A 42,317-nucleotide genomic window follows, 5' to 3' on the forward strand; every position below is an offset into this window, starting at 1 on the left:
CCGAGCCGCCCATGTTCGAGGTGGCGCGGAAGCCGCCCGGATCCGAGAATTGCAGCGTCTTGGTCGGCGCCGTCAGCACCACGTAGTCCGGCGTGTTGACGGTGAAGGGTACGAAGCTCACCGACACCTGCGCGGCCGTCACCGTCTGGTTGGTGAAGATCATCTGGTCGGTCGCGGAATTGAAGGACGCCGCCTGCGCAGCGGTCATTTCCTCAAAGAAGTAAGTCGCCACTGTGCGGCCCCCGTATACGAATCGGTTGGTGTCCCTTGCGGGCAGGCTATCCACAAATCCTTAGACAAAGTTACCGCAGGGCGCGAGCCGGGCGAGAAAACCTAGCCTAAAGTTGAGCCGGGGCCGGCGTCAGGCCGATCCGTCGTAACGGTGCAGCAGTTCGCGGGCGGCTCGATCGGTTTCTAGCAGGGGCGCATAAGGCGGCGCTGTCAACTCGCCGACAAAGGGACGTGCGATGTTCCGTCGCTGCAGTTCGGCGTGGAAGCGGGCGAGCTTGGCGCTGCGGCCGTCCATGGGAAGCACGAAGAGCGGCTTGCCGGTCGCCGCGGCGTCGGTGGCGAGGTTGGTGGAGTCCTCGGTGACCAGGATGGCGTCGGCGGCGGCCAGGAACGCGAAGTAGGGGTTCTCACCCGCCCCTTCCCAGATGATCCCCGGCAGATGGCGCAGGGCCGCGGTCATCGCCTGCTGCGCCGCGACCGGCGTTCGCCGGGTGAACGAGAGCAGCAGCGCGCCCCCGGCCCCCTCGACCGCGGAGGCGATCGCGGCGGACAGTGCGCGCGCCCGCGCCGGCGACAGGTCGTGGGCCTTGGACTTGCCGCCGACGATCACGGCTACGCGCGGGTGGGGCAGGGGCGCCAGCCGCTCCTGGAACCGGGCGAGCTCCAGCCCGAGCTTCTCGGCGGTGATCCGGTTGGGCGCCCCCAGGATCGGAAAGACGTTGGGGCCGGCGAGGCCGTCGTGTTCCGGGGGAACCACCAGGTCGAAGCTGGAGAGGGGCGCCTTGGGATCCTGGAGCTGCACGACGAAGGTGCGCCCTTCGCTCCATTTCAGCATGCGGGTGGAGAGCGGCAGCGTGGCCCGCCCGGCGGCGATCCATATGTCGGGATAGGGGGCGGCGATGGGGTCGCCGCTTTGCGCCCGGGGCGGAATCAGCCGCCAGGGCAGCCGGCCGAGACCGGCGCGCCAGCCGATCCGCTTGACCGCGATGTGCGCCGGCTTCAGGCGCGCGACCGCTTCGGCCAGGCCCAGGGCCTGGGCTTCGATGCCGGCGCGGCCGTCCGAGACGGCCCAAATCCTCAGGGGACGCGGGGCCGCCATCGGGCGGGGGTCAGACCCACTCGACCTTGGTGATCTCGTAGGACTTGCCGCCGCCGGGGGTCATGACCTCCACGACGTCGCCCGTCTCCTTGCCGATGATCGCCCGCGCGATCGGCGAGGTGATCGAGACGCGGCCGCTCTTCACGTCGGCCTCGTGCTCGCCCACGATCTGGTAGCGGGCCTCCTCCTCGGTGTCCTCGTCGACCACCGAGACGGTGGCGCCGAACTTCACCTGGCTGCCCGACAGCTTGGAGACGTCGATCACCTGGGCCCGCGCCATGCGGTCTTCGATGTCGGCGATCTGGCCTTCGATCCAGCCCTGGCGCTCCTTGGCCGCGTGATACTCGGCGTTCTCGGAGAGATCGCCGTGCGCGCGCGCCTCGGCGATCGCCGCAATCACGGCGGGCCGCTCGATCGTCTTCAAACGCTTCAGTTCTTCGTCCAGGGCCTTGTAGCCCTCGACGGTCATCGGAACTTTTTCCATCGTGACTCGAGGTTCGCCTTGGTGATCCCCACCCCGGCCGCGGGCGAATGCGACCCGGGGGCAAAGAAGCTAGGATTGTGCGCCGCAAAAATCAAGGGTGGGGCGGGAGAAGCCGCCTATCGGGGAGGCGCCCGTGATCGCCGACCCCCGCCGATCCGACCTGCGCCTCGCCAATCCGGGGCGTTCGCACTACCTGTGCCTGGACCTCAGGAGTGCGCCATGGCCGCCAAGCGCGGGATCACCCTCTATCACTCGCCGGGCAGCCGGGCGTTCACCGCCTACTGGATGCTGGAGGAGATCGGCGTCGCCTTCGACGTCCGGACCGTGGACATCCGCAAGGGCGAGCAGAAGGCGGCGGCCTATCTGAAGCTCAACCCGGCCGGCAAGGTGCCGACCCTGACCGACGGTGAGGTAGTGGTGAGCGAGAACCCCGCCATCGCGATCTACCTGGCCGACCGCTATAGCTACGGGACCCTGGCGCCGCGGATCGAGGACAGGGACCGCGGGGCCTACCTGAAGTGGATGGTCTACGCGACGGCGGTCGTGGACCCGGTGGCCTCGCTGCACGCGCAGAAGATCGACCTGCCGGGTTCGGACGTGGGCTTCGGCGCATTCGACGACATGGTGCACGCGCTGACCACGACGCTGGCGTCGCGCAAATGGCTGCTGGGCGACCGGTTCAGCGCCGCCGACGTGGTGCTGGGCGGCACCGTCTCGCGGCTGTTCTACCAGAAGGTCCTGCCCGAGCACCCGGTGCTGGTGGAGTACAACGCCCGCCTGACCCAGCGCGAGGCGTACCATCGGGCGGCCGACGCCACCTGGCCGGCGCACCTCTATCCGACCTTCCAGCACTGAGGCCGGGTCAGGCGCTCTCGCTGACGATCGCGCCTGCGAGCTCGTCGGCATCGGGCGTCTCGAACACGCCTTCGATGAACTCGAAGTGCTCGGGCTTGACCTCGATGGCGAAGTTCTCGCCGCGGATGACGTTGCGCTCGGCCACGCGCGCACGCCGCACCTCGACCGGCGCCGTGACGAAATGGAACTGCAGGGGCAGGCCCGCCCCCTCGGCGATCTCCCGCACGCGGGCGCGGTCGTCCTTCCGCATCAGGCCGATGTCGAGGATCACGGGCACGCCCGTCGCCAGCACGCCGGCGGCGACCGACCAGATCTGGGCCTCGCACCGCTGCACCCGCTCGATCATCCACTCGTATTCGATGGGCTGCGGCATGTCCGGCGCGAAGAGCTGGGCCATCCATTCGTCCAGCACGAAGGCCACCGCCTTCTCCCGGCGCGCGAAGGCGTGGGCGTAGAGGGTCTTGCCGGCGCCTGAGGGGCCGAAGATCACATGCAGGGTCGCAGCCATCCCGGCCGTCTAGCGGACCGCGGCCGAAAGGTCGACTTGACGCCCTTTATATAACCAAATAGCTATATAGCCCATGAGTTATGAACAGCAGCTCGACGCCACGTTCGCGGCCCTGGCCGATCCGACCCGCCGGGCGATCCTGTCCCGGCTGGCGACGGGGGAGGCCTCCGTGCAGGAGCTGGCCGAACCCTTCGCCATGAGCCAGCCGGCGATCTCCAAGCACCTGAAGGTGCTGGAGCGGGCGGGCCTGATCCGCCGGGGTCGCGACGCCCAGCGCCGGCCGGCGCGGATCGAGGCGCGCGCCCTGCAGGAGGCGAACGGCTGGATCGAGCGCTATCGCGCGCTTTGGGAAGCCAACTACGCGCGCCTCGACGACCTGCTGGACGAGCTGAAGACCCAGAAGAAGGACTGACCGATGCCCAAGCCTGTCGATGTCTCCACCCCCTCGGACCGGGAGATCCGCGTCGCCCGCGTGTTCGACGCGCCGGCCCGGCTGGTCTGGGACTGCCACGTGAAGCCCGAGCTGATCCGGCGATGGATGCTGGGACCGCCCGGCTGGTCGATGCCGGTCTGCGAGGTCGACCTGCGGGTCGGCGGCGCCTATCGCTACCGCTGGCGCAGCGACGAGGATGGGACGGAATTCGGCTCGAGCGGCGTGCACCGCGAGATCGTCCCCTTCGAGAGGATCGTCACCAGCGAGCGGATGGAAGGCTTCGACGGCGAGGCCATCAACACGCTTGTCTTCGAGGAGACCGGCCGCCGCACGACGGCGATCATGACCATGCTGTTCGAGTCCAAGGCGGCGCGCGACGGCGCCCTCGCGACCGGCATGAGCGACGGCATGGCCATGGGCTACGACCGGATGGACGACATCTTGTCCGAACTGGCGGCGGCCTGACCGACGTTGGCGCGCTCTCGCTGAGGGCGCGCCAGACCGGGGCTCAGCGGACGGTGAGACCGCCGTCGATAACCAGCTCCTGGCCCGTCACGTAGCGGCTCTCGTCCGAGCAGAGCCAGAGCACGCCGTTGGCGATGTCTTCCGGCCAGCCCTTCACCCCGAGGGGAACCGCCATGGCCGACATGGCGTCCAGGTCCGGCGGGGCGTTGGCGCCGGGGTTCACGGCTTCGCCGACCGTGGTCCAGATCGGCGTCTCGATCAGGCCCGGATGGACGGAGTTCACCCGGATGCCGTCCCGGGCGTTGGCGCATTCCATGGCCACGGCCTTGGTGAACAGGCGCACGCCGCCCTTGGTGGCGCAGTAGCCGGCGAGGTTGGCCGAGCCCTTGAGGCCGGCGACCGAGGAGATGTTGACGATGCTGCCGCCCTGGCCCGAGGCGCGCATCAGGGGGATCGAGTGCTTCGTGCCCAGGAACACGCCGTCCAGGTTGATGGCGGTCTGCCGGCGCCAGTTGGCCAGGGTCATCTCCAGGATCGACCCGCCGATGCCGATGCCCGCATTGTTCACCAGGAAGTCGAGCCGGCCGTGCCGCGCCTTGATCCCATCGACGATCTCGGCCCAGCCGTCCTCGTCGGTGACGTCCTGGTGGCGGTACTCGGCCTTGCCGCCCGACTTCAGGATGCCGGCCACCACCTCTTCGCCCAGGGCGTCCTGGATGTCGGTGACGACGACGAACGCGCCTTCGGCCGCCAGCTTCTCGGCGCAGCCGCGGCCGATCCCGCTGGCCCCGCCCGTGACGAGCGCGACCTTGCCGCTCACTCGACCTGCCATCTGATCCCTCCCTTATCGTTGATAACCTTGAGTGGTAGCGCGCCGGCCGGCGCCCGCCTAGCCCCTTCGCCGCGCGCCCTATCCAGGCTATCCGCCCCTGGAAGGCAAGCGAGCGCGCGGGTCGGAGGACCGGCCGCTGGAGGGGTTATGAAGATCGACATTCGACCCTGCGGTCCGCAGGACGCCGGGGCCCTGGCGCTGGTGGGCCAGGCGACGTTCCTGGAGACCTATGCGACCGTCCTGCCGGCGGCGGACATCCTGGCGCACTGCGGTGATGAGCACGGCGAGGGGCGCTATGCCGCCTGGCTGGCGCAACCGGAGACGCACAGATTCTGGGCGGCCGAGGTGGCGGGCCTGGGCGCGACCGTGGGCTACGTCATGCTCTGCCCGCCCGACCTGCCGGTCCCCACCGGGCCGGGGGACCTGGAGATCAAGCGGATCTACCTCCTGTCACGGTTCCAGGGCGGCGGCGTGGGCGCACGGCTGATGACCACCGCCATCGACGCCGCCAGGGCGCTGGGCGCCCGGCGCCTACTGTTGGGCGTCTACGGCGAGAACGCGAGCGCAATCGCCTTCTACGCCCGCCAGGGGTTCACCGAGGCGGGCGTGCGGAAGTTCCAGGTGGGCGCCAACACCTATGACGATCTGGTGCTGGCGAGGGCGCTCTGAGCCCCTATTGCATCCACTTGGGTTCGGAGCTGCCGGTGGTCATGATCCCGTAGATCAGGCCGATGGCGAGCAGGACGATCGCGGCGACCATGACGACCCCGATCAGGCCCTCGAACTTCTCGGCCAGATGTTTCGGCTTGTGATGACGGACTTCGCCGGTATGCGGCTCGGTATGCATGAGACTTCCTCGCAATCCTGTTTGGTGGAGTTCTTGAGCTCCACGCCAGGCTGCGGCAGACGCCAGAGGCGTCCCCCGGAAGTTCGCCGGGCCCCGCCTGCGAGAAGCGGAGACCAAGTGGGCCGCCGGGGCGCGCCCTTGCCGCCTGTCTCAGTCAGGCGATGAGGGGAGTCTGCGCCTCGAAACCGGAGCGGTCAATCCGCAAGCGTGGGTGGTGATTGGGCCACACCCTAGGATTGCGAGGCGCGTGCAATCGCCGGGCGGCCATGGACTTCCGCGCCGTCCGGCGGCACATCGCGCTGAACTTCCGGAGACGCACATGGTCAGCCTCGACGACTATATCGATGACGACGGCGACGAGCCCGACACCGCAGCCGATTTCGCGGCGCTCAAGGGGTGCCTGAAGGCGCTGGCCGACGCCATCGCCAGCACCAACCTGGCGGTGATCAACGGCGCCCAGGGCGACGTGGGCGCGGCCACCCAGCGGGTGCAGGCCTCCATCGGCGCCCTCAAGCGCTTCCACGACGCCTTCAAGATCCTGGAAGCCGGGACCGAAGACGAGAGCGAGGCGCCGGCGGAAGAAGAGGACGACGCCTAGGCGAGAAGCCTAGGCGTAGCTCTGCAGCGGCCGCACTTCGAGGGGCCCCTCGGCCACCGCCGCGATGGCGCGGGCCGCGGCCAGGGCGGCCGGCGTGGTGGTGAAGTAGGGGATCTTCATCATCAGGGCGCTGCGGCGGATCTCGAAGCTGTCCAGCAGCGACTGCTTGCCCTCGGTGGTGTTGAAGACCAGCTGCACCTCGCCGTTCTTCATGTGGTCGACGATGTGCGGGCGACCCTCCAGCACCTTCTTGACCGTCTCGACCTTCACGCCCTTCTCGGTGAGGTAGGCGGCGGTGCCGGCGGTGGCCAGGATGCGGAAGCCCTGGGCCGAGATGATCTGGGCCGCCTCCAGGATCCAGTCCTTGTCGCTGTCCTTCACCGAGATGAAGGCGCAGCCCTTGGACGGCAGGACGGTGCCGCCGCCCAGCTGGCTCTTGGCGAAGGCGCGCGCGAAGGCGGGGCCGGGGCCTTCGCCCGGGCGGATCCAGTCCAGGCCCATGACCTCGCCCGTCGAGCGCATCTCGGGTCCGAGGATCGTGTCCACGCCGGCAAAGCGGGCGAACGGGAAGACCGCCTCCTTCACCGCGATGTGGTCGTAGGGCTTGTCGGTGAGATTGAACTCGCTGAGCGGCCGGCCGGCCATCAGCTTGGCGGCGATGGCCGCCACCGGCTCGCCGATGGTCTTGGCCACGAAGGGCACCGTGCGGCTGGCGCGCGGATTAACCTCCAGGACGTAGATCCGCGGGTTGGCGCTGGCCGGCTCCTCGATGGCGAACTGCACGTTCATCAGGCCGCGCACGTTCAGCGCCCGGGCCATCGCCTCGGTCTGGCGCTTGAGCTCCGCGATGGTCTCGGGGCGCAGGGAGAACGGCGGCAGGGAACAGGCGCTGTCGCCCGAGTGCACGCCGGCCTCCTCGATGTGCTCCATGACGCCGGCCACGAAGACGGCGCCGGTATTGTCGCACAGAGCGTCCACGTCCACCTCGGTGGCGCGGCTGAGGTACTGGTCGATCAGGACCGGGCTATCGCCCGACACCTGCACGGCGGTGGTGATGTACCGTTCGAGCTGCTCGTCATCGCGTACGATCTCCATCGCCCGCCCGCCCAGCACGTAGGAGGGGCGGATGACGATGGGGTAGCCCACCTTGTGGGCCGCCTCGAAGGCTTCCTCGCGGGAGCGGGCGATCCCGTTCACCGGCTGGGCGATCTTCAGCTTGTGCAGCAGCTGCTGGAACCGCTCGCGGTCCTCGGCCAGGTCGATGGCGTCGGGGCTGGTGCCCAGGATCGGAATCCCGGCCTCTTCCAGCGCGGCCGCCAGCTTCAGCGGGGTCTGGCCGCCGAACTGCACGATCACGCCCAGGAGCTCGCCGCGGGTCTGCTCGACCTTGATCAGCTCCAGCACGTCCTCGGCTGTCAGGGGCTCGAAGTAGAGGCGGTCGGAGGTGTCGTAGTCGGTGGAGACGGTCTCCGGGTTGCAGTTGACCATGATCGACTCCACGCCGATCTCGTCGAGCGCGAAGGCCGCGTGGCAGCAGCAGTAGTCGAACTCGATCCCCTGGCCGATCCGGTTCGGACCGCCGCCGAGGATGATCGCCTTCTTGCGGTCCGAGGGTTCGCTCTCGTTGTCCGGAAGCTGACCCAGGGCGCCGCTTTCGTAGGTCGAGTACATGTAGGGCGTCTCGGCGCGGAACTCGCCGGCGCAGGTGTCGATGCGCTTGAATACCGGCCGCACGCCCAGGGCGCGCCGCTGCTCGCGGACTTCCTTCTCGGTGGTGTGGGTCAGCTTGGCGAGCCGGGCGTCGGAGAAGCCCAGGGCCTTCAGCTTGCGGAACTCCACGGCCGTGGTGGGCAGGCCGTCCGCGCGGATCTGCGCTTCGGTCTTCACCAGGGTCTCGAGCTGGCGCAGGAACCAGGGTTCGTACGAGCAGGCGCCGTGGATCTCGTCGACGGTCAGGCCGTGGCGGAACGCCTGGGCGATGACCCGCAGCCGGTCCGGCGTGGGCTGGGCGAGGGCGCGCAGCACGGCCGCGTGACCCATCTCCGGATCCTCGCCGCCCTCGATGGCGATCTCGTCGAGGCCGGTGAGGCCCGTCTCCAGCCCGCGCAGGGCCTTCTGGAGGCTTTCGGCGAAGGTGCGGCCGATGGCCATGACCTCGCCCACCGACTTCATCTGGGTGGTGAGGTACGGCTCGGACCCCGGGAACTTCTCGAAGGCGAAGCGCGGGATCTTGGTGACCACGTAGTCGATGCTGGGCTCGAACGAGGCGGGCGTGGCGCCCGTGATGTCGTTCATCAGCTCATCGAGCGTATAGCCCACGGCCAGGCGGGCGGCGACCTTGGCGATCGGGAAGCCGGTGGCCTTGGAGGCGAGGGCCGACGAGCGCGACACCCGCGGGTTCATCTCGATGACCACCATGCGGCCGTCGGCGGGGTTCACCGCGAACTGCACGTTCGAGCCGCCGGTCTCGACGCCGATCTCGCGCAGCACGTCGATCGAGGCGCGCCGCATCCGCTGGTATTCCTTGTCGGTCAGCGTCAGGGCCGGGGCGACGGTGATGGAGTCGCCGGTATGGACGCCCATCGGGTCGATGTTCTCGATGGAGCAGACGATGATGCAGTTGTCCGCCTTGTCGCGGACGACCTCCATCTCGTACTCCTTCCAGCCCAGCACGCTCTCCTCGATCAGCACCTCGGTGGTGGGGGAGAGGTCCAGGCCGCGCTCCACGATCTCGCGGAACTCCTCGACGTTGTAGGCGATGCCGCCGCCGGTGCCGGCGAGGGTAAACGAGGGGCGGATGATCGCGGGCAGGCCGACGAACTCCAGGCCCTCCATGGCCTCGTCCAGGGTGTGGGCGGCCTTGGACTTGGGGCTCTCCAGCCCGATCTTGTCCATGGCGTCGCGGAATTTCTGGCGGTCCTCGGCCTTGTCGATGACGTCGGCCTTGGCCCCGATCATCTCGACGCCGTACTTCTTCAGGACACCGTTCGCCTCCAGGGCGAGCGCGGTGTTCAGCGCCGTCTGGCCGCCCATGGTGGGCAGGAGGGCGTCGGGGCGCTCCTTCTCGATGATCTTCTCGACCATCTCGGGTGTGATCGGCTCGATGTAGGTGGCGTCGGCGACGTTGGGATCAGTCATGATCGTCGCCGGGTTCGAGTTCACCAGGACGATGCGATAGCCCTCGGCGCGCAGCGCCTTGCACGCCTGGACGCCCGAGTAGTCGAACTCGCACGCCTGGCCGATGACGATGGGGCCGGCGCCGATGATCAGGATCGAGGAGATGTCGGTACGTTTGGGCATGGGTCTCGCGCGCAAGGGCCGCGCGTGCTTTCGCACCGCTGCCGACAAGTCAGAACTGCAGGTTAAGGCGCCCCTTTAGAGACCGATGCCGCTTGGCGCAAGCACGCACACGACCCGGGAGCCCATAGTTCCGGAGAGCGCGTTCGGTTCCCGGAAATTTCTCAAGCGAATCACGCAACTAACCGGCGGCTGAGGCTCTATCCTTACGGGCGTCGACGTTCGGCGTCCGAAGACATGCGGAGTGCCCATGAGCCTGCTCGACAGAATCCCGACCCTGAGCGACGACGAGGTCGTGAACCTGCTGGCGAACGCACGCAGGCTGAGCGAGCAGGGCGACGACAAGCAGAAGGCCGCCGCGGCCGAGCTGCTGGAACCTCTGCAGGCCGAGGCCCACCAGCGCAAGGAAGCCCGCCTCGAGCGCGCCAAGGAAAAGCGCGCCGCCACCCGCAAGGCCACGCTGAAGTCCGCCGCGGCCTAGCTTCGCTGACGCGATGAAGGCAGGGTGGGGCGCATGCGGTGCGCCCTGCCTCTCCTCGCCCTCCTGATATCGACGCCCGCCGCGGCGCAGACCCCGCCCAAGCCGGGCGCGCCGGCGGTTCTGGACGCCACCCTGTCGGGCCAGCCGATCCGCGCCCCGGCCGGCGATCTGCGCGTCACCGTCAGTCAGGCGGTCATTCCCGTCGGCGGACGCCTGGCGGCCCACAAACACCCCTATCCGCGCGTCGTGAACGTGCTGGCCGGGCGCCTCAAGATCACCAATCTCGATACCGGGCAGACCCGTGACGCCGTCGCGGGCGACTGGATGGTGGATGCGGTCGACCAGTGGCACGAAGCGGTCGTGGTCGGGGACGAGCCCGTGCGCCTCTTGACCATCGACCAGGCGCCGCCCGGCGCGGCGGTGACGATCCCCAGGAACCCCTGATACGGGAACCCTTGCGTCTTGCGCGCGAGACAGGCAGCTTCGCCCTAATGCGTTCGCTGATCAAAGCGACACAACCTAAGGGACCGCCTTGGCCTCCGCCGCGACGACAACCGACATCCTATCGCCGCTGATGACCCGCATCGCCGCGGGCGAGCGCGAGGCCCTGCGACAATTGTACCAGGCCACCTCCGCGAAGCTTTTTGGGGTCTGCCTCCGTATCCTCTCCGACCGCGAGGAGAGTGAGGACGTTTTGCAGGACGTGTACGTCACCATATGGCGACGGGCCGACCGTTTCGACGGAGCCCGCGCGAGCGTGATGACCTGGGTGTCCACCATCGCGCGGAACCGGGCCATCGACCGGCTGCGGGCGCGGGGGCCGATGGCCTACGCCGAGCCCGTGGAGGAACTGGAAATCCCCGACGGCGCGGACAGCGCCGAGACGCTGCTGGCCGCCGCGGACGACCGCGACCGGCTGCACGGGTGCATGTCGGAACTGGACGACCGGACCCAGTCGGTGATCCGCACCGCATTTTTCGAAGGCGTCACTTACGAAGCCTTAGCCAAGCGCATGGATGCTCCACTGGGCACCGTTAAGAGTTGGATCCGTCGCGGACTGGCGAAGCTGAAGGGGTGCCTCCAGTCATGAGCGAAGCTCCCGACCTTTCCGAAGCCGAAGCCTTCGCCGCCGAACATGCCCTGGGCGTCCTGAACGCCCGCGAACGGGCCGAGGCCGAGGCCCGCATGGCCCGCGAACCCGCCTTCGCCGCCGACGTCGAAGCCTGGCGCGCGCGCCTTGGCCCGATGATCGACAGCATCGAGCCGGTCCCGGCGCCGGCCGGCCTGTGGACCCGCATCGAGCGCATGCTGCCGGCCAACGACAACGGCGCGATCATGAACAAGCTGCGCTTCTGGCGGAACTCGGCGATGGGCGGCTTCGCCCTGGCCGCGGCCAGCCTCGCCGGCGTGATGGTCCAGGTGGCCCAGCCGCCGACGGTGGTGGAGCGCCAGGTTCCGGTGCAGCCCACCGGTCAGCTGCTGAACGCCAGCGTCGTCAGCCAGGAAGGCCGTGCGCAGCCGCTGTTCGTGGCCGCCTACGACCCCGACCGCAAGGCGCTGATCGTCACCTCGCTGCTGCCGGAAGGCTCCGACCGCGACAAGGTGCACGAGCTGTGGCTGATCGCCGGCCAGGACAATCCCAAGTCCCTGGGCCTGGTGGAGTCCGGCAAGGCCAAGGTGATCGCCCTGCCGACCGAGCTGATGGGCAAGATGTCCGAGGGTGCGGCCCTGGCCGTGTCGGAGGAACCGCCTGGCGGCTCGAAGAACCCGGCCGGCCCGAGCGGCCCGGTCATCGGCGTCGGCAAGCTGTCGAAGCTGTAGGAGCCGGCGCCGCCCCGCGCGGCGCCGCGTTCCGCGCACACGTCTCCTGGGGGTGGGTATGAAGCCTGTGCTGCTGGCGGCTGTCGCCGCGCTGTTCCTGAGCGCGGGGGCGGCCCACGCGCGGCCGATCCCCGCCGCCGGACTGACGGTCGAAGACGTGCTGGCCTTCATGAAGAGCGCCGGCTTCGACGCCAAGATCGCCAAGACGGACCAGGGCTCTCCCTACGTCTCGACCTCGAAGGACGGGATCAACTTCGACCTCGACCTGTACGACTGTGACGCCGGCCGGTGCCGCGCGGTGCAGTTCGTCGCCAGCTTCGACCTGAAGGAGCCGCTGAGCGCGGCCAAGGTCAACGAATGGAACCTCAAGAAGCGCTACATCCGCGTCTACACGGACGAGGGCGGCGACCCGATCTTCGCCTACGACGCCAATCTGGCGCCGGGCGGCACCTACGAGGCGCTGCAGGACGACCTGGACGTTTTCGTCCAGTTCCTGCCCGAGATCCTCGAACACATCGGCTGGTAGGGCCGGCGCCTACTTCGCCTTGTCCATGAAGCCGGCGAACCGCTCGAACAGGTAGAGGCTGTCCGTGGGGCCGGGCGAGGCTTCCGGGTGGTGCTGGATGGAGAAGACCGGCCGGTCCTTCAGCGCCACGCCGGCGTTGGTGCCGTCGAACAGCGAGACGTGGGTCTCGACCACCGGCTCGGGCAGGCTGTCGCGGTCGACCGTGAAGCCGTGGTTCATCGAGACGATCTCGACCTTGCCGGTGGTCAGGTCCTTCACCGGGTGGTTCGCGCCGTGGTGACCCTGGTCCATCTTCTTGGTCTTGGCGCCGAGAGCCAGGGACAGCATCTGGTGCCCCAGGCAGATCCCGAACACCGGCTTTCCGCTGTCGACCAGCTTGCGGATCTCCGGCACCGCGTACTCGCCCGTGGCCGCGGGGTCGCCGGGGCCGTTGGACAGCAGCACGCCGTCCGGATTGCGGGCCAGGATCTCCTCGGCCGTGGTCTTGGCCGGCACGACCGTCACATGGGCGCCCACAGAGGTCAGGGCGCGCAGGATGTTGCGCTTCACGCCGTAGTCGACGACCACCACCTCGTACTTCGCCTTGCCGGGCTTGGCGTAGCCGCCGTTCCAGTCCCAGAGGCCCTCATCGTAGGTGAAGGGCTGGAGGCAGGAGGCGTCCTTGGCCAGGTCCAGACCCTCCAGGCCCGACCAGGCCTTGGCCTTGGCGACCAGGGCGTCAATGTCGAACTTGCCGTCGGGATCGTGGGCGATCACGCCGTGGGGCATGCCGTGCTCGCGGATCACCCGGGTCAGCGCCCGGGTGTCGACGCCGGCCAGGCCGATGACGCCGCGGCGGCTCATCCAGGTTTCCAGGTCGCTGTCGGCCCGCCAGTTGGCCGGCTTGGTCGGCACGTCGCGGAAGATCGCGCCCCGGGCCGCCGTCTCGGCCGAGCCTGACATCTGCTCGATGTCCTCGACGTTCGTGCCGACGTTGCCGATGTGCGGGAAGGTGAAGGCCACGATCTGAGCCATGTAGGAGGGGTCGGTCAGGATCTCCTGGTAGCCGGTCATGGCGGTGTTGAAGCACACCTCGCCCACGGCCTCGCCCACCGCGCCGACGCCTATCCCCTGCAGGACGGTTCCGTCGGCCAGCACCAGGACTCCGGTGACGCCAGGCAGCAGGTCACGGCTCATGGTGGGGGCTCCTTGTGGGCAAACGGCGGCGTAGGTAGTGAGTCCCGGACTTGGGGTCAATGCGACGCGAGGGACCTATGGCCTATATCGATCCGGACCGCGAGGCCTGGGACTTCTTCAAGAGCCTCCCGCGCGACCAGCCGATCCAGATGCTGAACCTGGTGAAGCTGAAGCCGAAGGCGGAATACCCGGCGGGGCATCCCGATCATGGCAAGGATCTTTCCGGGCTGGACGCCTATCGCGCCTATGGCCGGACCACGGCGCACATCTTCAAGCAGCTCGGCGGCCGGCAGGTCTGGGCGGGCAAGCCGCAGGTGATGGTCACCGGCCCGGGCGCGGAGGCCTGGGACATCGCCTTCATCGCCGAGTACCCGACGGCCGAGGCGTTCATCGCCATGGTCCGGGATCCGGAGTACCGAGACTTGGTCCAGCACCGGACGGCCGGCGTGGCCGACTCGCGCCTGCTGCGGCTGGAGCCCATCCGCGAGCCCGGGGAGGGGTTCGGCGAATAGCTGGCGGAAAACGAGGGAAACTTGGCATTTACGCCAGGCCGGGCGCCCGTCAGGGTGACGCCATGCTCGCCCTCCGACCGAACTGCGAATGCTGCGACCGCGACCTGGCCCCCGATAGCCCGGACGCCCGCATCTGCACCTTCGAGTGCACCTTCTGCGCCGACTGTGTGGAGACCCGCCTCGGCGGCGCTTGTCCGAACTGTGGCGGCAACTTCGCGCCCCGGCCGATCCGCCCGCCGGGCGCCCTGGCCCGCTTCCCCGCTTCCACCGAGCGGGTGACCAAGCCTCACGACGCCTGCGCGGCCTGACCGGCCAGCGCCGTCTCCAGGGCGCCGAACAGCGCCTCGACCCGGATCGGCTTGGCGATGTGGCCGTCCGCGCCGGCCGCGGCGCTGGCGGCGCGGTCGTCGGGCGAGGTGTTGGCCGACAGGACGATCGTCGGCGTCCGGGGCCGTCCCTCCGCCCGTTCCTCCGAACGGATGGTGCGGATCGCCGCAAGGCCGTCGGTCACGGGCATGCGCAGGTCCATGAGCACCGCGTCGAACCCGCCGCCGCGCCAGGCTTCCACCGCCGCGAAGCCGTTCTCGACGGTCACCACCTGGACGCCCGCCGCCTCCAGCATCAGTTCGATCACCTTGCGGTTGGTGGGGTTGTCGTCCGCGGCCAGCACCTTCAGCGGACGGTCCGGTGCGGCGTGCGGCCGGTCGTCAGGCGCGAGGTCCGCGTCGCCATAGTCGAGGAGCCCGTTCACCAGCCGGTCCAACTGGCGGGCGGCCGCGCGGATCTCGGCGACCAGGGCGCGCTGGTCGGGGCTGAGGTCGGTGGCGTCCGGCGCCTGGGCGAGGCCCGCGACGCCGTTCAGCGGCGTGCGCAGCTCGTGGCTCATGTCGGCCAGGAACTCGGCCTTGGCCCGATGGGCGGCCTCGGCGTGGGCCAGGGCCTGCTCCAAGGCCTCGGCCTGGCGCTTCATCTCGGTGATGTCCACCCGAAGGCCGATGACGCCGCCGTCCGAGGTGCGCCGCTCCTCGATCATCAGCCAGCGGCCGTCGGCCACCTGCTGCTCGTGGCGCTCGCCCGTGGCGGTGAACAGCTTGGCCTCGCGGGCGGCCAGCCACGCCTCCTCGTGGCCGATGGCGTCCGGATAGTCGCCGCGCCGCACCCCCTCGCGTAGAGTGTCGATCAGCTTCGCGCCGGGCCGGAACAGGTCGGCCGAGCGGTGGTAAATCTCGGCATAGCGTCGGTTCCACAGGATGTAGCGGCCCTCGGCGTCAAGGAAGACCACGCCCTCGGGGATCGCGTCGATGACCTCGCGCAGCCGCACCTCGGCGAGCTCGGCCTGGGCGCGCGCCTGCGACAGCGCCGCCGCCCCGGTCAGCCGCGCGAACCAGGCCCGTACGCCGCCCGCCGCCATACTCGATCTCCGAATCGCCCCGCCGTCGAGATTGCGGCATGAGCCGCGCCGGTCGTTCGCATTCGCCGGGCGGTCAAGGGATTGGCGGGCGGCGCCCAGTGCGGTTGCAGGCGGCGCCCGCCGATTGCACATCCCCGCCGTGCAGCCTTATGGAGGCGGCCATGCGCATCACCACGGTCGGCCTCGATGCCGACGACACGCTCTGGCATAACGAGACGATCTTCCGCCTGACCCAGGACCGGTTGCGGGAGATGATGGCCGAGTTCGCCGATCATGAGACCACCAACGCCAAGCTGGCCGAGGTGGAGAAGCGCAACCTGCGGCTCTACGGCTATGGGGTGAAGGGCTTTACCCTCTCGATGATCGAGACGGCGATGGAGCTGACCAGGGGCGAGCCGCCCGGCCGCCTGATCGCCGACATCCTGGCCGCCGGCCGCGAGATGCTGTCCGAGCCGGTGGAGCCGCTGCCCGGCGTCGACCAGGCGCTGGCCGACCTGTCCGAGGCCGGCTACCGGCTTGTGCTGATCACCAAGGGCGACCTGCTGCACCAGGAGCAGAAGCTGGCCGCCTCGGGCCTTGGCGACCTGTTCGCGGCGGTGGAGATCGTCAGCGAGAAGGACGCCTCGACCTATGCGCGCGTCTTCGACCGCTATGGCACCGGCGCCGCCGAGGCGGTGATGTGCGGCAACTCCATGCGCTCCGACATCCTGCCGGCGCTCGAGGCCGGCGCCTGGGGGGCCTACATCCCCTACCACATCACCTGGGCTCACGAGGTCGCCGAACCGCCGGCCGAGCACCCGCGCTTAGCCGAGCTGAAGAGCATCTCCGAGCTGCCGGCGTGGGTCCGGGGGCTCAATTGATCTGGAACCACGGACCATCACCGACCATCACGGACAAGGCGATCGCCCTCCGTGGGACATGACGAACAGCGCCTGCGGCGCGGACATCGATCCGTGATGGTCGGTGATGGTCCGTGGTCCTAGATGACCATGCGTTCGATCGCGGCTGGACCGGAACCGCCGAAGTTCACGAGCATGCCCACACGCAGGCCCGTCGCCTTCAAATAGTTGCAGAGCTGCGCTCGATGCTCGGGGGCCAGTTCGCGCGCAACCTTGAGTTCGACGATCACGCTCTCAAAGCAGATGAAATCCGGCTGGTAGGTCTGCCGCAGGGGCACGCCCTTGTAGGTCAGCTTCAGTCCCGGCAGGGCGCGGAATGGGATGGAACGCCTCTGAAATTCCAGTCCAAGGCATTCCTGATAGACCGCTTCAAGAAAGCCGCGCCCCATCGTCCGGTTCACCTCGAAGACCGCTCCGCGAATTTGGAAGGTCTGTTGCTCGCAAATAAGCGATGCGTCGCGGTCCTGAGTCTCATCTGACATGTCGTAACCTCACATGGGCGACCATCGGAACAATATAAGAACATCTGGCATGTCACAACATGACCGCGCCGTCCGTCCTTGGGTCGAAATCAAGGGAATTGGGCGGATGCGGAACTGGGATCGATATCTTGCCGGGCTGATGGCCCTGGCCTTTGCGGCGAACGGGCTGGCGATGCTGGCGGCGCCGTTGAATTGGTACGACGCGGTGCCGGGCGTGCCGGCGACGGGGCCGTTCAATCCGCACTTCGTGCGCGACATCGGGGCGATCTATCTAGCCTGCGCCCTGGGCCTGGGATGGTTCGCGTGGCGGCCAGCGCAGGGGTGGCCGGCGCTGGTGCTGGCGTCGGTGTGGCTGACGCTGCACGCCGCCATCCACGTCTATGACGCCGCCTGCGGTCCGACGCCCGCCGCGGACATGCTGCGCGACCTCGTGGGCGTCTACCTGTTCGCCGCCATCCCCCTGGCGCTCGCCCTTCTCCGCAAGCCGCAAGGAGCCTGACCGATGCTGAAAATCTTCCTCGCCCGCTGGCTGGGCAAGTTCGAGCGCACCTACGGTTACGACGCCAGCTACATGCGCCACGTGCTGCGCGTGAACCCCGCCAGCCTGCTCAAGTTCAGCCTCGGCGCCCAGGCGCCCGACCACAAGGCCGCGCCGCCCGAGGCGCTGGTCGCCGCCGGCCTCTACGGGACCATGCTGGAGGACTGCGGGCCCTGCGTGCAGGTGGGCGTCGACATCGCCACGGCGAATGGGGTGGACCCAAAGGTGCTGCGAGCCGTCATCGCGGGTGACGAGGCGGCCATGGGCGAGACCGCGGCGCTGGGCTATCGCTTCGCCCGGGCGAGCCTGGCCCGCGACATGGCGGCCTGCGACCCGCTGCGCGACGAGATCGTGCGCCGCTGGGGCGACGAGGCGCTGGTGGCGATCAGCCTGGCCATCGTGGCCTCGCGGATGTACCCGACGCTCAAGTACGCCCTTGGCTACGGCAAGGCCTGCTCGCGCGTGCAGGTGGACGGCGAGGCTGTCGCCCCGCACCGGCTGGCGGCTTAAGGTGGCGGCCATGGACGCGGGCCAGATCGACGCCTTCGAGGCCAATCGCAGCCGGCTGAAACGGCTGGCCTATCGCATGCTGGGGTCGGTCTCCGAGGCCGAGGACGCGGTGCAGGACGCCTGGATCCGGTGGCAGCGGGCGGGCGAGGGCGTCACCGACCCCGCCGCCTGGCTGGTTAGGACCACGACCCGCCTGTGCATCGACCGGCTGCGCGCCGCCAAGGTGGAGCGGGCGGCCTATCGCGGCCCCTGGCTGCCCGAGCCCCTGATCGAGCCGATGACCGATGACCCCGTGGAGCGGGCCGAGGAAGTGTCGATCGCCTTCCTGCTGGCCCTTGAGCGGCTGTCGCCCCTGGAGCGGGCTGTGTTCCTGCTACACGACGTGTTCGACGAGGACTACGCCGAGATCGCCGCCACGCTCGACCGGTCCGAGGCGGCGGTCCGCCAACTCGCCAGCCGGGCGCGCGAGCATATTCAGGACGCCAAGCCGAGGTTCGCCGTCGACCAGGACAAGGCGATGAAGCTGGCGCAGGCCTTCATGGCCGCCTCGGCCTCGGCCGACTTCAAGGCCCTGTCCAGCCTCCTGGCCGAGGATGCGATCATGGTCACCGACGGCGGCGGCAAGCGGAAGGCGGCCCTGCGCGTGCTCGTGGGCCGCGAGGACATCGTGGGCCTCATGCGGGCGCTCTCCTGGCGGACCGGCGGCGGCTACGTCGCGAATTTCTCACCGGCGCGGGTCAACGGCCTGCCGGGGTTCATCCTGCACCTGAGCGATGGCTTGGCGGTCATGGCGTTCGAACCCGGCGACGACGGCCAGATCGCGGCGATCTACAACGTCCGCAACCCGGACAAGTTGGGGCACGTGGGCTGAGGCGTCCGGTTTTGACGTCGAATCGAGTCATCCACAGGCAGGTCGCGTCGTTCCACAGGTTGTTAGCGGCGACTGGTGCTAGCGGTTACCGGGATGGTCGGGCGGTTTGACGAGCGGTTTCTGGAGGAGGTGAAGTCCCGGCTGCGGCCGAGCGACGTCATCGGCCGGACCGTGAAGCTGCGCAAGCAGGGCCGCGAGTACGTGGGCCTGTCGCCGTTCAACAAGGAGAAGACGCCCTCGTTCTACGTGAACGACGAGAAGGGCCAGTTCTTCGACTTCTCGTCCGGCAAGACCGGCGACCTGATCACCTTCCTACAGGAGACCGAGCGGCTGAGCTTCGCCGAGGCCGTGGAACGGCTGGCGGCGGAGGCCGGGGTCGCCTTGCCGGCGGTCGATCCGCGCGGCGCCGAGCAGGACAAGAAGCGGCACGAACTGGGCGACTGGCTGGAGCTGGCGGCCCAGTGGTTCGAGGCCGAGCTGCGCCGGCCGCCGGGGCGCGACGCGCGCGCGTACCTCGAGAAGCGCGGTCTGCCGGAGAAGGAGTGGTCGCGGTTCCGCATTGGCTTCTCGCCGGCCGGCCGCACGGCGCTGAAAGACTATCTGGTCGCCAAGGGCGCGCGGCCCGCCGAGCTGGTGGAGACGGGGCTGCTGATCGCGCCCGAGGACGGCGGCGCGCCGTACGACCGGTTCCGCGACCGGATCATCTTCCCCATCCTGGACGTGCGCGGCCGGGTGGTCTCGTTCGGCGGCCGGGCGATGGATCCGCAGGCCCGCGCCAAGTACCTGAACGGCCCCGAGACTGTGGTCTTCCACAAGGGCCATCAGCTCTACGGCCTGTCCGAAGCGCGCAAGATCCTGGCGGCCGCCAAGGCCGACGAGGACCTGCCGCTGGTGGTGGTGGAAGGCTACATGGACGTCATCGCCTGCCAGCGCGCCGGCGTACCGGCCGTGGCCGCCATGGGCACGGCTCTGGGCGAGGACCAGATGGAGGTGCTGTGGCGGCATCATCCCGAGCCGACGCTCTGCTTCGACGGCGACCGGGCGGGCCGGCAGGCCGCGGCGCGGGCCATGGACCGGGCGCTGCCGTTGCTGAAGCCGGGCAAGAGCTTCCGCTTCGCCATCGTCGAGGGCGGCAAGGATCCGGACGACGTGCTGCGCGAGCAGGGGCCGGCGGTGCTGAAGGCGCAGCTCTCGCACACGACGCCCTTCGCCGAGGCGCTGTTCATCCGCGAGAAGGACGCCGAGCCGCTGGACACGCCGGAGCGGAAGACGGCGCTGAAGGTGCGGTTGCGGAAGCTTGCGGCGACCATCGCCGATCCGGACCTAGCGGCGGCCTACAAGGAGGACCTGCTCGGCCGTTTCGACGCGCTCTCGCCCTCGCGCCAGACGGTCTATGAGCCCGGGGCGGCCGGCCGGGCGCTGGCGAAGCACGGCTGGGCAAAGCGCAAGGCCGCGCTCGCGGGCGCGAGCCCTGAGGCCAAGACCGCGGCCGGCGAGCTGAAACTGTCGTCGCGGCCGCTGGCGGCGGCCCTGGCCAAGGCGGCGCTGCACGATCCGGGGATCATCGACGATTCCATCGAACTGGTCGGCTCTCGCGGGTTCGGCGACGACAAGCTGGACCGTATCGCCCATGAACTGGTCCAGCTCCGCTACGAGGCGGACGACGCGGACTTCGACGCGGTGCTGCGTCGTCTGAAGGCGCGGGGCGTCGACGACGCCATGATCGCGCGAATGGACCGCGACGCCAGCAAGGCCGGCGTGGCCGCGCCGTTCCTGAACCCCGGCGCCGCCCGCGACCGGGCCCGGATCCTCTGGCGGCAGGCGTTCGAGCTGCTGATGCAGCTGGAGGCGCTGGAGCGCGCCGTCGAGGGCGCGCTGAGCGACATCGGCCGCGATCCCTCCGCGGTCAGCGCGCTCGCGCCGCTCAAGGCCGAGCGGGACCACCTGCGCAAGCTGATCAACAGCGACTGGACCCAGGACGACGGCAGCCCGCCGGTCCTGCCGCACTGACGCGGGGGGGCGTCGGCTGTCCGACGCAAGCGCGAGCCGACCTGCGCGAAATGCCCGCACCCTGTTCGCCCGACGCGGTCGCTGTCTTGACACTGGGCGTGCCGCACGCCATCTGCCGTCCTGCAGATTTAGCGCGCTACGACAGACATCGATGGGCCGTTGCGAACACGGACGCGCCCCCCACGTGGATGTGATGTCTCCCTCGATGCGCGGAAATCGCAGTGGTCGCGCCGTCAGGTCCTCAAGGGCCGAAGGTCGACGCCACAGGGCGCTGCGAGGGTAACCTCTGCGGCCAATCGTCCTGTGGCGGCGTCGGGTCATGGCGGGTCGGCGTATCCACTGGCGCATTGAAACAAGCACGGGAACGTTTTCGACGGACCACGGGTCGTATTGACGCGACCTCTCGATCCGGGCCCGTCGCCCACTATTTTCGGCCCGTCCCTTGCAAGGGGGGCGGCAGCCGAGTTCGGAGATTTAGATGAGCGCAAACACGGCCGAAGCCGAAACGCCCGAATCCACTGGCGGCGACGGTCCGCTGCTCGACCTCACGGATGCGGCGGTCAAGAAGTTCATCAAACAGGCCAAGACCCGCGGCTACGTCACCATGGACGAGCTGAACAAGGTCCTGCCGTCCGAGGAAGTGACCTCGGAACAGATCGAAGACACCCTCGCCATGCTGAGCGAGATGGGCGTCAACGTCGTGGAGTCCGAGGACGACGCCGAGGGCGGCGAGGTCGCGGTCCGCGAGGAATCGGCGGTGGTCGAGACCACCAAGGAGCCGGCCTACGACCGCACGGACGACCCGGTGCGGATGTACCTGCGCGAGATGGGCTCGGTGGAGCTGCTGTCGCGCGAGGGCGAAATCGCCATCGCCAAGCGTATCGAAGCCGGCCGCGACACCATGATCCGCGGGCTGTGCGAGAGCGCGCTCACCTTCGAAGCCATCATGGTGTGGCGCGAAGAGCTGGAAGGCGGCCGCATCCTGCTGCGTGAGGTCATCGACCTCGAACAGACCTATGGCGGCCAGAACCAGGCTGCTGGCGAGATCCCGGCCCCGGCGGAAGCCGCCGAGGAGGCCGAAGAGGTCGAGGGCGAAGAGAAGCCCGAAGGCGAAGGCGACGGCGACGACGACTTCGACGACGGCGCGGGCCCCACCATCAGCGCCATGGAAGCCGAGCTGCGCGAAGGCGTGATGGCGACCCTGGACGCCATCGCCGGCGAGTTCGAGGCCTTCCGCCTGCTGCAGGAAAAGCTGGTCGGCCAGAAGCTGAAGGGCGAGGACCTGAGCGAGAAGGACCGCGCCGCCTACCAGGCCGCCGCGGGCGCCATCGTCCAGCACCTCAAGACCCTGAAGCTGAACAACAACCGCATCGAGGCGCTGGTCGAGCAGCTCTATGCGATCAACAAGCGCCTGATGGTCCTGGAAGGCCGCCTGCTGCGGCTGGCCGACAGCTACGGCATCAGCCGCACCGAATTCCTCAAGGCCTACTTCGGCCAGGAAATGCGCCCCGACTGGGGCAACCAGGTGAAGGCCCTGGGCGTCCGCTGGACCAAGTTCGCCGAGAACGACGCCGGCCAGATCAGCGACATCCGCTCGGAGATCGCGGCTCTGGCGCAGGAAACCGGCGTCCCGATCGACGACTACCGCCGCATCGTCCAGACGGTGCAGAAGGGCGAGCGCGAGGCGCGTCAGGCGAAGAAGGAAATGGTCGAGGCGAACCTGCGCCTCGTGATCTCCATCGCCAAGAAGTACACGAACCGCGGCCTGCAGTTCCTGGACCTGATCCAGGAGGGCAACATCGGCCTGATGAAGGCGGTGGACAAGTTCGAGTACCGCCGCGGCTACAAGTTCTCGACCTACGCCACCTGGTGGATCCGGCAGGCGATCACCCGCTCGATCGCCGACCAAGCCCGGACCATCCGTATCCCGGTGCACATGATCGAGACGATCAACAAGATCGTCCGCACCAGCCGCCAGATGCTGCACGAGATCGGCCGCGAGCCGACGCCGGAAGAGCTGGCCGAGAAGCTGGCCATGCCGCTGGAGAAGGTGCGCAAGGTCCTGAAGATCGCCAAGGAGCCGATCAGCCTCGAGACGCCGATCGGCGACGAGGAAGACAGCCACCTGGGCGACTTCATCGAGGACAAGAACGCCGTCCTGCCGATCGACGCGGCCATCCAGTCGAACCTGCGCGAGACCACAACCCGCGTGCTGGCGTCCCTGACGCCGCGCGAGGAGCGTGTCCTGCGCATGCGCTTCGGCATCGGCATGAACACCGACCACACCCTGGAAGAGGTGGGTCAGCAGTTCAGCGTGACCCGCGAGCGGATCCGCCAAATCGAGGCCAAGGCCCTGCGCAAGCTGAAGCACCCGAGCCGGTCGCGGAAGCTGCGGAGCTTCCTCGACAGCTAAGGTCGTCCGCGACCCACACCATAAAAAACGCCGCCGGTGGAAGCCGGCGGCGTTTCTCGTTCAGGCCTGGGTTCGCCTCAGCGCGCGAGCGCCGGCCGGCGACGGCGGACCATGCCGCCCATCATCCCGAAGCCCATGATCATCAAGGCCCAGGTCGACGGCTCAGGCACGAAGGTGCCGCGCATGGTCGAGGTCAGGTATTCGTAGTCGCCGTTCTGCAGCACGTCGAAGTTGACGTTCCAGCCGATGGCGTCGAACAGCGCCAGGTCCAGCGCCTTCACCGAGTCCTCGACCCCGTTGCAGATGTAGGGGTTCATGATCCCCTGGAAGTTCGTGCAGGCGACGTCCGGCTCCTTCCAGTGCGAGGCCTGCCAGCCGTCGCCGTTCTGCGAGCCGGTCGAGAAGTTGCCGAGGTTGGTCACGCCGCCATCGATCGAGAAGTAGGACTCGGTCCCGACGGTCCAGTCGAGCTGGCCGGGGGCGCTGTAGCGGAACATGTCGGCGCTGTAGCCCCACCAGTAGTCGTCGACGTCGCTGCCGGTGTAGCCGTTGTTGTAGTCGAAGTCGTCGACCCCGCTGATGAAGCCCAGCGCGTGCCCGATCTCGTGCACGGCGACCCCGATGAAGTCATAGGTGCCGGGCGTGATGCCGTCGCGCGGGTCGAAGTCGAACGCAAACTGGTTCGAGAACTGGATCTCGGCGTCGGGACCGTCGTAGCCGAAGTCGCCGACGAGGGCCTTCAGGTTGGCGGTGGAGATCGCCATGGTGTTGCTGATCTCCTGGCCGTCGGGGGCCGTGCGCGGCGCGGCGTCCACGTCGACGCCGGACGTCCCGGTCAGGTAGCCCGGCACCAGCACGTCCACCGACCCCGTCCCGCTGAGCGGCGAGAGGTTGGCGACAGCCGTCGCGTCCAGGGCGCTGGTGGCGTTCAGCGACAGCAGCGTCTGGTAGTCCGAGATGTCGAGGAACTGGTAGAGCGTGCTGCCCGTACTGCCGAGGATGCCCGGGCCGAGATTGCTGTAGCCGACGTCCAGGCGGATCGTGGCGTCGTTCGTGAAGACCGACTCCCAGTACTTGGCCGCCACCTGGAAGCCGAGTTGCGCGGGTGAGCCCGAAACGCCGCCGATATCGTTAAGCTCGATCGTGAGGGCCGAAGCCGGCGCCGCGGACATCACCGAATTGGCGGCCAAGGTTCCCAACAGTAAATACTTTAGTTTGAAAGCCGACATGTAGCGCCCCATTTGTGACCATTCACCGCGATCCCCCGAATGACGCGGCGAACAACTGTAACAAGCTGGTAACTTTAAAATTCCACCGTCAAGTGTGTTTCCTCACTTCTGATTGTAGTTTTTGTGGGTGGTCTCGCGTCGGGGGAGAAACTCCCCTGTTGCGCGAGGCGTGCTGGTTGCATCGCCGGGCCCTGCGATAGAAATGGGCAAACCAGGGAGTTTTCATGTTTCCATCAAGGTTCGCGCTCGCCATGGCGGCCGCGATGCTCGCTGCCGCTCCCGCCGCGGCGCAGACGAGTGAGTCGCAGGCCTCCGCTGAGCGCGTCCGCGCCCACGTCGCCTTCCTGGCCTCCGATCTGCTGCAGGGCCGCGAGGCCGGCTCGCCCGGCTACGACATCGCCGCCAACTACGTCGCCTCCCAGTTCGCCCAACTCGGCCTCAAGCCGGCGGGGTCCGACGGCAGCTGGTTCCAGCCGGTTCCGCTCCTGGCGGCGCGCCCCGCCGACGAGGGCAAGTTCGTCCTCAAGGCTAAGGGCGCCGCCGATGTCCCACTGGTGTTCGGCGAGGACGTCATGCCGGGCAAGCCGTTCGGGGCGGGCGAGCGGCGCGTATTGGCCCCGCTGGTGTTCGTGGGTTTCGGCGTCGTCTCGCCGGAGCACAAGCGCGACGACTACAAGGGGCTGAACGTGAAGGGGAAGATCGTCGTGGTGCTGTCCGGCGCCCCGTCCGGCTTCCAGACCGAGGAGCGCGCCTACTACGCCAACGGGCGGACGAAACGGGCGCAGGCGGCGGCGCACGGCGCGGTCGGGCTGATCTCGGTCAACCTGCCGTCGGACGAGAAGCGCCGGCCCTTCGCGGACGGCAAGCGCACCTGGCAGAGCTGGGCGATGACCTGGCGCAGGCCGGACGGCGCGCCCAACGACGCGGCGATCGACACCCCGCAGCTGGCGGCGGTCAGCGTTGCGGGCGCCGAGAAGCTGTTCGCCGGCGCCCGTAAGACCTTCGCCGAGGTGGTCGCGGCGGCCGAGAAGCCCAAGGGCGACCCGCCGCGCTTCGCGCTGGCCGCCAGCCTGGATGCGACGCTGCGCACCGAGACCAAGACGCTTGAGAGCGCCAACGTCGCCGGGGTGCTGGAAGGCTCCGACCCGAAGCTGAAGGGCGAGGTGGTGGTCCTGTCGGCGCATCTCGACCACATCGGGGTCACGCCGCCGGTGGACGGCGACGGCGTCAACAACGGCGCGCTCGACAACGCCGGCGGCATCGCGACCACCCTGGAGGTGGCGCGGGCCTTCCAGGCCTCGGGCAAGGCGCCGCGCCGCTCGGTGCTGTTCTTGGCGGTTACCGGCGAGGAGAAGGGCCTGCTGGGCGCCGAGTACTTCGCCCGCAATCCGACGGCGCCGGCCTCGGCGCTGGTGGCGAACGTCAATCTCGACATGCCGATCCTCACCTACGACTTCGTGGACGTGGTGGCGTTCGGCGCCGAGCGCTCGAGCCTGGCCGGCGCGGTTCGCCGGGCCGCGGCGCGCGAGGGCGTGGCCCTGTCGCCCGACCCGATGCCGGAGGAGGGGCTCTTCACCCGCTCGGACCACTTCCGGTTCGTCGAGGTCGGCGTGCCCTCGACCTTCCTGATGACCGGCTTCCAGAACGGGGGCGAGGCCAAGTTCCGCGGCTTCCTGGCGAAGTGCTACCACAAGCCGTGCGACGACCTCTCCCAGGGGATCGACTACGCGGCCGGCGCCAAGTTCGCCCGCATCAACTACGAGATCGCCCGCGAGATCGCCGATGCCGACGAGCGGCCGCTCTGGAACAAGGGCGACTTCTTCGGCGGTAAGTTCGCTCGCCCCCAGGCCGTGGCAGACCGCTAGGGGCGGTCAGCGCCAACCATAGTTGAAGCTCACGCTCACGCGCGGGGTCTTAGCCTTGTTCGCCGGGACCTCGTGGCGGAGCCAGCTCTCCCACATATAGACGGCGCCGGGCTGCGGCTGGAGGTAGACGAAGGCGCGGGTCTCTTCGGGCGCGTCGGCGCGGCGGGGCGGGGCGGCCATCATCAGCGGCAGCCGCGGATCCTCCAGCTTCAACGCGCTGGCGCCGGGCGGCACGGCCACATAGGCGGTGCCCGAGATGACGCTGTGTGGGTGGATGTGCCCCGAATGGCCGGCGCCGGGTTTCAGGACGTTGACCCACAGGCTATCGAGCCGGAGCCGCCCGCCCTGCAGGTCGAAGTGAAGGCCCTCGGCGAAAGCCTTGGCATGGCGGTCGAGTTGGGTCTTCAGGTCGGCGAAAACACTCATCCGCTGAGGCAGGTCGTCGAGCGAAGCGTAGGACGTGTAGCCGCCGTACCCGTGCGCGCGGCTCCAGGCGCGGCCTGCCTGATCCTCGGCCTCCAGCATTAGGCAGGCTTCCAAAATCTCGCGGTTGAAATTTTCGAAGCTACGGTTTGTTGTAAGGGTCGCCTCGTAGACAGGCGTGGCGAAGAGCGGGCGCAGCGTCATGGCGGGCGGCTTACCGCAGCCCACCGGTTTCTCAAACACCGCGTCCGCTGGCGCGGGGTGCGAGCGTTGTCTAGGTTGAGGTCACGAGAGCCCGGCCGCAGAGCCCGGGCCCGAGTTGGGGGAAGCGAGAACATGAACAGGTTCGTGGCGGCGTTGGCTGTGATCGGCCTTGCGGTGACCGCGCCCGCGGCGGCGCACGCGCAGGGAAAATCCAAGGCCGCGGCCGTCTACAAGGCCCCGCGGGGCCCCGACGGCAAGCATCCCGACCTGAACGGCGTCTGGCAGGCGATGAACTCGGCCGGCTGGGACATCGAGCCCCACGCCGCCCGCGCGGCGCTGCAGCTTCGTCCCGGTCCCGTGGTTCCCGTGCCCGCCAAGCCCGTCCTGGCGCTCGGCGCCGTGGGCGCCGTGCCCGGCGGCCTGGGCATCGTTGAGGGCGGCGAGATCCCCTACACCCCCGAGGCGAAGAAGCAGCGGGACGCGAACCGCGCCGACTATCTGAACCTCGACCCCGAGGTGAAGTGCTACCTGCCGGGCGTGCCGCGCGCGAACTACATGCACCTGCCGTTCCAGGTCTTCCAGTCCGAGAAGTCCATGCTCATCGCCTATGAGTACGCGGGCGCCGTGCGGAACATCCTCTTTACCGACCCCGGCCCGGCGCCGGTCGACAGCTGGATGGGGCAGTCGGTCGCCAAGTGGGACGGCGACACCCTGGTGGTCACCGTCACCGGCATGAACGACCGCACCTGGTTCGACCGGGCCGGCAACTTCCACTCCGATCAGATGCAGGTGGTCGAGCGCTGGACGCCGACGGGCCCGGGCCTGATGCGCTACGAGGCCACGATCACCGACCCGGCCACCTTCACCCGGCCCTGGAAGATGAGCTTCAACCTCTACAAGCGCCAGGGCGAGGACGCGCGGCTGAACCAGTTCAAGTGCGTCGAGTTCGTGGAGGAGCTGATGTACGGCGACCTGCGCAAGGAACCGCTGAAATAGGTCCGGTTCCAAACCGAACCTTCGAGGGATAAGGTCTAGCATCCGGCGTTGGAGGCGCGAGATGGACAAGAACAAGAAACTGATCGTTGCGGCGGCTATCGGGGCGGCGTTGAGCGTGGTCGCGGCCGGCGGCGCGGCCTGGGCGCACCACGCCTTCGCCGCGGAGTTCGACGGCAAGGCCCCGGTCCTGCTGCGGGGCAAGGTGACCCGCGTCGAGTGGATCAATCCGCACGCCTGGGTCCACATGAACGTCGTCGACGCCAGCGGCAAGTCGACCGCCTGGATGGTCGAGGGCGGGACGCCCAACACCCTGATGCGCTCGGGAATCACCAAGGCCTCGCTGCCCGCGGGCACCGAGATCATCGTCCGCGGCTACCAGTCCAAGGACAAGCTCTGCCGGCCGGCCTGCAAGGCCAACGGCCGCGACGTGACCTTCCCCGATGGGAAGAAGCTGTTCATGGGCTCGTCCGGCACGGGCGCGCCGAAGGACGGGTCGGACCCTACCGACAAGAAGTAGGCTTCGAACCGCGCCGGATACGAAAAGGGGAGCCGCGAGGCTCCCCTTCTTCGTTTTCGTTGAGGGTTCGGTCAGCGGCTCTGGAGCTGGAGCAGCGAGTCCCACATGTCCTGGGCGAACCGGATCACCGACAGGTTGGCGGAGAAGGCGGTCTTGGCCTCGATCATGCCGACCGTTTCCTTGGCCAGATCGACCTCAGGCTCGCCTTCGACGCCCATGGTGGCGATGTTGACGGCCGACGCCTCGAAGCGGCGCGAGGCGGCCATCAGGCCGTAGCGGGCGGTGGAGATCGGGTCCATGGACCGGAAGCTGCGCCAGGTCCGGTTAAGAGCGCGCGCATCAACGTGGTGAACTGCGCGTGGATTTCGGCGGCTTCGGCGGCAGGCCCGCGGTGAAGGCGTAGGCCGCGCCAAGGAGGTCGGCGAAGCGCGCCTCGTCCTCCACCACCTCTTCCGGCAGCGCAAGGTAGGCGCGCATGGGCCGGCCAGGCATGGGCTCGAAGGGCCTTGCGCCGTGGTCGGCCACCAGCTCGGCCGAGAGCGCGGGCGGCAGGCGGGCAAAGGCGCTGTCCTGGAAGAGGCCGGCGCACATGTGGCCGTTCACGAAGGCGACGGGATAGCCGAACATCTTGCGGCGCTGCAGGCCCGGGGCGTCGGGCAGGCTGAGCTCGAAAAGGTCCACGAGGCTCGTTGGGGATTTCGTCCAGGCCATATCCAAGCTTGCGGCAGTGCGGGCAGGCTGGGAAGGCGCCGGCCTCGGTCGGGCGCTATGCTGCGACCAGGAGGAACAGCCGATGATCCGCACCATCTCCATCCTGGCCAGTCTGGCGGCCATCGCTGCGCCGGCCTCCGCCCAGCCGATCGGCGAGAATCCACCGACGAAGACGATCCAATGCATCGAGGTCGGCGGCCGGCTGATCCCGGCGGTCTGCAAGGTCCCGGGCAGCCGGCTCGACCTTCGCGAGGATATCTGCACCTGCCCCGACGGCGGCCAGCGCGTCGAGGTCGCCATCTGCGCCAAGGGCCAGACGCCGCCGCCGGAAGGCCGGACGCTCAACCGCGCCCGAGCGACGGCCGCCCGCGACGGCACGCTGGCGGGCGACACCGTGGACGGACGGCCGATCTGTGTCGCGCCGCGGCGGCCCTAGGTAAGGGCGGCGTAGACCATCTTCTGGAACATCGGGCAGCCGATGCGGCCTGTGGGCCGCTGGCCCTGCATGGCCGTGACCGCCTCGGGCCCCAGGGGCATGGAGTCCTGGATCAGGTAGATCAGGATCAGGTCGTTGACCGGATCGGCCTGCCACCAGGTTCCGAACGCGCCCGGCCAGCCGAACGCCCCCTCGCCGCCGGCGCCCATCCACTGGTGCTTCTCGGCGTCCAGGATCATCGAGGCGCCGAGGCCGAAGCCCTGGCTGAGCCAGAACGGCATGCCGAGGAAGGCGTGGCCGCGCTGTTCGTCGGTGAGCCGGTTGGTGGTCATCAGGTCGATGGTCTCGGGCCTCGCCAGGCGCACGCCATCGACCTCCCCGCGACCCAGCATCAGGCGGGCGAACTTCAGGTAGTCGTCGACCGTGGACACCAGCCCGCCGCCGCCGCCTTCGAACGCCGCGGGCGTGTCCGGGTCGGCCCAGGAAACGTCCTTCAGACCGCCCTCAGGCTTTGCGGCATAGAGCTTTGCGAGGCGATGACGCTTCTCGTACGGCGTCCAGAAGCCGGTGTCGTGCATGCCCAGCGGATCGAAGATGCGCTCTTTCAGCACCTGGCCCAGGGGCTTGCCTTCGATGCGCGCCACCAGGAAGCCCAGCACGTCGGTGGCGTGGCTGTAGTGGAACCGCTCGCCCGGCTGGTAGCTCAGCGGCAAGGCGCCCAGGCGGGTCATCCATTCGTCGGGGGTGTGCGGGTTGGCCAGGGCCGAGCCCAGCTTCTCCTCATGGGCATGGGCGATCGGGCCCAGCGAGGTGAAGCCGTAGGCGAGGCCCGAGCGGTGGGTCATCAGGTCCTCGACCGTGATGTCGCGGGCGGCAGGAACGGTGGAGTCGATCGGGCCCGTGGCGTCGGTCAGGACCTTCATGTCCTTGAACTCCGGGAGCCACTTGGTGATCGGGTCGTCCAGCTTCAGCTTGCCTTCCTCGACCAGCATCAGGGCGGCCAGGGTCGTAACCGGCTTGGTCATGGAGGCGATGCGGAACAGGGTGTCGCGCTCCATCGGAAGGCCGGCCTCGATGTCGCGATGGCCGATGGCGTCGACCTGGACGATCTCGCCGCGGCGCCAGACCAGCGTCACCATGCCCGACAGCGCCTGCTGGTCCACGAGGCCCTTCAGCGCCGGGGCCACGCCCGCCAGCGCGTCGCGATTGAAACCCGCCGCAGCCTGAGCTCCGTCCATTGGTCGCCTCCCTTATCGTTGTTCACCCAGCATAGCGCCGGGTGTGGCCCGCGCCGTCAAGGGGCGCCGCGACGCAAAGCCTGCGTCCTGGGCGCCAGGCGAGCCGTAGGAACCTTGCGGGGGCGGCCACGGTTGCGCCCCCGCCTCCGCGTCCGTAACGGGAACCCATGCCGCCGCTCGCTGTCACCAAGCGCCTCACCCTCGCCGCCGTCGCCGGCGCCCTGGCGGCGGCGTGCTCGCCGCTCACGCTCTTTGCGACCCTGTCGCCGAAGGATCCCGCCGCCCGGGCCGCCCAGGGCGTTCCCTATGGACCAGGGCCACGCCAGACGCTGGACGTCTATGGGCCCCGCGGCGGCGGCGGGCAGGCGCCCGTGGCGGTGTTCTTCTACGGCGGCTCCTGGGACAGCGGCCGGCGTCAGGACTACAACTGGGTCGGCCGAGCGCTGGCCTCCCGCGGGTTCGTGGCGATCGTCGCCGACTACCGGCTCTACCCGGAAGTCCGCTACCCCGCCTTCCTCGAGGACGGCGCCCTGGCGGTGAAGTGGGCCGTCCAGCATGCGCGGGAGTATGGCGGCGACCCCGACCGCATCGTCCTCGTGGGCCACTCCGCCGGCGCCTACAACGCCGTGATGCTTGGCCTGGACCCCCGCTACCTGCGCGAGGCTGGCGTCGATCCGGCCAAGGTGAAGGCGGTGGCCGGCCTCGCGGGGCCGTACGATTTCCTGCCGCTGGAAGGTGCGATCACGCGGCGCACCTTTGGCGAGGCCGCCGACCTGCCGGCCACCCAGCCCCTGGCCCACGTCGGCAAGACCTCGCCGGCCGCGTTCCTGGCCACGGGCGATGCCGACACCGTCGTCTATCCGCGCAACACCGCCGCGCTCGCCCGCAAGCTCCGCGAGGCCGGCGTGCCGGTGGAGGAGCGCCACTATCCCGGCGTCGATCACATCCGCATGATCCTGGCGCTGTCGCGGCCGCTGCGGGGCCGGGCGCCGGTGCTGGACGAAATGACCGATTTCCTGCGCCGCCACGCAAGCTGACGCCCCGTGCTGCGCCGCGGCGAGGGCAGGGCCTTGCGCCGCGCCGACCGCCTCGCCCGCCGTGAGGAAGGTCCTTGCGCTGTAAGGGCTTGGGGGCGGACGGCGCCCCTGGGTCAGGCACGCTGCGATGCCGCATTGAATGCAGCGCCCCGCATGCGTATATGCGCGACGCTCCGGGAGGGGGCGAGGCCACAAGGACGCCAGAACGCCCATGTTGCTCACGCTGATGAAGGCCAAGCTGCACCGCGCCACGGTGACCCAGGCCGATCTCGACTACGAAGGCTCCATCGCCATCGACCGCGACCTGTTGGACGCGTCGGGCATCCTGCCGCACGAGCAGGTGGACGTGCTGAACATCACCAACGGCGCCCGGTTCACCACCTACGCCATCGAGGCCCCGCGTGGGTCGAAGGTGATCGGCGTCAATGGCGCCGCCGCACGGCTGGTGCAAAAGGGCGACAAGGTTATCGTCGTGACCTATGGCATGCTGCCTGCCGAGGAAGCCCGCAACTATGCGCCCACCGTGGTCCTGCTGGACGACGCCAACGAGATCAAGAAGGCCGCTTGAGCTGGCCGGGGCCGCGCTGGCGGCCCTGTCCCTCGCCGCCTGTTCGCCCGGCGCGCCGCCGGGCGTGAACCGCGACGACCTCGACGCGGCCGTGTCGAAAGCCGTGGGCGATCCCAACACCTGCGTCCTGATCGCCGAGGCGGGGTCGGGCAAGGTGCTCTACCGCTACAACTCGGCCACCACCTGCGCGCGGGAATTCCCGGCTTGCGATGCGCCTGGGAGCCGCAAGCTTTCCAGCCTGCTCGAACTGACGGCGAAGGACCGCCAGCCCCGCGCCTTGTCGTGCAACACCCAGGCCGACGCCTCGCGCGGCGTCGGCTGGGCGGCCGGCCCCATCGCCGGGACGGAGCTGGTCTACGCGGCCATGATGGAGGGCGAGCGCGCCTTCCCGGGCCGGATGATGGCCGACCGCCTGGAAGGCGCCTTCCGCAAGGCCGGGGTCTCGAAGGCTCCGTAACTAGCGGGCCAGTTCGTAGAGCCCGCTGATGTCGACGCGCACCTTCATCTCTCCGGCCGAGATCGATGTGCCGGCGTCGGCCATCTCCCGCTTGGCGGCGTAGGCGACCATCGGCATCGGCGGCTGGGGCGCATAGCCGCCGCCCTCGCTCAGCGACACCAGGCGCGAGATCCGGTAGCCGGTCGCCTTGGCGTAGAGGTCGGCCTTCGCGGCCAGCGCCTTCACCGCCGCCTCGCGCGCTGCGTTCTCGGCGCCGGTGGGGTCGGAGAGGCCGAAGCTGATCCCGTGCACCTGGTTCGCGCCGGCGCTCACCGTGGCGTCCACCGCGGGACCCAGCCGCTTCAGGTCGGTCACCGTGACGGTGACGTTGTTGGACGCCTGGTAGCCGACCAGCACGGGGGGCTGGTTCTCCTGGTACCTGTACTGCGGGTTCAGGTTCAGGTTCGAGGTCTGGATGTCCTTGTCCGGGATCCCCGCCTTGCGCAGGCTGGCCACCACGGCGTTCATCCGCGCCGCATTGGCCTGCATGGCCTCGGCGGCGGTTTTGCCCTCAGTCATCACGCCGAGGGTGATCGTGGCCATGTCGGGGGCGACTTTGGTCTCCCCATAGGCCGACAGGTTGAGGGTGGTGGCGCGGAACATGGTGTCGGCGGCGGGGGGGGCCGCCTGGGCCAGCGCCGCAGGCGCGGCTGCGGTCACGGCCAGCGCCAGGCCGATCGCCGTCGCGCGCATCAGGGTCTTCATGGGGGGAGTCTCCAGTCCGGGTTTACGAGCCCTAGCGTCGCAATTCCCACCTGAACGCAAGCTTTAAGCGCCGTGCAGCTCATGGTAACGCGGCGATCCGCGCTGCAGGGGCCTGTAGCTCAATGGTTAGAGCCGGCCGCTCATAACGGTCTGGTTGCAGGTTCGAGTCCTGCCGGGCCCACCAGCGCCTCCTCAAGGGGCTGACTTGCCTTAAGTCCCTGTCTGGAACAGCTTCTCAGAGCGGCCGCTATGAGTGAGCGCGAGTTGGCAAAGTACGCTGGCTCGGTTCGCCGCGACGGCGGTGTTTGGTAACCGCCCCAGCCCGATATCCCGAACGTCCGCAGCTTGGCCGCTGTCCATTGGCTCCGAGCCCTGAGCCGGAGGCGCCCCTGGAGTGCATCCAGCGGCTCATGCATCTACCGGCAGACGCAAGGGTCGCTGGAGGCCCACTCATCGCCCCCAGACAACTCAAACCCGATGGGCCGCCACGCTTCCCCCGCGACGGCCTTTTTTGGCGGATCAGAAGCGCGTCTCGAAGCTCGCTCCCACCCGCCGAACCGAGTCCGGGCTGAAGTATTGAAGGTAGCCGCCCGGGTTCAGGCTGGTCACCGGCGAGGGCGTGATCTGGGCCGCCCAGCGCTTGTCGAACAGGTTCGAGGCGTAGATGGCGAAGGTCCACTTGTCGTCCGGCCCGCTCACGCCCACGCGGCCGCCCACCAGGCTGTAAGCCTTCTGGATCGTGCCCGGATCGCCGTTGGCCGAATAGTTGGTGTCGCTCTGCCAGTTCCAGTTCGCCTGGGCGAAGCCGCGGATGTTCTCGCTGAGCTGGCGCTCGTACGACACGGTCGAGCCCAGAACCCAGGTCGGCACCGCGGCCAGGCGCAGGCCCTTGGCGTTGAAGAAGCCGTCGATCGAGGTGGGATTGGCTGGCGGAGCGGTGCAGGGGCCGCCCAGCGCCACCTTGGGCTGGCCGAAGTAGCACTGCACGCCATTGAAATCGAGGTAGCGGGCATGGGTGTAGGCCCCGCCGAAGGTCACGTTCAGGTCGGCCATCGGCCGCGCGACGACGTTGACCTCGACGCCCTTGGTCTTGATCGAGCCGGCGTTGGTGATGCGGCTGGAATAGGTGGGGCTGGAGAGGTCCGACACCTGAGCCTGGAAGTTTTTCACCTTGGTGTCGTAGGCCGAGACGTTCACCTGGAGGCGGCGGTCGAAGAACGTCGACTTCATGCCGATCTCGTAGCTGGTCGGGATCTCCGGCAGCACCCGCTGGTTCGAGCCCGCGACGGTGGCGCCCAGGCCGCTGAAGCCGGGGCCCTTGTAGCCCTTCGACACCGTCCCGTAGATCATGATGTCGTCGGTGACGTTGTAGCGCGGCCCGATGCGCCACGAGAGGTTGTCGTTCTTGATGTCCTGGTCGAAGCGCAGGGCGACCGACCCCGGAATGAACACCGTGCCGGTCACCGGGTCGCGGCGGTAGTTCAGCTTCACCACGTCATGCGTTCCGCGCAGGCCGCCGATGATGTCCAGCTTGTCGGTGACGTGGAACGTGCCCTGGCCGAACGCCGCGTAGCTGTCCGAGCCGATGGTGTTGAAGGTCGAGGTCTGGAAGACCGTGCCCGCCGGCTGGGTCGGGACGACCCGCACCACCTGGCCGTTCGAGGCGGGCAGGATCCAGGTGAGCTGGCCCCGCTGGGTGATCTCCGAGTCCGCCGTCGAGTTGTAGTAGTAGAGGCCCAGCACGTAGTCGAAGCGCTCGCCGATCGGCGAGGTCAGGCGCAGTTCCTGGGTGAACCACTTGGTGTCGCCGGCGCCGCCGTTCAGGTCGATGTAGCTGACCGGCGTCAGGTCGCCGTCGTAGAAGCCGACGCGGCGCGCCTCGCGGTAGGCTGAGATCGAGCTGAGCGTGAAGCCTGAGACGTCATAGTCGATGTGCAGCGCCAAGCCCTGGGCGCGGCTGCTGCCGAAGAAGTCGCCGTTGGCCGCGACGGCCAGGTTCTTCGGCCCCGCAACGATGCCGTACTGAGCGTTGGTGACCGCCGGCGCATAGCCGGGCGTGACCTTACGCCAGGTGGAGGCGCAGCAGAAGGTGTCGCTCTGCGACCGGTCGGCCTGGGCGAAGACGGTCAGGTTCTCGGTGGGCTTCCACTGGAACTTCAGCGCCACGCCGGTGACCTTGCGCGGGTCGGTATCGTCGCCGCCGCGCGCCACGTTCTTGATGATCCCGTCGCGCTCGTTGTGGACCACCACCAGGCGCAGGGCCGCGGTGTCGCCGACGGACACGTTGCCGATAGCCTCGAAGTTGCGCTCGCCGCGCTCGCCGACTTCGACCCGGACCTTGCCGGAACTGTCGTCCAGCAAGGGACGCTTGGTGATGAAGTGGACCAGGCCGGCCGAGGCGTTCTTGCCGAACAGCATGCCCTGCGGTCCGCGCAGGATCTCGACGCGCTCGACGTCGGCCAGGGTGGACAGGCTGCCGGGGTCGGCCAGGACCACGCCGTCCACCACGGTGGAGATGCTCTGCTCGATGCCGGCCGAGAAGCTGCTGGTGCCGATGCCGCGGATCAGGAAGCCCGAGGCGCTGTTGCTGAGGCTCTGCTTGAAGCGGACGGACGGGTCGATCAGCGTCAGCTGCTGGGCCTGGGTGACGTGCAGCGCCTCCAGCGCCTCGCCCTTCACCGCGGTGATCGACAGCGGAACGTCCTGGACATTCTCGGCGCGCTTCTGGGCGGTCACCACCAGTTCGTCGATGGTGGCCGTCGCCTGGGCCGAGGCCGATCCGGCCAGGGCGGAGGCCAGCGCCGCGACGGCGGCGCCGGCCAGGAGCGCCCGTTGCGGACGCGTGCTCGTGCGAGCGGTCATCTCTCGTTCCTTCCCCTCATCGCCTCGGGCGGCGTTGTTATGTTAAGTCACGTGACCGTCACTTAATAGCGACGGCAAGGTTGGTCGGATGGTGGTTCGACTAGGCGCTGGCGCTCGGGCGGGCCGAGACGCGGCCGTGCCAGGCGAGGACGTTCGCGCAGTCCGCCGGGATCGGGACGCCGATGAGGAGGCCGAAGTCGACGGTGGTCAGGGCAATGATGTCGGCCATGGAGTAGGCCTCACCGGCGATGAACGCCTTCCCGGCCAGCTCGCTGTCCAGCCAGTGATAGATCTGTTCGATGCGCGGCCGGTTCGACTCGCCGAAGTCCTTGAACTGGGTCAGCAGCGCGGCGGTTAGCGGATGGGTGTGGCGCCAGATCTGGCCGATCGGGTTCATGAGTTGGAACTCGATCCGCCGGATCCACATGTCGACCTCGGCGCGCTCGCGGGCGGTCGAGCCGAACAGCGATGGACCGGGCAGGGTCTCGTCCAGATAGCGGCAGATGCTGACGCTCTCGCTGAGGAACATGCCGTCGTCCAGTTCCAGCGTCGGAAGCTGGCCGAGGGAGTTCTTGGCCAGGAAGTCCGCCGCCTTGTGGCCGCGCTCGCGCATCGGCACGCGGACGTGTTCAACGCTCCCGCCCTTCTCGGCCAGGAAGATTCGAACGCGGCGCGGATTGGGCGCCGGATTGTCTTCGCCGTAGAGCTTCATCGTTTCCCCTCATCGGCCGCGTCTAGGCGGCTCCATGGGGGTAACGGTACCGTTACTTACGGCGTGCGCGCAAGTCCATTTGCGCTGTGTCGGACGCATCAGTTCACTTTTTGGCGTGCTTCGCCTTGAGCGCCTCGGCGCCGGCCACGACCGCCACGGTGATGGTTTCGATCAGCGCCTCGTCGTCGCCGTTCCGGGCGGCGAGGAAGCCGGTGACGCCGGTCACCATGAACCAGGCGTACTGCAGGGCCACGTCGTCCGGCAGGCCATAGGCGCGCTTGAGGCCGAGCGCCCAGCCCTTGGCGTTGGCGTCCTGCATCTCCCGCGCCCGCTCGCGCAGCCGGCCGCTGTCGGTGACCAGGCGAAGGAAGAGCTCGCCGCTCTCGTCCGACCGGACGCACCAGTGGCGCAACGCCGCCCGGACCGCCGCGTCGAAGGTGGCGTCCTGCGGCAGTTCCTGGGTCCAGCGGGCGGCGTAGTTCGCCTGCTCGCGGTCGAACAGCGCCGCAAGCACGGCGTCACGGTCGGCGAAGTAGCGATAAGGCAGGGACTTGTTCACCCCGCACCTCTGCGCCACGCCTTCCATGGTCACGGACGACACGCCCTGCTCCAGGACGATCGCGGCGGCGGCGTCGAGGAACACGTCGCGGCGCTCCGAGCCTTTCAGCCGCTTCTGCACGATCTTGGCGCCGTCAGGCCCGGTTCGATTGGATGTGGTCACAAGCCCCCGCCCGTTCGGCCGGCCCACGCTGGGCCAGCCCGTCATCATCCCGAGCGCAGGCCTGCGCGTCCAGCGCGCGATCAGTCGGCAACGCGGATCAGCATCTTGCCGCTGTTGAGCCCGGAAAACAGGCCGATCAACCCCTCGGGTGCGCGCTCGAAGCCGTCCAGGATGGTCTCCTGGTATTTCATGCGGCCGTCCTTCAACCAGCCGGTCATGTCGTCGACGAACTTAGCCTGCAAATGCGGGAAGTCGCTGGCCACGAAGCCTTCCATCCGCACGCGGCTGTAGATGATGGCCGACAGGTTGCGCACGCCCTCGCCGCCGCCGTTGTAGGTCGAGATCATCCCGCAGACCGGGATCCGGCCCCGCACGTTCATCCGCGGCAGCACGGCGTCCAGGTGCGAGCCGCCGACGTTCTCGAAGTAGACGTCGATGCCCTTGGGCATGGCCTCGGCCAGGGCCGTCTTCAGCGGTTGGACCTTGTAGTTGATCACGGCGTCCAGTCCGACTTCGTCCTTCAGCCAGGCCGCCTTGTCGTCCGCGCCCGTGGAGCCCACCACATAGCAGCCCTTGATCTTGGCGATCTGGGCCACGACCGAACCCACGGCGCCGCCGGCCGTCGAGACGAACACCTGCTCGCCGTCCTTCAGGGCGCCCACCTCCAGCAGGCCGCCGTAGGCGGTGATGCCGGTGCCGCCCAGGGCGTGCATGTAGACGCTGAGCGACAGCGCTGGGTCGGGGTTCAGGGCCTGCAGGCCCCTGCCGTCCGAGACGAAGCGCTCCTGCATTCCCGCGCCGTGGCGGACGAGCGTCCCTTCGGCGAACTTCGGGTTGCGGGACTGGACGACCCGGCCGATGCCGCCGCCGATCATGGCGACGTTCAGCGGCTGGTCCGCCGTGAGGCGCGGCCGCATGTAGGGGTCGACCGACATCAGCAGGTTCTGCACCTGCACCTCGCCGTCGCCGGCGTCGGGGATGTCGACGGAGACGACAGCGAAGTCGTCGGTGACCGGGACGCCGTCGGGACGGCGGACCAGGTGGATCTGGCGGGCTGCAGTCATCTCAACTCATCTCCAAAACGGGTTAGCGGGTCGGGCCGGGCGACCGGGGACCGGACGGGGCGTGCTGGGGCAGGGCGCGCAGCATGCCGATCATCCCGTCCGGGCGCGCCTTGGCGAGCATGCGCTGGTAGGCCGGGCGGGCCTCGACCCGCGCCTTCCACGCCGCCACCTTAGGAAATTGCACCGCATCGACAATGTTGAGCTCGGTCGCCACCCGAAGCGGAAACAGCATCATGATGTCGGCTGCCGAGAAAGCCGCGCCGCCGAACCATTCGTGCGCCTTCAAGAACTCTTCCGCGAACTCGACGACCGCCTCGGAGTCCACCAGCCGCGAGCGCTCCTTCGGCGGTTGCTGCATCCAGGCGCGATAGTCTGAGAACAGCTTCGCGGCCAGCGAACCCTCCGCGTAGTGCATCCACATCAGGTAGTGGGGATAGTCCGCGCTCCCGAGATCGGGCTGCAGCTTGCCGGGCGCGTGGCGGTTGAGGATCAGCTCCATGATCGCCCCGGATTCCACCAGCACCTGATCGCCGTACTTCACGGTGGGCGCCATTGGCACGATCGGGCTGAACGCCTTAATCAGCGCCATCGATCCCATCAGGTCGCCGCGCTTGAACTCGAGCTTGTAGGGGAGGCCCAACTCTTCCATCAGCCAGACTACCCGCTCCGAGCGGCGGCCCTCGAGGTGGTAGATGGTGATGGGCGGCAGAGGCCAGCCCTTGCCCTGTGTCGCAGCGGCGGCGGCCACCGGCGCAGCCGCCAAGCTGGCCAATGCCGCGAGACCGGCGCGCCGGTTGAGTTCGTTTGTCATGTGCGTTCCCTGCCTTGTCATTCCGGCTGGCCGACCGGTTGGTGTTTAAGTAACGGTATCGTCACTAACGGGTCGACGCAAGACGGGCGCCGTTTGCCAAGCCGCCGAAACTCCCCAACCACAGCAGCCAAGCGGTATGGCGGCTACTGCGATGATCGCTATCGTGCCGTGGCTCGCAGAGGTGTCGCCAGACGTCGTGTGCCTGACGGCGTTGAAGATCGGCCTGGACGCTGCGCCCGCCGATGAGGTCGACTACCTCCGAAGTCTGCATTTCACCCGGGCGCCAACTCGCGCTCCTGGCGGGCGGACCTTGCCTGGCGCCGCGCAACTCGGGAAAAAGGGAGGGTGCAGACGAGGGGGCATCAGGTGGGCGTCTGGGGTTTGCTCATTTCATTGGTCTTGCTGACCCTTTCTCCTTCGGCGGCGCGCGCCGCTGCGATCGACGACATCGCGCGCGACTACGCTGAACTGGCTCTGGGCGCTCTGCTTTTGAATGATCCGGCCGTCGAGGTGGACGCGAAACTTGCGCCACAGCTCGCGGCGGCGCGAAGCACTCGGCGCGATGCCGCAAGGATAGGCGCGGACGCTCAGCGCCTGATGGCGCGCCTAGATGCACTAGCAAAGCCCCATGACGCCTTGGCCGATGTGCGCAGGCGATCGCTGCGGGCGCGGCTTTCTGCGCTCGAGCTGAACATGAGGCCGGTGAACCCGGCCCTGCCGATCGAGGAGGAGGTCCAGCGCCGCTTCGGATTCACGCCCCGGTTCCGCCCACTGGCCGACTACGACGCTGTCCTGCAGCGCCTCGAGGCGGCGATGCCCGGAGAGGGCGCGCTAACCGACCGGATCGAGCGGATGCGCCGCGCCGCCGCGACGCCGCCCGACCGGATCGAGCCGGTGTTCCGCGCAGCCATGGCCGAGTGCCGGCGGCGGACCGCGGCGCGCATGCCGCTCGCCGATGAGTCCGTTGAGGTGCAGTTTGTCGATGAGGCGACGACGCCGGCTTCGGCGCAGTATCTCGGCTCCGGGCGCAGCGTGATCCGGATCAGCCGGACTATCCCGACCGACGTGGACCGGCTGCTTCAGCACGCCTGTCACGAAGTCTACCCCGGTCACCATGTTCATTACATGGCCATGGATCGCCAACTCTACCGGGCGCGTGGATGGCCCGAGTTTGGAGTCGCCATCGACAGCGATCCCCTGGTGCCGGTAGCGGAGGCGGTTGCGGAGTATGGCGTCGGTCTCGCGTTCCCTGTCGAGGAGCGCATCGCCTTCGAGCGCGACGTTCTCTTTCCCCTCGCAGGCTTGAGCATGACGGATGAGGCTCAATGGCGGGCCTATCACCGCGCGAGGTCTGATCTCCTCGGCGCCAGCGCCACGATTGCGCGTGACGTCTTAACCGGCGCGTTGGACAATGAGGGCGCCGAGCAAGCCCTCATCCGCTATCGTCTGCAGACTCCTCAAGCCGCAGAACACACCGTCAGGATGATCAGGGGGTTCGGCTCGTATCTCATCGCATCAGACTTCGGCTGGTACGCCGTCGATCGCACCATGCGAGGGCGAGATCCGGCCGAGCAGTGGCGGCTGCTACAGCGCCTGCAGCGCGAGCCGATGCTATTGGACGATATCGCGCGGCTTGGCCTCCTCTCCGACCGCGGGAACGTTCAGGCGATCGAGCATTGAGGACGCTGGCTACCCTGCAGCAGGTGATTCTCCGCCGTGGCAGAGAAGCCGTGCCGCCGACGCCGCCCCTTGAGAGCACGTCACGATTGGGGCGAGGCCAGCAGAGCCAGGCTGGAGCGCGTCCGCGGGACAACCGCGCCTTGTCCTGCGTCAGGAATTTGGATGCTTTCGCGCGCCGTCTCGGCGTCCCAGCGCCTAGCCCGACGCCCGCCAAGCCGCGGCGACCTGACGCCGGCGGCGCGAGCCGCGAAAATCCGGTTGACCGCCGCCGATGTCTCGCCTACAAGCCCGCCTCCGCCGACACGGACCTCCAAGGTCTGACAGCCGGTGGGACGCCCTCTTGTGTTCAGTCCAAATGAACCCATATGAGAGCGCCAGCCGAGACGGGCCTATCAGCGATGATGGTCTTGTCGGCATCGGGGGCTTCGGTCTCCGAAGGCATCTCTGGCTCAACAGGCTTCGGCCGGCCATGTGCCTCCCAACATGCAGCTCGTTTCGAGCGTCTCCGGGCGACGGGGGTGCGGGTCTTTGACATTGTTGATTTGGAAAGAGAAACGCAGGCGGCGGCGTCCTGGCGATAGTCCTAACCAGACTATCTCGACGCTGACTGTGACTGCGGTCTCTTGAAGACACCATGAATATGGTCGGATTTCGGTTCGGCCAAGATTTGTGGGAACTCGTCAAGAACTACGCAGACTATAGCCAGCCGATCTCTAGTAGGTCGGTTACGCAGAAAGTCAGAA

Annotated in this window: 47 protein-coding genes and 1 tRNA gene (1 of these 48 running past the window's edge); 27 read left to right on the top strand and 21 right to left on the bottom strand. The window is 68.5% G+C overall.

From position 1 onward, the window contains the following. From A2790_RS08025 to greA, 3 genes are all read right to left on the bottom strand, one after another. Positions 1-208 carry the 5' end (the start) of a calcium-binding protein gene (locus A2790_RS08025; RefSeq protein ID WP_293389677.1) on the bottom strand. 2,027 nt of this gene lie to the left of the window's left edge, so the window shows 208 of its 2,235 coding nt (coding positions 1-208); it begins with the start codon at positions 206-208; its stop codon lies off the left edge, out of view. A 153-nt stretch (positions 209-361) separates the two neighbouring features. After that, complete coding sequence (locus A2790_RS08030; RefSeq protein ID WP_293389680.1) at positions 362-1,330, bottom strand: mitochondrial fission ELM1 family protein; 969 nt, start codon at positions 1,328-1,330, stop codon at positions 362-364. Positions 1,331-1,340: 10 nt separating this feature from the next. Beyond that, complete coding sequence (gene greA, locus A2790_RS08035) at positions 1,341-1,814, bottom strand: transcription elongation factor GreA (RefSeq protein ID WP_068877255.1); 474 nt, start codon at positions 1,812-1,814, stop codon at positions 1,341-1,343. Between the two features lie 219 nt (positions 1,815-2,033). Between greA and A2790_RS08040 the strand changes: the two genes are divergently transcribed. Then, entirely contained in the window at positions 2,034-2,669 is a 636-nt protein-coding gene (locus A2790_RS08040) for a glutathione S-transferase family protein (protein ID WP_293389683.1), read from the top strand. Between the two features lie 7 nt (positions 2,670-2,676). On the opposite strand, the gene A2790_RS08045 is transcribed toward A2790_RS08040, so the two are convergent. After that, entirely contained in the window at positions 2,677-3,177 is a 501-nt protein-coding gene (locus A2790_RS08045; protein WP_293389686.1) for an ATP-binding protein, read from the bottom strand. A gap of 73 nt (positions 3,178-3,250) precedes the next feature. Between A2790_RS08045 and A2790_RS08050 the strand changes: the two genes are divergently transcribed. Both A2790_RS08050 and A2790_RS08055 read left to right on the top strand, forming a co-directional pair. Next, positions 3,251-3,589: a metalloregulator ArsR/SmtB family transcription factor gene (locus tag A2790_RS08050; protein WP_293389689.1), complete on the top strand. Its 339-nt coding sequence runs from the start codon at positions 3,251-3,253 to the stop codon at positions 3,587-3,589. 3 nt (positions 3,590-3,592) lie between these two features. Beyond that, positions 3,593-4,075: an SRPBCC family protein gene (locus A2790_RS08055; protein WP_293389691.1), complete on the top strand. Its 483-nt coding sequence runs from the start codon at positions 3,593-3,595 to the stop codon at positions 4,073-4,075. 43 nt (positions 4,076-4,118) lie between these two features. Here the strand turns inward: A2790_RS08055 and A2790_RS08060 are convergent, their stop codons facing one another. Next, positions 4,119-4,907 (bottom strand): glucose 1-dehydrogenase, encoded by a 789-nt coding sequence (locus A2790_RS08060; RefSeq protein WP_293389693.1) that lies wholly within the window; start codon positions 4,905-4,907, stop codon positions 4,119-4,121. 147 nt (positions 4,908-5,054) lie between these two features. Between A2790_RS08060 and A2790_RS08065 the strand changes: the two genes are divergently transcribed. Then, positions 5,055-5,576, top strand: coding sequence for a GNAT family N-acetyltransferase (locus A2790_RS08065; protein WP_293389695.1), 522 nt, complete (start codon positions 5,055-5,057; stop codon positions 5,574-5,576). A gap of 4 nt (positions 5,577-5,580) precedes the next feature. Here the strand turns inward: A2790_RS08065 and A2790_RS08070 are convergent, their stop codons facing one another. Then, entirely contained in the window at positions 5,581-5,754 is a 174-nt protein-coding gene (locus A2790_RS08070) for a hypothetical protein (RefSeq protein ID WP_293389698.1), read from the bottom strand. 319 nt (positions 5,755-6,073) lie between these two features. Between A2790_RS08070 and A2790_RS08075 the strand changes: the two genes are divergently transcribed. Beyond that, positions 6,074-6,352 (top strand): hypothetical protein, encoded by a 279-nt coding sequence (locus A2790_RS08075; protein ID WP_293389700.1) that lies wholly within the window; start codon positions 6,074-6,076, stop codon positions 6,350-6,352. A 9-nt stretch (positions 6,353-6,361) separates the two neighbouring features. Here the strand turns inward: A2790_RS08075 and carB are convergent, their stop codons facing one another. Then, on the bottom strand, positions 6,362-9,652 hold the full coding sequence (gene carB / locus A2790_RS08080) for a carbamoyl-phosphate synthase large subunit (RefSeq protein WP_293389702.1): 3,291 nt from the start codon (positions 9,650-9,652) through the stop codon (positions 6,362-6,364). Between the two features lie 247 nt (positions 9,653-9,899). Here carB and A2790_RS08085 point away from each other — a divergent pair, with 247 nt between their 5' ends. The 5 genes from A2790_RS08085 (at position 9,900) to A2790_RS08105 (ending at position 12,477) form a co-directional block, all read left to right on the top strand. After that, positions 9,900-10,130 (top strand): hypothetical protein, encoded by a 231-nt coding sequence (locus A2790_RS08085; protein ID WP_293389705.1) that lies wholly within the window; start codon positions 9,900-9,902, stop codon positions 10,128-10,130. A gap of 33 nt (positions 10,131-10,163) precedes the next feature. Next, on the top strand, positions 10,164-10,574 hold the full coding sequence (locus A2790_RS08090; RefSeq protein ID WP_293389708.1) for a cupin domain-containing protein: 411 nt from the start codon (positions 10,164-10,166) through the stop codon (positions 10,572-10,574). Between the two features lie 88 nt (positions 10,575-10,662). After that, the gene (locus A2790_RS08095) at positions 10,663-11,220 is read left to right on the top strand and encodes a sigma-70 family RNA polymerase sigma factor (RefSeq protein WP_156466964.1); all 558 of its coding nucleotides are present in this window, start codon (positions 10,663-10,665) and stop codon (positions 11,218-11,220) included. Then, positions 11,217-11,951: an anti-sigma factor gene (locus A2790_RS08100; RefSeq protein ID WP_293389713.1), complete on the top strand. Its 735-nt coding sequence runs from the start codon at positions 11,217-11,219 to the stop codon at positions 11,949-11,951. Before A2790_RS08095 ends, A2790_RS08100 begins: the two co-directional genes overlap by 4 nt. Before the next feature lie 58 nt (positions 11,952-12,009). After that, entirely contained in the window at positions 12,010-12,477 is a 468-nt protein-coding gene (locus A2790_RS08105) for a YbjN domain-containing protein (RefSeq protein ID WP_293389716.1), read from the top strand. Between the two features lie 9 nt (positions 12,478-12,486). Here the strand turns inward: A2790_RS08105 and carA are convergent, their stop codons facing one another. Further along, entirely contained in the window at positions 12,487-13,653 is a 1,167-nt protein-coding gene (carA, locus tag A2790_RS08110; protein ID WP_293389719.1) for a glutamine-hydrolyzing carbamoyl-phosphate synthase small subunit, read from the bottom strand. Positions 13,654-13,730: 77 nt separating this feature from the next. Between carA and A2790_RS08115 the strand changes: the two genes are divergently transcribed. Together A2790_RS08115 and A2790_RS08120 are read left to right on the top strand one after the other, a co-directional pair. Further along, positions 13,731-14,165 (top strand): DUF1330 domain-containing protein, encoded by a 435-nt coding sequence (locus A2790_RS08115; RefSeq protein ID WP_293389722.1) that lies wholly within the window; start codon positions 13,731-13,733, stop codon positions 14,163-14,165. Positions 14,166-14,227: 62 nt separating this feature from the next. Then, positions 14,228-14,473: a DUF1272 domain-containing protein gene (locus A2790_RS08120; RefSeq protein ID WP_293389725.1), complete on the top strand. Its 246-nt coding sequence runs from the start codon at positions 14,228-14,230 to the stop codon at positions 14,471-14,473. On the opposite strand, the gene A2790_RS08125 is transcribed toward A2790_RS08120, so the two are convergent. Then, a complete protein-coding gene (locus tag A2790_RS08125; RefSeq protein ID WP_293389728.1) occupies positions 14,452-15,576 on the bottom strand; it encodes a response regulator in 1,125 nt (374 codons plus the stop codon). The genes A2790_RS08120 and A2790_RS08125 overlap by 22 nt on opposite strands. A 161-nt stretch (positions 15,577-15,737) precedes the next feature. Here A2790_RS08125 and A2790_RS08130 point away from each other — a divergent pair, with 161 nt between their 5' ends. Next, positions 15,738-16,436, top strand: coding sequence for an HAD family hydrolase (locus tag A2790_RS08130; protein WP_293389731.1), 699 nt, complete (start codon positions 15,738-15,740; stop codon positions 16,434-16,436). Positions 16,437-16,555: 119 nt separating this feature from the next. Here the strand turns inward: A2790_RS08130 and A2790_RS08135 are convergent, their stop codons facing one another. After that, positions 16,556-16,957 (bottom strand): GxxExxY protein, encoded by a 402-nt coding sequence (locus tag A2790_RS08135; RefSeq protein WP_293389734.1) that lies wholly within the window; start codon positions 16,955-16,957, stop codon positions 16,556-16,558. 106 nt (positions 16,958-17,063) lie between these two features. Between A2790_RS08135 and A2790_RS08140 the strand changes: the two genes are divergently transcribed. The 5 genes from A2790_RS08140 (at position 17,064) to rpoD (ending at position 23,299) form a co-directional block, all read left to right on the top strand. Beyond that, positions 17,064-17,456: a hypothetical protein gene (locus tag A2790_RS08140; protein ID WP_293389737.1), complete on the top strand. Its 393-nt coding sequence runs from the start codon at positions 17,064-17,066 to the stop codon at positions 17,454-17,456. A 3-nt stretch (positions 17,457-17,459) separates the two neighbouring features. Further along, positions 17,460-18,005 (top strand): hypothetical protein, encoded by a 546-nt coding sequence (locus tag A2790_RS08145; protein WP_293389740.1) that lies wholly within the window; start codon positions 17,460-17,462, stop codon positions 18,003-18,005. Between the two features lie 10 nt (positions 18,006-18,015). After that, a complete protein-coding gene (sigJ, locus tag A2790_RS08150; protein ID WP_293389743.1) occupies positions 18,016-18,876 on the top strand; it encodes an RNA polymerase sigma factor SigJ in 861 nt (286 codons plus the stop codon). A 93-nt stretch (positions 18,877-18,969) separates the two neighbouring features. Further along, positions 18,970-20,886 (top strand): DNA primase, encoded by a 1,917-nt coding sequence (gene dnaG, locus A2790_RS08155; RefSeq protein ID WP_293389745.1) that lies wholly within the window; start codon positions 18,970-18,972, stop codon positions 20,884-20,886. Between the two features lie 478 nt (positions 20,887-21,364). Next, a complete protein-coding gene (gene rpoD, locus A2790_RS08160; RefSeq protein ID WP_293389747.1) occupies positions 21,365-23,299 on the top strand; it encodes an RNA polymerase sigma factor RpoD in 1,935 nt (644 codons plus the stop codon). A 77-nt stretch (positions 23,300-23,376) separates the two neighbouring features. Here the strand turns inward: rpoD and A2790_RS08165 are convergent, their stop codons facing one another. Beyond that, positions 23,377-24,498 carry an NF038122 family metalloprotease gene (locus A2790_RS08165; protein WP_293389750.1) on the bottom strand — a complete coding sequence of 374 codons (1,122 nt, stop codon included), beginning with the start codon at positions 24,496-24,498 and terminating at the stop codon, positions 23,377-23,379. 254 nt (positions 24,499-24,752) lie between these two features. Between A2790_RS08165 and A2790_RS08170 the strand changes: the two genes are divergently transcribed. Continuing rightward, positions 24,753-26,393, top strand: a complete 1,641-nt coding sequence (locus A2790_RS08170; RefSeq protein ID WP_293389752.1) for a M28 family metallopeptidase — start codon at positions 24,753-24,755, stop codon at positions 26,391-26,393. Positions 26,394-26,399: 6 nt separating this feature from the next. Here the strand turns inward: A2790_RS08170 and A2790_RS08175 are convergent, their stop codons facing one another. After that, on the bottom strand, positions 26,400-27,020 hold the full coding sequence (locus A2790_RS08175) for a TIGR02466 family protein (protein WP_293389755.1): 621 nt from the start codon (positions 27,018-27,020) through the stop codon (positions 26,400-26,402). A gap of 132 nt (positions 27,021-27,152) precedes the next feature. Here A2790_RS08175 and A2790_RS08180 point away from each other — a divergent pair, with 132 nt between their 5' ends. Both A2790_RS08180 and A2790_RS08185 read left to right on the top strand, forming a co-directional pair. Next, positions 27,153-28,016 carry a hypothetical protein gene (locus tag A2790_RS08180; RefSeq protein ID WP_293389758.1) on the top strand — a complete coding sequence of 288 codons (864 nt, stop codon included), beginning with the start codon at positions 27,153-27,155 and terminating at the stop codon, positions 28,014-28,016. 61 nt (positions 28,017-28,077) lie between these two features. Further along, complete coding sequence (locus A2790_RS08185) at positions 28,078-28,533, top strand: DUF6152 family protein (RefSeq protein ID WP_293389761.1); 456 nt, start codon at positions 28,078-28,080, stop codon at positions 28,531-28,533. Between the two features lie 71 nt (positions 28,534-28,604). Here the strand turns inward: A2790_RS08185 and A2790_RS08190 are convergent, their stop codons facing one another. Together A2790_RS08190 and A2790_RS08195 are read right to left on the bottom strand one after the other, a co-directional pair. Further along, positions 28,605-28,832, bottom strand: a complete 228-nt coding sequence (locus A2790_RS08190) for a flagellar basal body rod C-terminal domain-containing protein (RefSeq protein ID WP_293389763.1) — start codon at positions 28,830-28,832, stop codon at positions 28,605-28,607. A 40-nt stretch (positions 28,833-28,872) separates the two neighbouring features. Beyond that, complete coding sequence (locus A2790_RS08195) at positions 28,873-29,214, bottom strand: TfoX/Sxy family protein (protein WP_293389765.1); 342 nt, start codon at positions 29,212-29,214, stop codon at positions 28,873-28,875. A gap of 112 nt (positions 29,215-29,326) precedes the next feature. Between A2790_RS08195 and A2790_RS08200 the strand changes: the two genes are divergently transcribed. Continuing rightward, positions 29,327-29,680 carry a hypothetical protein gene (locus A2790_RS08200; protein ID WP_293389768.1) on the top strand — a complete coding sequence of 118 codons (354 nt, stop codon included), beginning with the start codon at positions 29,327-29,329 and terminating at the stop codon, positions 29,678-29,680. Here the strand turns inward: A2790_RS08200 and A2790_RS08205 are convergent. Further along, positions 29,677-30,918 carry a serine hydrolase domain-containing protein gene (locus tag A2790_RS08205; protein WP_293389771.1) on the bottom strand — a complete coding sequence of 414 codons (1,242 nt, stop codon included), beginning with the start codon at positions 30,916-30,918 and terminating at the stop codon, positions 29,677-29,679. The genes A2790_RS08200 and A2790_RS08205 overlap by 4 nt on opposite strands. A gap of 167 nt (positions 30,919-31,085) precedes the next feature. On the opposite strand from A2790_RS08205, the gene A2790_RS08210 reads away from it, so the two are divergent. The 3 genes from A2790_RS08210 to A2790_RS08220 all read left to right on the top strand — a co-directional run bounded on the left by A2790_RS08210 (position 31,086) and on the right by A2790_RS08220 (position 32,980). Then, positions 31,086-31,955 carry an alpha/beta hydrolase gene (locus A2790_RS08210; RefSeq protein WP_293389774.1) on the top strand — a complete coding sequence of 290 codons (870 nt, stop codon included), beginning with the start codon at positions 31,086-31,088 and terminating at the stop codon, positions 31,953-31,955. 211 nt (positions 31,956-32,166) lie between these two features. Beyond that, on the top strand, positions 32,167-32,523 hold the full coding sequence (gene panD / locus A2790_RS08215) for an aspartate 1-decarboxylase (RefSeq protein ID WP_068874269.1): 357 nt from the start codon (positions 32,167-32,169) through the stop codon (positions 32,521-32,523). Between the two features lie 64 nt (positions 32,524-32,587). Next, positions 32,588-32,980 (top strand): hypothetical protein, encoded by a 393-nt coding sequence (locus A2790_RS08220; RefSeq protein WP_293389780.1) that lies wholly within the window; start codon positions 32,588-32,590, stop codon positions 32,978-32,980. Here the strand turns inward: A2790_RS08220 and A2790_RS08225 are convergent, their stop codons facing one another. Next, positions 32,981-33,724, bottom strand: a complete 744-nt coding sequence (locus A2790_RS08225; protein WP_293389783.1) for an SIMPL domain-containing protein — start codon at positions 33,722-33,724, stop codon at positions 32,981-32,983. A 108-nt stretch (positions 33,725-33,832) separates the two neighbouring features. Here A2790_RS08225 and A2790_RS08230 point away from each other — a divergent pair. Then, a tRNA-Ile gene (locus tag A2790_RS08230) sits at positions 33,833-33,908 on the top strand. 335 nt (positions 33,909-34,243) lie between these two features. Here the strand turns inward: A2790_RS08230 and A2790_RS08235 are convergent. The 5 genes from A2790_RS08235 to A2790_RS08255 all read right to left on the bottom strand — a co-directional run bounded on the left by A2790_RS08235 (position 34,244) and on the right by A2790_RS08255 (position 39,894). Further along, positions 34,244-36,586, bottom strand: coding sequence for a TonB-dependent receptor (locus tag A2790_RS08235; protein ID WP_293389786.1), 2,343 nt, complete (start codon positions 36,584-36,586; stop codon positions 34,244-34,246). A 100-nt stretch (positions 36,587-36,686) separates the two neighbouring features. Continuing rightward, positions 36,687-37,298: a glutathione S-transferase gene (locus A2790_RS08240; protein WP_293389789.1), complete on the bottom strand. Its 612-nt coding sequence runs from the start codon at positions 37,296-37,298 to the stop codon at positions 36,687-36,689. 103 nt (positions 37,299-37,401) lie between these two features. Continuing rightward, entirely contained in the window at positions 37,402-38,019 is a 618-nt protein-coding gene (locus tag A2790_RS08245; RefSeq protein ID WP_293389792.1) for a TetR/AcrR family transcriptional regulator, read from the bottom strand. A gap of 80 nt (positions 38,020-38,099) precedes the next feature. Next, entirely contained in the window at positions 38,100-39,083 is a 984-nt protein-coding gene (locus A2790_RS08250; RefSeq protein WP_293389795.1) for an NADP-dependent oxidoreductase, read from the bottom strand. 22 nt (positions 39,084-39,105) lie between these two features. Further along, complete coding sequence (locus tag A2790_RS08255) at positions 39,106-39,894, bottom strand: glutathione S-transferase family protein (RefSeq protein ID WP_293389798.1); 789 nt, start codon at positions 39,892-39,894, stop codon at positions 39,106-39,108. Positions 39,895-40,260: 366 nt separating this feature from the next. On the opposite strand from A2790_RS08255, the gene A2790_RS08260 reads away from it, so the two are divergent. Continuing rightward, entirely contained in the window at positions 40,261-41,574 is a 1,314-nt protein-coding gene (locus tag A2790_RS08260) for a hypothetical protein (protein ID WP_293389801.1), read from the top strand. The last annotated feature ends 743 nt before the right edge of the window (positions 41,575-42,317 follow it).

Origin of the sequence: Phenylobacterium sp. RIFCSPHIGHO2_01_FULL_69_31, from assembly GCF_001824475.1 — a bacterium.
Taxonomy (GTDB): domain Bacteria; phylum Pseudomonadota; class Alphaproteobacteria; order Caulobacterales; family Caulobacteraceae; genus Phenylobacterium.

Coding starts and splice junctions, on each gene's coding strand:
- A2790_RS08030 (WP_293389680.1), bottom strand. CDS start 1,330: ATGGCGGCCCCGCGTCCCCTGAGGATTTGGGCCGTCTCGGACGGCCGC.
- greA (WP_068877255.1), bottom strand. CDS start 1,814: ATGGAAAAAGTTCCGATGACCGTCGAGGGCTACAAGGCCCTGGACGAA.
- A2790_RS08040 (WP_293389683.1), top strand. CDS start 2,034: ATGGCCGCCAAGCGCGGGATCACCCTCTATCACTCGCCGGGCAGCCGG.
- A2790_RS08045 (WP_293389686.1), bottom strand. CDS start 3,177: ATGGCTGCGACCCTGCATGTGATCTTCGGCCCCTCAGGCGCCGGCAAG.
- A2790_RS08050 (WP_293389689.1), top strand. CDS start 3,251: ATGAGTTATGAACAGCAGCTCGACGCCACGTTCGCGGCCCTGGCCGAT.
- A2790_RS08055 (WP_293389691.1), top strand. CDS start 3,593: ATGCCCAAGCCTGTCGATGTCTCCACCCCCTCGGACCGGGAGATCCGC.
- A2790_RS08060 (WP_293389693.1), bottom strand. CDS start 4,907: ATGGCAGGTCGAGTGAGCGGCAAGGTCGCGCTCGTCACGGGCGGGGCC.
- A2790_RS08065 (WP_293389695.1), top strand. CDS start 5,055: ATGAAGATCGACATTCGACCCTGCGGTCCGCAGGACGCCGGGGCCCTG.
- A2790_RS08070 (WP_293389698.1), bottom strand. CDS start 5,754: ATGCATACCGAGCCGCATACCGGCGAAGTCCGTCATCACAAGCCGAAA.
- A2790_RS08075 (WP_293389700.1), top strand. CDS start 6,074: ATGGTCAGCCTCGACGACTATATCGATGACGACGGCGACGAGCCCGAC.
- carB (WP_293389702.1), bottom strand. CDS start 9,652: ATGCCCAAACGTACCGACATCTCCTCGATCCTGATCATCGGCGCCGGC.
- A2790_RS08085 (WP_293389705.1), top strand. CDS start 9,900: ATGAGCCTGCTCGACAGAATCCCGACCCTGAGCGACGACGAGGTCGTG.
- A2790_RS08090 (WP_293389708.1), top strand. CDS start 10,164: ATGCGGTGCGCCCTGCCTCTCCTCGCCCTCCTGATATCGACGCCCGCC.
- A2790_RS08100 (WP_293389713.1), top strand. CDS start 11,217: ATGAGCGAAGCTCCCGACCTTTCCGAAGCCGAAGCCTTCGCCGCCGAA.
- A2790_RS08105 (WP_293389716.1), top strand. CDS start 12,010: ATGAAGCCTGTGCTGCTGGCGGCTGTCGCCGCGCTGTTCCTGAGCGCG.
- carA (WP_293389719.1), bottom strand. CDS start 13,653: ATGAGCCGTGACCTGCTGCCTGGCGTCACCGGAGTCCTGGTGCTGGCC.
- A2790_RS08115 (WP_293389722.1), top strand. CDS start 13,731: ATGGCCTATATCGATCCGGACCGCGAGGCCTGGGACTTCTTCAAGAGC.
- A2790_RS08120 (WP_293389725.1), top strand. CDS start 14,228: ATGCTCGCCCTCCGACCGAACTGCGAATGCTGCGACCGCGACCTGGCC.
- A2790_RS08125 (WP_293389728.1), bottom strand. CDS start 15,576: ATGGCGGCGGGCGGCGTACGGGCCTGGTTCGCGCGGCTGACCGGGGCG.
- A2790_RS08130 (WP_293389731.1), top strand. CDS start 15,738: ATGCGCATCACCACGGTCGGCCTCGATGCCGACGACACGCTCTGGCAT.
- A2790_RS08135 (WP_293389734.1), bottom strand. CDS start 16,957: ATGTCAGATGAGACTCAGGACCGCGACGCATCGCTTATTTGCGAGCAA.
- A2790_RS08140 (WP_293389737.1), top strand. CDS start 17,064: ATGCGGAACTGGGATCGATATCTTGCCGGGCTGATGGCCCTGGCCTTT.
- A2790_RS08145 (WP_293389740.1), top strand. CDS start 17,460: ATGCTGAAAATCTTCCTCGCCCGCTGGCTGGGCAAGTTCGAGCGCACC.
- sigJ (WP_293389743.1), top strand. CDS start 18,016: ATGGACGCGGGCCAGATCGACGCCTTCGAGGCCAATCGCAGCCGGCTG.
- dnaG (WP_293389745.1), top strand. CDS start 18,970: ATGGTCGGGCGGTTTGACGAGCGGTTTCTGGAGGAGGTGAAGTCCCGG.
- rpoD (WP_293389747.1), top strand. CDS start 21,365: ATGAGCGCAAACACGGCCGAAGCCGAAACGCCCGAATCCACTGGCGGC.
- A2790_RS08170 (WP_293389752.1), top strand. CDS start 24,753: ATGTTTCCATCAAGGTTCGCGCTCGCCATGGCGGCCGCGATGCTCGCT.
- A2790_RS08175 (WP_293389755.1), bottom strand. CDS start 27,020: ATGACGCTGCGCCCGCTCTTCGCCACGCCTGTCTACGAGGCGACCCTT.
- A2790_RS08180 (WP_293389758.1), top strand. CDS start 27,153: ATGAACAGGTTCGTGGCGGCGTTGGCTGTGATCGGCCTTGCGGTGACC.
- A2790_RS08185 (WP_293389761.1), top strand. CDS start 28,078: ATGGACAAGAACAAGAAACTGATCGTTGCGGCGGCTATCGGGGCGGCG.
- A2790_RS08190 (WP_293389763.1), bottom strand. CDS start 28,832: ATGGACCCGATCTCCACCGCCCGCTACGGCCTGATGGCCGCCTCGCGC.
- A2790_RS08200 (WP_293389768.1), top strand. CDS start 29,327: ATGATCCGCACCATCTCCATCCTGGCCAGTCTGGCGGCCATCGCTGCG.
- A2790_RS08205 (WP_293389771.1), bottom strand. CDS start 30,918: ATGGACGGAGCTCAGGCTGCGGCGGGTTTCAATCGCGACGCGCTGGCG.
- A2790_RS08210 (WP_293389774.1), top strand. CDS start 31,086: ATGCCGCCGCTCGCTGTCACCAAGCGCCTCACCCTCGCCGCCGTCGCC.
- panD (WP_068874269.1), top strand. CDS start 32,167: ATGTTGCTCACGCTGATGAAGGCCAAGCTGCACCGCGCCACGGTGACC.
- A2790_RS08225 (WP_293389783.1), bottom strand. CDS start 33,724: ATGAAGACCCTGATGCGCGCGACGGCGATCGGCCTGGCGCTGGCCGTG.
- A2790_RS08235 (WP_293389786.1), bottom strand. CDS start 36,586: ATGACCGCTCGCACGAGCACGCGTCCGCAACGGGCGCTCCTGGCCGGC.
- A2790_RS08240 (WP_293389789.1), bottom strand. CDS start 37,298: ATGAAGCTCTACGGCGAAGACAATCCGGCGCCCAATCCGCGCCGCGTT.
- A2790_RS08250 (WP_293389795.1), bottom strand. CDS start 39,083: ATGACTGCAGCCCGCCAGATCCACCTGGTCCGCCGTCCCGACGGCGTC.
- A2790_RS08255 (WP_293389798.1), bottom strand. CDS start 39,894: ATGACAAACGAACTCAACCGGCGCGCCGGTCTCGCGGCATTGGCCAGC.